This is a genomic window from Prevotella sp. P5-126, from assembly GCF_002251185.1.
Classification (GTDB): domain Bacteria; phylum Bacteroidota; class Bacteroidia; order Bacteroidales; family Bacteroidaceae; genus Prevotella.
The window spans coordinates 1-57,671 of sequence record NZ_NPIZ01000015.1 but is presented as its reverse complement, the minus strand read 5'-3'; the positions used below and the strand labels follow the sequence as shown (position 1 = coordinate 57,671).

Genomic DNA, 57,671 nt, shown 5'->3' with positions numbered 1-57,671 from the left:
ATGTCGGCACGGAAATATCCCTGCGCGACTTCCTCTTCTGCGACAAGTACAAGGAACAGATAGAGTATATCCGTTCCATACTGGATGAAGATATGCAAAAGAGCCTGAAGTTGCAACTGCCTGTGGCAACCATCTCAGGCACATTTGCTCCTACATGTAAAGCGGTAAACCTCGTGGCCCACTCGAACCTTCTCTGTATCGACATCGACAAGAAAGATAACTTGGATGTTGACTGGTTCGATGACATGAAGCATGAGTGGCATAACATCCCCCAGATACTATATGCGGGCCGTAGCATCCGTGGCAAAGGCTGGTTTGCCATCTTCCGCATTGCCTATCCTGATAAGCATGAGGCTCAGTTCGAAGCGCTGAAACGTGACTTCGCCAACAGCGGACTAATCATTGACAAAGCATGCAAGAATGTGAACAGGATGCGCTTCATCTCCTACGACCCAGAGCCGTATGTGAATGAGGAGGCTACATTATATACTAAGGTGTGGTTGGAACCCAAACCGGCATACCACAGTTCCTGTACATATAGTGGTGGCGACATGGAGCAGGTAGAGCGATACTGCCGTATCATTGCCGACAGAGGCATCGACATCACGGCCACCTACGATGGCTGGTTCCATGTTGGTGCAGCCTTGGCATCACTTGGTGAACGTGGGCGTAGCCTGTTCCATGTGGTCAGCTCGCAAAATGCGAAGTACAAAGCAACTGAGACAGACAAGAAGTTTGACAACCTTCTGCGCAATGTCAGCAGTATCAACATCGGTACGTTCTTCCATATCTGTTCGCTGCATGGAATCAACTGGAAGGAGGGTAGTCTATGAAATCGGAGATAACAAGCTTCAACAGTTCATTCTTTGAATACCTCTGTGGCTTCGTCTGGTTTGACCAAGAACGACTGGAGGCCCTAATGAAGCGATATCCTATCGGGGCAACCGAGCAAGGCGAACCGATATTCTGGCATATCAATTCGGAGCATAAGATTACCAATGGTCGCATCATCACAATGGACAGCGAAACAGGCAAGGTCTATGATGACAGTTGGTATTATCAAGACGGGCGACCGACTTGCTTGTTTGGTGAGCACTTGCTCGATAGCTTCCCCACCCAGACGGTTGCATTGGTGATGGATGAAATGACTGCCGCCATTATGAGTAGTTTCCCAACTCCCTACGTTTGGCTGGCTACAGGAAAAGAGAAAGCGACTCCCACCGATTTGCTTCCACTCGTAGGAAAATCTGTGGTCGTGTTTCCAGATAAGGGTGACTACAGCAAATGGCAAGAAACGCTGCAAGCGGTTCCCAATCTCCAGTTTTATATCTCTGATGTGATGGAGAAAGTGCAAGGCGATTGCCACACCATTGCCCAGATGGTTCTTAGTCAGCAACCCTTACGACCAACCGAGGCAGAAGCTGCTCTGATGCGGATGGAGGATGCCAATCCTAACATCGCATTACTTGTCAAAGCACTCGGATTGGAGGTGGTGGGCATTTCACCCACCAGCGACATTCCCAAGGATGAAACACCAAAAACGAAGCCTACTTCGAAAGAACCGAAACAGGATGCTGTCATGCAATCAATCCTATTGGCTCAGGAAGAACGATGGCATGGCAGGAACCCAGAATGCCACAAGTGCAAGTTCTCACATGAGGGCATCAACGGCACCTATTGTGGCAAACTCCATCGATATGTGGAGTATGGGAAAGGCGACTGCGGCGTAGAAGCCGACATTCCTCCTGCTCTGGGTTAAAGGCTACGCCGAGAGGGATTACCGAATAATCCCATAACATAATATGGACTTTTAGATTCGCCGCGCTCCCTTAAAAAGTCCCATTATGCTCTCCGAGGGTTAGACCGCCGCTATACAGCAGTGTTGCCGCATGTGGCACAAGCCAGAAGCAAAATGCATCTGTGAGGGAGTGACTCTCTCCCTCAACCCTCCACTCAGATTTCACCCGAGACCCGATAAACAATTATACATTAACTTCAAAACAATAAAACAAAATGAGTAAATCCAGAAACAACATTCCCCGTGCCGCCATCCATGTCGGCGCACCGGCAAAGTCCTTTTCAGCCGCGGAAGGCTACGAGCCTGAGCGTCGCGGATGGGACGAGAACACCTATCGCCTGAAGAACCAGGACACCAACAATCACTATGATTTCTCGCGCAAGCATCTCAACTTTGAGATTAACAGCCAAGGCGAAATCGTTCCTCTCGGTTCCAATCCCGTGCCACTTCATGAGCGTTTGCAGAAACGCTTAGATGAACTTGAATTCAAGCCCTACATGGATAAGAACAACCCCTTGGGAATCTCTGACAATAGCCCCAACTGCACCGTCGGCATCATTGTCAGTGGTGACCATGATGTGCTGACCCGTCTCGCCTTCGGTGACCAAGATGTGGACTTTACCCTTCAAAAGAGTAATGCCAATGTCGTACTGAAACAGGGCATCAAGGACTGGGCAATGGACACCTACCGTTGGGCATGTGATCGCTGGGGAGCAGAGAACATTATCGGATTTGACGTTCATCTTGATGAGACCACACCTCACATCCAGATTCAGACCATCCCTGTTGCCAAGACAAAAGCCAGAGGACGTGCATCTGCCAAGTATGTGCATAAGGATGACAAGTCGAAAGTAATCTCCCATAAGGAGTGGAAGAAACTACCTGACGAAATCCGCTCGTACTTCATTAGAACTGAAGACGAACGGAGGGAAAAGGAAAGTGTATCGTATGCCAGTGTATGGGGCAAGGACAAATATGCCGTGGGAGAAACCTACAAACAGATGCACACAGACTACTATAACGAGGTTGGGCACAAGTACGGTCTTGAGCGTGGCGATGACATTGCCATGCTGCCAGGTGAGGAACGTCGTGAGCGTGTCCACAAGAGTAAGGCTGTACTGGAGGCTGAACGTCAGGCCAAGGATGCTATTGCCAGGAACCAGATGGAAAATGAACGTCTGGAAGGCCAGAAGGAAAAGATGGAGGGCGAGGTTCAGGACATGAAGAAGCAAAAGATACGTCTGGAAGAGCAGAATGACAAGTTAGAGGGTGAGATACAAAACAAAGAGCAGCATAAGGAAAGGCTAGAAGGCAACATCTCTCAGCTGGAAGATTATGCTGCGGCATTGGACATCAAGGAGGAAGACCTGATAGTACCAACCTTGAAGACTGACCCACTCGTAAAGAATGCTTGGGATGCCATAAAGACCGAACTTGAAAAGCCAATCCCAGCCTTCGGGCAGAAAGAATGGAGAGAGGAACGGAGGAAGGCGATAAAGGTTATCCTTACCGAAATGCAAACTGCACTCATGCAAGCCAAGGAAGCTCAGAAAGGGGATATACTGAAACTGGGGAAGGCACTCTACAATAAAGCCATGCAGAATGTAAGAGCCATCATTGAGAAGAACCAGCAACTGCAAAAGGAAAATGCCCGATTGGTCGAGGAAAACAGTGTCCTCAGAAAGCGAATTGCTTCGATGGACGAGAATGCCATCACCCGGCTTCGGGAGAAGAAGGATGCAGAAATCAAGGAACTACAGAAGCGACTTGACAAAGCCGAGTCCGAGGCTGTCTGTTCAGGCAACAAGGCGTATCTTGAGCATCAGCGTGCCGAAAGTGCAGAGAACCAAGTCCGGGAAATGCTTGCCATACCAGAAATCAAAGAAATATGGGAGAACATTCAGCAGAACAAGAAAGCGTTCTTGAAGCAGATTAACAGATGGATTGAAGATGGCGTTGCTGCCATCAGGGATTATGCAGATGGCAAAGACGACGACTTTCAGCCAAAGCAAGGTAACTCTGTTGCATGGGGTATCGTTGCTGAAGCATTCAAGTATGGCCTTGACCCGACTGACGAAAAGCAGCGCAGGATGGCTACTGCCTATCTATTAGAGAGGGTGTCATGGACAGGTATGTCCGATTTCAAAGCTGGTCTTACGGCATCTCGCACTCGGCAACTCTGTGATGCCATGACGGTCACCAAAGACTTGATGGCGAATTTACTCCTTGCCGCTGGCGGCAGAGGCAGTGTCGGTGTTGGTGGAGGGGGTTCCAATGGAGAACTTACCAACTGGGATGGTACAAAGAAGAGAACGGGTTGGGGAATTGGCAATTAAAAACATATTGAAACATTAAATATAATTATGGATTTTGCATCGGTTTTTGAGAGCTTTTTAAATCAATAATATAAAAATTTCAAGTTTTTTGTTGTTTTTAAGAATGTACGAACATAGAATTCGCAGATTTTTCTTAACTTTGCACCCGAAAAAGAATAATAACGCGATCTTTGAAAGTCTGTAACGGAACTTGACGAAATAAATTTGACTACCGCCTGGCGTTTAGTTCAGGTGTCCTGAGCGAAAGCTTTTGGATATACAATGTTAGAGTTGTAATTGTTTCACTGTTTTAGTCATATTATGTTATATGATGTGATTATAGTATTATGTAGTGTACATATATAAAGAAATAAGTAGTTGGGAAAACGTTCAGACTTTCATCTTTCGCCTTAAATAAAGTGTAAGATGGAAAAGAGTGTAATCAGAAAAAGAGCGGCAGAACTGCAGAGCAAAGAAGATTTGCTGCTTCTTCTCAACGAAATCGTTAAGGATGAGTTGGGAAAGGATGATGCATTCTCTTTTTCAATGCAGCAGCTAACCTACTATTCTAATCCCAATAATGTACGTGGCCGTTACCGACATTTCTCGATTCCAAAGAAATCTGGAGGGAAGAGGAATATAGCAGCCCCATCAAAGGGGTTAGGCCACATATTATATTATGTGAATATCTTGTTGAAGGCCATTTATCAGCCCTCAGACTATGCAATGGGATTTGTAGAAGGTCGTAGTGTTGTTGACAATGCCATCCGGCACATAGGTCAGAATTATGTTTTCAATACCGATATTGAGAACTTCTTCCCGAGCATTGAACAGCCGCGAGTATGGAAGCGCTTTCAGTTGAAGCCTTTCAATTTTAAGAAACCAATTGCAAACATATTGGCAGGCTTATGCTGCATCAAGGAGAAAAACGATGATGGTACCGTCAAATATATTCTTCCTCAGGGGGCACCGACATCTCCCCTCATAACTAACGCAATCTGCGATACACTTGATCGCAGACTGAGCGGACTTGCCCGTCGCTTCAACCTTCATTATTCGCGATATGCTGATGACATCACCTTCAGTTCCATGCACAACGTGTACAAAGAAGATGGAGATTTCCGCACTGAGCTGAAACGCATAATTGAAGGTCAAAACTTCACGATGAACGAAGCCAAGACACGTCTCCAAAAGATTGGAGAACGTCAAGAGGTAACTGGCCTGACCATCAGCAATAAGGTCAACGCCAGTACCGCCTACGTTGCTGAAATTCGCAATCTCCTCCATATTTGGGAAAAGTATGGCTATAATGAGGCATATAAAAGATTTTATCCGATATACAAAGAAAGCAAAGGGCACGTTAAAAAAGGCGAGCCATTGCTAGAGAATGTACTATACGGAAAGCTCCAGTACCTGAAAATGGTAAAGGGGTATAAAGACCCCGTATATGCTGCGCTGCAGGCTAGGTACGACAAGTTAACTAGTCCTGTGAATGCTGAGGTCGAGCAGAAATTTGACTATCTTCGTTCTTTCACACTTGCCGAGTTTGAGGAAATCGTGGATGGCCAGATTAACTATGCCCTTTCAAAAGAAGGCAATCTATATGGAAAAGTTGTTCTTAACGGAAAGGATATTATCATAAGTATTTCCAATGATGCCAAGTCTCAGCTTGTAAAGAACAAGATTGTCACAGACGAAACTCTGGTAGCAAGTGTAAAACCGACAAAAAGTGCCATTCCTGTAAATTCTAAGCCTGGGCTATATGTCGTCTTGACAGCTAAAAATGGCAGGGTTCCATTCTGGATGATGACTTATTATGATCCAACCGTAACTGATATTGACTTAAGCGAAGTTCCTGTAACCGAACTTGTCAACATTTGGGAGAAGAACGGCATCGATGCTGCCATTGAAGCATATGAAAACGGTATTCTGCTCAAAGGAGAAGGTGCGAATAAAGCAGCAAAAGATGCCAAAGGCAAAAAGAAAACAAAAAAGCCACAGAAGGGAGTATTCCTCCCCTCTATGAGCGAATCGGTCTCTTTAGACGTTGATTACATTGATGTGGCAGACATAGCAGCTGTCGAAGAGGAAATAAGGTCTGGCAAGCCTACAAAACTTAGCTCTTCATTCACGGACGAATATAATGATTTAGACTCTGATGAATTGGATACTATAGTAGATGAAGGTTCATTTGACGATTTGTAAAGTATGGAAAAATATGATTTCATAAAGTTAATGTTGAAAAGCCGCAATTTGTCTATGAATGACAAGAAGCGGTTGGTTCTTCTTGCGACCCGGGAAATAGAGAAGAAGGATAACATTACCCCAGAAGATGGAATTAGTGCTCCAGAAGGAAGGAAAAATACCGAGAAGGAACGCCCCCATGCTCCCAAAGATACGGCAGCATTTCTTTGGCTGTTTAATCATGAAAACGGTTTTAAATTTCTGACTCATGAATTTGGTAGTCCAGATAAAGAAATGGAGTACAACAAACTGGTAAAGTTGGCTCGTGACACCTTCATGAGCGCAAAAGACAAATACATTATACCAAAAAGCTTATACGCTTTAATGTTCACCATGCTTTATGGTGGAAAAGAAAAAACTTGGATGGATTGCAATGGTAAACTTCAAGAGGAAAACTTTGCATGTAATAAATGGACCCAGTGGGCAAAAGACAACCCTAAGATACATGTACTTTCCAATGAATCAATAAAGAAAGTGCTCTATGCTTTTCGTAGTACGATTCGCTTGGTGTTGAGTGAAGATACGGATAGTCAACTTAAGACCATCGTAAAACGTCAAGAAAAAAAGCACGCTAATCTATTAATCACTTCAGAGAACCTTAATAATGCCGACGAGTTCTATACGTATGTAAATTATCTAGAGAAAGGGATTAAACAAATCTTGGATGATATGTCTAAACGTTTCAAAGAATCCCCAAAAGTCAAGATCTCATATGAGAGTTCACTCAATAATGATTATAGGTTGTGCGTGATAAGAATAACTCAGTATGGTTCATTTTCCTCTAAGTCACTTGAGGATGTCCAAAGCAAATTTAGTGGTGGCGGTGGAGATTTCTACAGCATAAGAAACACCCTCTACGGATATTGCAACTGGTCTGTTGAGTCGAAATGGGGAGATAAGGTTATGCGGTGGAATATTCTCAATGATACGGGTAAAGAAGAGACTGAAGAACTTGATTATACCGATATTCCTGGTTTCACTCATATTCTAACTTATTATAGCAAACTTAAGTAATGAAAAAGATAATTCTTATTGACGACAACAAGTCAAATCAAAGAGAAATCTACGGAGCGACCTTCGTAGATAATGAGGAATATGAAGATTGTCTCGTTCATAAAGAACATCTGAATGAGAATAGTGATTTTTCTTTCCTCGATGATGCTGCATGCGTTCTACTTCATGATTCATTTGAGGATTATGTTGATGGAAAGTATGTATCTGGAAGCCAAATGGCCAGAGCACGCATTAATGATAAGATAAAGGACAAAATTCCTTATGTTGTTTTCAGTGATGGACATTCAATAATTGGAGATTGGAATCCATCTGAGCGTAATGTAGTAAGAAGTATCAAAAAGTCGGAATTCTATCGTAACTTGAAAGGATTTCTCGATGCATATCGTGAATCAAGTCACATCGACCTTCGATTAATTGCTTATGGTAGCGACTACGAGAAGAGAGAGTTGGTCATTTTGCTACAAAAAGTATTTGATGAACTTAAAAATGTCAATGACAAAGAAATACTGACCTTTTCTTTTATAGATGCGGATTTACTTGAACGATTTTTCAAGAAAGTGAAGCACGTGTCGAGTCTAACATATGTAAAGCTATGTGATAGCATCAATGCTGGCAAACTTACTGTCGGCAAGTTCAAGGCGTACATTAATTCTCTGGCTAGTCACGCTATTAAATATACCACCTTGGTTCCTAAACAGAACATCCTTCTTCTTGGAAATGAACTTTCTCAGGAGAGGATGTCTGGTATGAACAATGTGTCTTTCAAGTCCCTCAACACTTTCGAACTTGGCGAAAAAGGAGAAAAAGAGATGTTTGATAATATCTCTTCTTATATTCCTTCGAATGTAGATGCCATTATAATAGACGTTGATAGTACGAAGACACCTGACGCATGTCTGTCCTATGCTTTGGCAATTAGATTGTCATTACATGAGAAGAAGACTGCTGCATTGGCTCCAATTATATTTATGTCAAGTCTGACACCTGAAATTTTCAAGAATAGTCCATACTCAACCTTGCTTCAAACTAAAGGCATTTCTTTTGAATCGCCTTTATATACGCCCACAGCAGTTGAGTTGATTGAACCGTTAACTATAAAGGATTATCGTCCATTCTTTTTGGATTTAATCAAGGTAAAGCCGAACTCCACAGAGGGTCGGCATTCTATTGCAAATCAATGGGGAGCAGATGTCCTCAGCCGCATTGTTCTAGGTGCAGATACAGACAATGCACTAATAAAACAAGCCAGACAATCTTTGTATTTCAAGTATGTACTAGCCCTTACTTTGTCGGAGGATGTTATTTCGTCTTTGTTGTCAAAAGAAGGTACATCTGAAGAAATCGGAAGGTTAATGACCATTAACGCAGCCGGGAAAAAGATTTTGTTAATTGATGACGAGGCCGATAAAGGATGGAGTGACGTCCTAAAACAGATGCTTAATGGTTCTACATTTAAGACCATTAAAGAACAAGCCGCAGATTATTCGAGTCTTTCAGAGGAAGCCCAAGATGAAATTGAATCGGGAAATTATGACCTTATATTCTTAGACTTGAGAATGAATGGAGTTCAAGAAGAAGGTAAAGTCAGACCTGAGGATTTTTCTGGAATGAAGATTCTCAAGTCAATAAAAGAACTAAATAAAGGCACGCAAGTAATCATGTTTACTGCATCAAACAAAGCATGGAACATGAAAGCTCTGATGGATGCTGGTGCTGATGGCTACTATATCAAAGAGTCTCCTGAGTTCGTTTTTTCCAACAGTTATTCTGTTAACAATGCCAATGAGCTTTCTCAATGCATAATACGATGCTTGAATAATGGCTATCTACGTGATGTTTATCTCAAAGTAAAAAAAATAAAAGAACTGATTAGTGATTCATCCCTATATGGAGAAAGGACTGAAGAAATTCTTTCTAGTATAGACATAGCGTACGATTTATTAGCAAAAAGCGGCAACAGAAATGAATACAAGGCATATTCATACCTGCAATTGTTTTTGGCTATTGAAGAATATGTAAAACTTCCATCTGTCATTGATTCGTCAGACACAGGACTATATCTATACAATGGAGAGAAGCGATATCGTATTTTAAAAGATAGAGTTACGACCAAATCAGGTGTATCGTATGATTCAAAGATATCCATGGTCAACGGCCACTACTGTATAAAAAACGATAAATATACAAATCGCTTTTTTGATACAAACTTCTTGGTCTCTGCAGTGTTGATCTACAAATTCAGTCAGGACAACTCCGCTGCAATGGGATGGACTAAAATATATAAAGCCCGAAACGAGAAGGCTGCTCATCCTAAGAGTTCAAATGTTTCTGTAAATGATTTTGATAGAATACTTAACTTCATGATGTATTTCTTTGATAAGAAAAATAATAAATGGAGAAATCCAAATCAAGCGTTCCCCGATATAAAACTCGAGGATCAACTGAAGATGTTACAAGACAAATATAAGTAAGGGTATTAACCATGGCCATCTTTTATCCTACCATAGAAAAAATCAATCAGTTCAAGGTTCAACCTACTGACGGGGAAAGAACCTTGCTTAGTTTTCTTGAACGCACACTTGATGATTCGTTCGAAGTGTACTTCAATCCTTTCCTTAATGGTGACCGCCCAGACGTGCTCATCATGAGGAAGGGCTATGGTGTGATGGTAATTGAAGTTAAAGACTGGAATCTCGACAACTTTCAGCTGAATGAAAAGAGAAAATGGGTGTATATTCCCAATAACTCTGTTGTCAAATCTCCCATCGATCAAGTCTTAAAATACAAGAACAATCTGTTTGACCTCCATGTTGCTGATTTGCTTCAAGTAAAAATCAAGGATTTCCGCAACTTCAACATTGTCTCATGTGCAGTGTATTTTCATTGTGCCAATAAGTCATATCTTGAGAAAATGCTTGTTTCTCCATATAAGGAAGACAAAAAATATCAAACTTTTCTCAAATACAATATTGACTTCCTTGGGTATGATTCCCTTAACCGAGAAGATTTCAACTCACTGCTAAAGAAAAGGTATCTTATTGCAGAACGTCCATCTTGGTTCTTCACCGACAGGCTATATGAAAACTTTAGGCGTTTACTTTCTCCACCTCTTCATCTACGCTCTCAGGGTGTGCCTTACAGTTATTCTGATAAGCAAAAAGAGATTATTTATGGTAAATTAGAGAATGGCCAACTTAAGGTTCAATTAGAACAGAGAGTCAGAGGCGTCTTTGGTTCTGGCAAAACTACTGTTTTAGCCGCTCGTGCCGTACAAGCATACAAAAGAGCCTTAGAGAGGAACAATAATCCACGAATACTTATTTTAACCTTCAATATAACGTTGAAGAACTTTATTCATGACAAAATGAATAGAGTCGATGAAACATTTCCCATCGAAAATTTCATCATCATTAACTATCATCAGTTCATTAATGCAGAGCTGAATAATTTGAATATAGAATTTGAAGTTCCTGATGGGTTAGATCCAGAACACGTTTCTGAATATCTTGAGTCGCATTATTATGGAAATATCAAGCTCTTTGAAGAGCACAGGGGAGATATTTCTAAATATGACGCTGTGCTGATTGATGAGATTCAGGACTATCACCGTGCATGGATGGAAATTATTAAAAACTATTTTCGAGACCCAGAAGGAGATTATGTGCTTTTTGGGGATGTTAAGCAAAACATTTATGGACAAACTACACAAAACAAAGATGTTGTCACAAATGTCCGAGGTGTCAATGAACTGAAATATTGCTACCGCTCTGACTTTAAGGTTCGAGATCTTGCTCAGTCCTTTCAAAAGAATGTTTTTGGAGATAAATATGATATAGACGATTTTTCGGAGAATGGAACCTATTCATTTTTCGGGCAAGAACAGGAGAAGGAGGGTTACATAAACTACATGTATCTTCAGGAAGAACAACCTATTATTGCTCTATATAACATAATCAGGGGAAATATTCTCAATAAGAATGCGAACATTTCCCCCAATGACATAACTATTCTTGGCTATACAACAAATTTGTTACGTACATTCGATTTGTATTATCGTTATGCAAGCAGGGAAAGAACAAATTCTATGCTTGAAACTGTTGAGGTTATGTACATGACGCATCTGAATTACATTGGTAAGAACAACGATAATAACCCACACGCCGGATGGTTCAATAACATATGTGAACACTTCAAGAAGAAACTTTTCCCGAATAGGCAGAAATTGTTTGACAACGATATAATAAAAGTCCGTCAACATATAGCCGTGCTTTTTTCAATCTACGATTTGTGTGTAAATTTCACAGATACCTTTGAATCTCGATTGGATGAAGAATGTCAGAAGTGCGGAATAAGTCTTGATGCATTTAAAGCCTTTAGAAAGCACTACTCAGAAATTCTCTCTCAATTCAAGCAAGAGGTCTATTCTGATAACTACAAAAATATCCGGGATAACAAGAAACTACACTTCTGGATGAATAGTGGAACACTGAAAGTATCAACTATTAATTCATTTAAAGGGTGGGAAAGTGAAGTGGTGTTCCTCATATTGGAGCCAAGATATGAAGCAACAACATCCTTTAACTTGTCATTTGATGAATTACTATATACGGGATTAACTAGATGTCGTCGTAATCTTGTTGTAATAAATTTTGGCAATCAAGAATACGACTTAAAGATGAAACCTCTAATAGATAAGATAAAATAAAACTGCTAAGATATGCCTGCAAATAAAAATGCGATGACACGATACAAAATACTCGACGAACTGTTGAGTAGTCGCTATCACAATTATTCTTTGGATGACTTGACAGAAGAGGTGAGCAATCGCTTAGCTGAGATGTATCCTAATACCAATGGTGTCGTAAGGCGAACTATTGAAAAAGATATCTATTATTTGGAATATGAGGGCCCTTTTATGGTTGAAATTGAGCGTTATACTGTTCAAAGTTATAACAAGGAGAAACAGAAGCATTATACCAAGCAATGTTTAAGATATGCAAAGCCTTCTTTCTCTATTTTTAAAAAGGAAATGACTGACGATGAAGAATGTCTGCTTAGAGAAGCATTAACTTTGTTGGGACAATTTGATGGACTGCCCAATTTTGATGCATTAGAGGGATTGCGACTAGGATTAGAAAATACTAAAAGAAGGACGCCAATAATATCTTTTACCAAAAATCCCTTAGAAAACTCAAATTTACTTGGAGAGTTGTTTACGATGATATCTCGAAAACTTGTGATAGAGCTTCATTATCATACTTTCAATGCTCCCCAAAAAGTTCTCTCAATAAATCTACATCCATATTTTCTCAAAGAATACAATAGGAGATGGTATATATTTGGGGCAGCAGAGGAAGACGGGAAATTATTGTCGTTTAGCTTAGATCGAATAGATGGCTTAAAGCCATTGGCATCGCATAAGTATTTTGAATATAAAGGAGATGTTAATGATATTTTTGAGGATATTATTGGAGTAACTCTCTATGAGGATTCGCCGATTTATCAAATATATTTTTGGGTTAGTGATTCGTCAAAGGACTATGTAGCAACCAAACCATTGCATGAATCACAAAGAAAGATCTCGGGGAGCAAAAACTTGGAATTCCGTAATACATATGCTTGGCTAAACGGGGGCCAGATTTTCAGAATAGATTGTAAGTATAATTATGAACTGATTAGAGAATTGTGCTCATTTGGTAAGGATCTTTTAGTCTTGAGTCCTACAGAAATACAAAATAAGGTAAAATGTAGAATTGATGATATGATTCATAACTACCGGAAATTACAAATAGATATTCAATGATCTAAATGTGAAGATTCTAAAAATGGTACGTGGTTGTATGGCCGATTCACTTACGGTTGATGGTAAAGAGGGGATGGTCTTGACCGATGGTGAGCGTAAGAAAGTCTTGAAAAGAATCTTTGGCCGTCTGGAGCCAAAAGACCTCACTGAAGTGATGAAAGTTCTTATAGAGAGATTTGGAAATTGCAAAACAGACGACCAACCTTGTGCGACTTATGGAGATTATGTCGATACATATACGTGGAAGGTCTAACGGATTTGTTTGTCCAATTTGCTTTATAATCGCCTTACATCGCTTCAGATGGTGCGGTTTGTTTGGCTAAAAATAGTTAAAGATGATACAAGCATTTGATAATCAGTACAAAATCGTCGAAAACCAAGTTTTCAACGAGGACGAGTATTAAACACTACTGGCACCCCCTGTCAGTTTAAACTGTTACATAGCGGTATGTGAATCTTGAGAAGGTTCCCATACCGCTGTTTTTTTCGCGCGCACGCACACGCGACGTCGCAAAGATTCGGCCACTCGACCACCATTGCTTATAAGCAGTTATATCACAATGCTTTATATGGGTGGTCGAATATTTCTTGCTTACGTTTTCGACCACTCTTCGACCACATTGCCACCACTGTTGCACACATGAAACAGTCCAAGTACAATCATTGCTGTCTCTTCAAGTGCAGTCATTGGCGTTTGCCAGCACATTGTCCCATGTAGGAACAATAGTTTATATCTTGCATTTTCTTGTCGTGAGGTCAATACGCCAATACGTTCCAGAGGTCGCGTATGCGTGCTTCTGGATCCCATTTCTCTTTGAAAGTCCATAGTGCAGTGACTGCATGGAAAAGTGGTTTCTCTTCCGATTCCTCCAGATTATCGTTAAGCCATCCGCTGTTTCCTCCTTCGCGCGAGCAGTTATAATAGTATGTGCGTAGTCCCCAAGGACACGGATCGAGCACCTTGTCGCTGTAAGCATAGCAGATGTTGGTGTCGAGAATCTGTTTCGACAGTCTGCAGTTGAGCAGGAAAAACTGTGAATCGTGGTGGTATCTACCGAGTATGGTAGGCGATTTAGCATCGAAATACGAGTCTTTGATAACCAGTTTCTGGTTTTTCGAACCTCGTCCGTCGTGCCAGATGATGGCGCGGCTATCGCCCAAAAAGCGGCAACGGGTGGCGTAGCACCATCCTCTGGGGCATAGGAAATCCACACCGGGACATCTCAGATACAGGTCAGCGTGGTAGTACATGCCGTCAGTCTTTGCCCACAAAGCCAGTGCATCATTACCGTCCGCCCATACATTAGAGTTGATAACGATGGTTCTGGTGGCTCTTCCGAAGATAGCCATTTGGTGTGTAGTGGTGTTTTCTATTGTTGTTCCGTAGTTGTTATATACCGTCAGTCCGCTTATCACGCAGTCGTCAGCTCCCTCTTGAAGTACTATCACACCGTTGCCAGTAGGCTTTCCGTGATATTCCGGCATTTTATTGGTTTTAGCAGTTTCAGCCAAAACGATGATTGTGCTGTCGCGGTCTTCACCTACCAGTACGATGTTGGGTCGGTCGATCACCACCTTTTGGTGGTAAGTACCCTTGCGAATCAGAATCTTATAGGGTTTGGTAGGTTGCTGTGGCGCCTTCTCAATAGCCAGTTGAATGCTGTCTCCGGGATTGACAATGGCATCAAAATCTGCCATGTTCGCCTTTGGCTTTCTAAACCACTGTAGTAGTCCCGTCTCGTTTCCACCTTTGGTTTGCAGACTGATAGCCACCTTATGTTTGGGATCGTAGCGTTCTGCCCATTTGTTGTAATCTTCATAGAGTGACGAAGGACCTTCGGTGTACCAGGCATAACCATTGCGTCGTTCGCTACCAATCTGGTAGAGATGTCTTCTGGGCACACCATCTCTGTCGCAAACAAACGGTTCACCATATTCCAAATCATAGAAGCGGGCCCATATAGGATGTGCATTCTTGTCAGCCACCAGTTGTGTGTCGCGGTAGGGCGATCCCCATTTTCCGATGTGCGCAACCCTCATTCCCGTCAGTTTGTGGTCGTCAAACCATTTCATAGCGCCGTGGATAGCCGTCTTGACCTCGTCACTTGGATGATCCAGGCTCATCAGCAGACGCACCAGTCCGGCACTCTCCGAACTGCAGAACGAAGCCAACTCGAAGGCTCTTGCTTTTGCAGGCTCCAGCGTTTCCCTATCGTGTTGCTGACACCACACCGTAGGTTTACCGTCGCGTCTTATTTGTGTAGCGAGAATACAATCGATACCTTTGTCGAAAGCCACTTTCATTTTCTTGCGCATCTCCTTTGTGATGAGTTTTCCTTGATAGGGCTCCTGCTGTTCCACCATGTCTTTCAGCATCAACATGGTGTGTTCCATGGCATGGTCGTTATAGGTGATATGAATCTGATAGTCGCGCATTACAGGCCAAAACTGCGGCCATCCGCCGTTGGGATACTGCCCGCTGAGCAGATAATTCACCCCTTTGCAGAACGCATCTTTATATCGTTCATCCTTCGTTTGTTGGTAGAGTCGTGCCAAGAAAATCATTTGTGTGGTCGTGGCATCATTGTCGGTAGTAGAGTCGTTGCGTCTTGATTTCTCCGCCATCACCTGTTCGCGTTCCTTGTCTGTCATGCGTTTCACCATGTCAATGTTCTTAGGCCATCCGCCTGTCACACGTTGGTAGAGTAGGAGTTGGTCGCCTATACGTCGTGCCTCCTCAGTGCGGAAGAACTGCGGATCAGTTTCCCTCAATACCTGTTTGTAGCCTTTTTGTGCTGTTGCTGCCATGACAAAAGCAAAACATAGTAGGATCATCATCTCGATGCGCTTATTGCGCAGATTGATTTTAGTAGTAGTTGTTATTCCCATACAATTTAGTAGTTTGTTTTTCTAATATAGTAATTGTGCCTACAAAGGTAGTGCAAACCTCTGAAATACAAAAGAAAAACACTTTTTTCTTTTGTATTTCAGAGGTGCCGCCTACCTGTGTCCTCATGTTCTCTTACGATTTTCTGTATCGTTACACAATATATCGTTAGAAAAGTCGTTATATTCTATGTGAAACGTTTACCGCTGATATGGATATTCTTGTTGGCATCACTGCGAGTGTTGGCACAGCAGGATGTGTCTTTTGCACATTATTGGGCAATGGAACCATCATTCAATCCTGCCGCCGTTGGCAAGGAGTCCAAGATCAATATAACGGGAGCCTATCAGTTGAGCATGGCAGGCTATGAACAGCATCCGCGTACGATGAATCTGGCAGCCGACATGCCTTTCCGACTGCTCAATATGACCCATGGCGTGGGCATACAGTTGTTGAACGATGAGATAGGACTCTTCACCCATAAGCGCATGGCGTTGCAGTATGCGTTGCAGTGCCGCTTGTTTGGAGGTCATCTGCGCTTCGGTTTGCAGGCAGGAGTATTGAGCGAGGGTTTCAAAGGCTCCGAACTTGATGCAGAAAACAGTAGCGATCCCGCGCTACCCACCGCCGATGTCAATGGTACAGCCTTCGATTTCAGTGGCGGACTCTATTATCTTCACCGCAACTGGTATGCCGGTGTCTCTGTTTTACACGCCACAGCCCCAGCGGTAGAGATGGGTAATCGCAGCTTGTTACAGGTCGATCGCATCTATTATCTTACTGCAGGCTACACTTTCCGATTGCGCAATCCCCATCTGGCGATATTGCCCAGCGTGCTTGCCTATACCGATGGCACCTCGCAGCGAGCTGATTTCACCGCCCGTTTGCGTTATACCAACGATGAAAAGATGCTCTATGGGGGAGTGGGCTATAGTCCCACCAACTCGGTAACAGCCATGATTGGCGGAAATTTCCACGGCGTACACATTGGTTACAGCTATGAGATGTACACCACAGGAACAGGTGTTGGCAATGGCAGCCACGAACTCTTCGTGGGCTATCAAACCAATATTGACATCGGACCGCGCCGCCGCAACCGCCATCAGAGTGTGCGCATCCTGTAACAGACAATAGACATATAACAACAGACCATAATAGATAAAAAACGATATGAATACACTACGACACATACCACACGTCAGACACACCATCCGCCGGTATCATCCCGCGTTGCTTCTACTCTTCGCAATGCTCGCTGCCAGTTGTCTTGGATCCAAAATCAGTTCGTCTCAAGGTGGCGAAGTGACTGGCCATAGTGGTCGCACCTTTGCCGAACCGACCCCTTACGGCATGACCCTTGTGAAGCGAGGCCATGTCAAAATGGGTATTGAGCAACAAGATTCGCTATGGGGCAGACGCACACCAGTGCGCGACATCTCGGTGGAGAGTTTCTGGATGGACGAGCGCGAGGTGACCAATTCTATGTATCGCCAGTTTGTCAGCTACGTCCGCGACTCCATTATCCGCGAGCGTTTAGCCGATCCAAACTATGGTGGCGATGAGACCTATAAGATAGAAGAAGACCGTTACGGCAATCCCGTCACTCCCCATCTCAATTGGAAAAAAACGTTGCCACGTCGTCCTAACGAGGACGAACAGCGTGCTTTCGAAAGCCTATATACCACCAATCCAGTGACGGGTGAGAAACTTATCGATTGGCGCCAACTCAATTATCGGTATGAAATATACGACTATGCCGAGGCAGCCAAGCGCAAATACCGCACCAATCCGCAAGAACGCGTGTTGAATACCGATTATCGTCCCAATCCCAATGAGCGCATCTGGATATCCAAAGATACGGCATATATCGACGATGAAGGTCGCATCGTGCGAGAAACCATCAACCGCGAATACACCGGTCCGTGGGATTTCCTCAATACCTATATTGTCAATGTCTATCCCGACACCACCTGTTGGGTCAACGATTTCCCCAATGCCGCCAATGAGAACTATATGCGGTTCTACTATTCGAGTGCTGCCTATAATGACTATCCTGTAGTTGGTGTCACTTGGGAACAGGCCAATGCCTTCTGTGCATGGCGCACTGCCCATCTGTTGCGTGGTCTTGGCGAGGCAGCACGCTATGTGCAGCGCTATCGTCTGCCTACCGAAGCCGAGTGGGAATATGCAGCACGTGGTAAAAACCAGAATGAATTTCCATGGGACAATAAGGAAATGGCATCCGGTAACGGGTGCTATTATGCCAACTTCAAGCCCGACAACGGTAATTACACCAAAGACGGTAACCTCATTACCAGTCGCACAGGCATCTATAATGCCAATTCCAACGGACTTTACGATATGGCAGGCAACGTAGCCGAATGGACCAGCACCATCTATACCGAGGCAGGTGTTGAACAAATGAACGATATCAACCCCGACCTTCGCTACAATGCAGCACCCGAAGATCCCTACCGCATGAAGAAAAAGACCGTGAAAGGTGGCTCTTGGAAAGACCCCGAATCGATGGTCCGTTCCGCCTGGCGCACCTTTGAGTATCAGAATCAGCCACGCAGTTACATCGGTTTCCGCTGTGTGCGCAGTATGGCTAATACCAATAGCGGTAAAGTGAAAAACAAAAAATAAGCATATTCACCCTCAAAAACGAAAAACCATGACAGAATATAGCAAGTTGAATATCATCTATAAACTACAGAAATGGATGGACAGCGTAGCCGGTCAAACCTTTCTGAACTATGCCTACAGTTGGGGTGCAGCCATAGTCATTTTAGGCACACTCTTTAAGTTGACCCACCTTCCCTATGCCAATATCTTTCTCTATTTAGGTATGGGAACCGAGGTCTTCGTATTTTTCCTGTCGGCTTTCGACCGTCCGTTCGACAAGACAGCCGATGGCATGGAACTGAAAACTCATAGCGATATGGCGGTTAACGAACCATCTTCTGTTTCCGCAACCACTGTGCCTTCATTGTCTGGCACCGCTTCGTCTTCTCCGTCTGGCGTCGCTTCGTCTTCCCCGTCGGGTAGCGTTTCTTCGTCTGGATTTATCTCTGTTTCGGGTGATATCAACATTCCACAATGGCATGCGCCACAGATTCCAGAAGGTCTCGACGAGCAGATAGCCGGTTATACCGCCGAGTTGGAGAATCTCAACCGCACGTTGACCAGCATCAGCCGCGTCTATGAAATGCAGCTCAAGAGTGCCAGTACGCAGATCGGAACAATAGACAGTATCAACGAACAGACGCGCCACATGGCCACTCAGATAGCCGAACTCAACCGCATCTATGCCCGCATGATCGAGGCCATGTCCGTTCAAAACAAGATGCAATAGTCCATTCAAATCCCAATAATTCCGTATTATGGCAATCAAGAAACGTCCATTATCGCCCCGTCAGAAGATGATCAATCTGATGTATGTCATCCTCATGGCGATGCTGGCGCTTAATGTATCGACCGAAGTGCTTGAAGGTTTTTCGGTAGTAGAAGATAGTTTGCGCCGCACAGCGCAGACCGCTACCGATGAAAACCGCACCCTTTATGCCGATTTTGAAGCACAGATGAAGCGCAATCCGCAGAAGGTTCGCCAGTGGTTTGAGTGTGCACAGCAGGTACGCCAAATGAGTGATTCGCTCTATCTGTTGGCTGATGAGTTGAAACAAGCCATTGTCTGCGAGGCCGATGGCCCCGACGGCGATGTGCTAAACATCCGCAAGAAGGAAGACCTCGACGCAGCTTCAACGGTGATGCTCACTGTGGGTAGTGGTCGTGGCGAAGCCCTTCGCCAGGCGATAGTGCGCTATCGCGAGTATATACTGACGCTTCTTCCCGACAGTGCCCAGCAGCGCATGGTGGCTCAAAGCCTATCCACCGAACCCTCTGCCGAGGCTCGTGCCGTAGGCAAAAACTGGCAGGAATATATGTTCGACCACATGCCTGTGTCTGCTGCCGTCACTATGCTGACCAAATTGCAAAACGATGTGCGCCATGCCGAAGGTGAGGTTTTACACCGTCTGATGGCCAATGTCGATATGAAAGACCTGCGTGTGAATAGCGTCAGTGCATTGGTCATTCCCGAATCACAAACTGTAGTGCGAGGCGAACGCTTTTCTGCCCGCATCGTGATGGCAGCAGTAGATACCACTCAGAATCCTCAGATTTTCATCGGCGGTCGTCCCGTTCAGTTGCCCGGCGGCCGTTATGAGGCACTCACCACCCGTGCTGGCGACTTCACCCTATCGGGTTTTATCCAGATGCCCAACGGTCGTGGCGATATGGTGCGCCGTGAGTTTAGTCAAAAATACACGGTGGTAGAACCCTCCGCCACCGTTTCCGCCTCGTTGATGAATGTGCTTTATGCCGGTTACAATAATCCGTTGAGCATCTCCGTGCCGGGTGTTCCCGTCACCAAGATACAGGCATCGATGACAGGCGGCACCTTGCAGCCCGTCGGTCCGGGTCGCTATATTGCCCGACCCACTACTCCTGGCAGTGAAGTGGCTATCACCGTCACCTCCACCAACAGTGGTCGTGCGCAACAGATGGGGCGCTTCGCCTTCCGTGTGCGTCGTTTGCCCGACCCCACACCTTATATTAATATAGCTGCCGAAGGTGGTGGCAGAAGTCGTTACCATGGTGGTGCGCTGTCGAAAGCCCAACTCGTAGGCACCGACGGTATAGGCGCAGCCATCGACGATGGTATTCTCGATGTGCCCTTCCGCGTACAGAGTTTCGAAACCGTCTTCTTCGACAATATGGGTAATGCCGTTCCTGTGGCAAGCCAAGGCGCACATTTCTCTGCTCGCCAGAAGGATGTGATACGCCGTTTGCAGCGCAACCGTCGCTTCTATGTATCGCGTGTGACCGCCGTAGGTCCCGATGGAATCGCCCGAAAATTGAACACTTCGATGGAAATCATCGTGAAATAATACATCAATAAACTACCTCCACGACTATGAAGAGAATCCTCCTGATAACCGCTCTCGCCACGGTGTTGACGATTACCGCCACCACTTCAGTGGCACAACCCAAGGCGCGTCGCCAGCAAACCACAGCCACTCCGCAGCAACAAGGCATCAGTCAACGCGCCCGTCTGATGTATCCCACATCGCTCGATATGCCTGAAGATGTGGTGTGGCGTCGTGACCTTTATCGCGAAATCCACCTCGACACCGATGCCAACTCCGGTCTGTATTACCCCGTGGAACCCATCGACCGCCAGTTGAACCTCTTTACCTATATCTTCAAATTGGCACTCAACGGTTATATTCCCATTTACGAATACCGATTAGATGGGCAGGAATCGTTCAGCGACTCCTCGCGCGTGGCTATCAAAACCGTGCTCGACGACCAACAGATCTATTATGAAAAGAAAAACAATCGCTTGCATGTGGATAATAGCGACATTCCTTCTGCTGATGTCAAACTCTACTATCTGAAGGAAAGTGCCTACTACGACCAGACCAATGCACAGTTTCGTCGCAAGGTCATCGCCCTCTGTCCTGTCATTGTGCTCGACGATGAGTTTGGCGGAATGCCATCCAAGCGTCCTTTGTTCTGGGTGCGTTATGCCGATTTGGAACCCTTCCTCAACCGCCAGACGGTAACAGCATCGTCGGTGAACGATGCTGCCACCATGACGCTCGAAGACTATTTCACCCTCCATTGCTATCAGGGACCCATCTATAAGACCGGTCAGCGACAAGGTAAACGCATGCCGCAGTTTGGCGACACAGCCGATGCCGACCAGCAACAGCAGGCAGCTTTGCGTCAGGCGAAACAGATAGACGAGGAATTGGCAGCCTTCGAACGCCGCGTGTTTGGTCATACGCCACAGCGCGACTCTATAGAAGCAGCCAACAAGAAAGCATTGGAACAGGGTGAAACAGTAAAAAGCAAGAAGTCAAAAACCGTAAGAAGTCGCCGCGTGCGCACGGTGAAAAGCAAGGCAGCACCCCGCAGTTCCTCCTCGTCGACAGGTTCGCGCCAACCCCGTGTGACGGTACGTCGCCAGCGTCATTGACCCACATGATGCAGCAAAAATGATGAAAAACCGACAAAAATGTTGTCTTTCTCAGATATAATGCGTATCTTTGTTGCGCAATTCATAAATTAAAGTAGATATGAAAAAGTTGTTTATCTTGATTGCTCTCGCCTGCATGGCATGGGCAATGCCTGCACAGGCACAGGTTGATTTCGGTGTGAAAGCAGGTCTCAACCTTACCAATTTTTCGATTAACGACAGTAAAGTTCTTGCCGCAGAAAACAAGACTGGCTTCTTTGCCGGTGTTACTGCCAAGGTAACCCTGCCGGTTGTAGGTCTCGGTGTTGATGGATCTGTGCTCTACGACCAGCGTGAAGCTAAGTTGAAAGCAACGGGTACAACCCTGAAACAGCAGTCAATCCAGATTCCTATCAACCTGCGTTATGGCGTTGGACTTGGTGATATTGCCAATATCTTCGCTTATGCCGGACCTCAGTTTGGTTTCAACATCGGTGGAAAGAACGATTCATTCGATGAAAGACTTGATAACGTCAACAACTGGCGCTTTAAGGACAGCAACCTCAGTGGTAATGTCGGCGTAGGTGTTACCCTGTTGAAACACTTGCAAGCCTCAGTCAACTATAACTTTGCCATCGGTAAAACCGGTGATTTTGATTCTGTAGGTGATGCCATCGACAGTATGGACAAGAAAACTGTCAAAGCCAAAGCCAATGCTTGGCAGGTATCGGTGGCATACTTCTTCTAAGCAAACTGCAACAACCAAAATAGTTCGGGCGGTCCTTCGAGACCGCCTTTTTCTGTTTCTGATCCCATCCATGAACCACCCTACGAGACTGCTCCTTGTGGCCAGCCGACATCGTGGAAGAACTGTCCGAAACAACCACTCGCTTGCTCTGCCTCCAACATTTTTCTCTTTTCTATCTATCATTTCCGGTCGGGGAGTATATGCGTTTGCGTTTTTTTCATTATCTTTGCCCCAAGGTCTTAGGTAGGCTGCACCTCGGGAATGAAAAGAAAAACTCGTTTTCCTTTTGCATTTCGCTCGGTTTGCACTACCTTTGCAGAGATGATGACCTATGCCGATATCATTCTGCCCGTGCCTTTGCACGCCACATTCACCTACTCCGTGCCCGAAGGCATGAGTGTAGGCGAGGGAATGCGTGTGCTCGTTTCGTTCGGTCGCAATAAGAAATATGTGGGCATAGTCGATCGTTTACATCACGACAAGCCCGAACACTACGAGGTGAAACCGTTGCTTCAGGTGATGGATCCTATCCCCATCGTCAATCCGTCGCAGTTGAAGCTGTGGCACTGGATAGCCGATTACTATCTGTCGCCCATCGGCGATGTGTATAAGGTAGCCATGCCTGCCGGCTTGAAAGCCGAGGAAGGCTATAAACCCAAGACAGAAACCTATATTCGACTTACGCCAGCCTACCGCAACGAGGCTTCTATCCATGTGGCCATCAATATGCTGACGCGTGCACAGAAGCAGTTGGAGGCCTTCAATACCTATCTATTTCTCTCCCATTGGGATGAGGTAGCCCAGTCAACGCCTATTGCAGAGGTGACGCGCGAAGAACTTATGAACAGCAGTCATGCCACTTCAGCCATCATCAGCCAGTTGGAAAAACGAGGCATGCTTGAGACCTACGAGGTGGAAGTGGGGCGCTTAAACCATGGCGGTGACTATCATCCCGAACTCATCCCGCCGCTATCCGAAGCGCAGACCACTGCCTACAACAGTCTTTTGATGCAGATGATGGGCCATCCCGTCACGTTGCTACATGGTGTGACAGGTAGTGGCAAGACCGAAATCTATATTCACCTCATCCGCCGAGCCCTCGAACACAAGCAACAGGTGTTATATCTCTTGCCCGAAATAGCATTGACGGTGCAGATGATGCAACGCCTGCAACGCGTGTTTGGTGACCGCCTGGGCATCTACCACTCCAAATATTCGGATGCTGAGCGCGTGGAAATCTGGCAGAAGCAACTCTCATCACATCCCTACGACATCATTCTCGGTGCTCGCTCGGCAGTGCTCTTACCTTTTCAGAAACTGGGTTTGGTCATTGTCGATGAGGAACATGAAAACTCTTACAAGCAGCAAGACCCTGCTCCCCGATACCATGCGCGATCGGCAGCCATCGTCTTGGCACACATGACCGGTGCCAAAACCGTGTTGGGCACCGCCACTCCATCCATGGAAACCTACTACAATACGCAGACCGGCAAGTATGGGCTTGTTTCGCTGACTCAACGTTTTCAGGGCATGCAACTGCCGCGTATCGAAGTGGTCGATGTGGCACGGCTGCAACATCGCAAGGAGATGAAAGGGCCGTTCTCGCCACTTTTGCTCACCAGCATGCGTGAAGCGCTGCAACAAGGAGAGCAGGTCATACTCTTTCAAAATCGCCGTGGCTTCGCGCCGATGGTGGAGTGTCATCAGTGCGGATGGGTGCCGAGGTGTCAGCATTGTGATGTTTCGCTCACGTTGCACCGCCAAACCAACCAGCTGACCTGTCACTATTGTGGCTATACGTATCAGATACCTGATAGATGTCCGTGTTGCGAGTCGAAAGATCTGCGTTCGCGTGGTTTCGGAACCGAGAAGATAGAAGAGCAGATACGCGACCTTTTCCCCGAAGCACGCATTGCACGCATGGATCTTGATACCACCCGAACGCGCAATGCCTACGAGCGTATCATCAGCGATTTCGGTGCCGGGCGCACCAACATCCTTATCGGTACGCAGATGGTGACCAAGGGACTCGACTTCGACAAGGTGAGCGTGGTGGGCATATTAAATGCCGATTCCATGCTCAACTATCCCGATTTCCGTGCTTACGAACAAGCCTTTATGATGATGTCGCAAGTGGCTGGACGTGCAGGCAGAAAAGGTCATCAGGGGCTGGTCATACTACAAACGAAGAATACCGAAGTGCCTGTCATCGGACAAGTGGTGGCACATAACTACACAGCGCTCTACCATGACCTTGTGGAAGAGCGCCAGCTCTTCCGCTATCCGCCGTTCACTCATCTGGTCTATGTATTTCTGAAGCATCGCTACGATGCCACGGTAGAGACTGCCGCTATAGAGATGGGGTCGCGGTTGCGTCAGTTGTTTGGCGTCAGAGTGCTTGGTCCCGATAAACCCGCAGTGGCAAAAGTGAAGTCGCAGAATATCCGCAAACTCGTTTTGAAACTCGAACTGGGTATTGATCTGCCTCGTGTGCGCCAATGTTTGTTGCAGGTGCAACAGCAAATGATGGGCGACAAGCGCTATTCATCGCTTGTCATCTACTACGATGTCGATCCGCAATAGGATGTAAAGATCGTTGTTGCACTTTCCAAACCATGATTTCAACCGTCAGAAACCTATGGCAATGCCGTCCTCAAATTTGGTTTATGCCACGCAAAAACCATTCATTTTGCAATGCTTTCGATGTTACAGTAATTCCCTGATAATAAGCTGTTTGAAGTCTGTGTAACTTACATAGCTCTGCAAATTCATTGAGTTTGCAGACCAAATTCATTGAGTTTGCTCAGCAATTTCATTGAATTTGCTGACCAATTTCAATTGAATTGCTGAGGAAAACAAATTGATTTGCTGAGGAAAACAAATTGAATTGCTGAGGAAAACAAATTGAATTGCTGAGGGAAGTATGTTGGGTAGGGATGTGATGTAACGAAAAAAACAAAGCCGTGGAGAAGATTCTCCGCGGCTTTGTTGCGTAAGTATGACAGTCGCGAACGACTTGCTTGTTATGAATGGTATTAGAAATCGATGTCGAGACCCAGCGCAAACACATTGTTGTTGCGGGTGAAATCGCTGCTGTAGCTGAGGCTCTTGTCAGCGGTGAGCTGCACTTTCTCCTCCACCTTCTTATGCTGATAGAAGGTGTGGAAGTAAGCCACGTTGAGATGCATCTTGTCGGTGAGGTGGACCACAGCACCGCCAGCTACTGAGTTGGAACTAACTACGAATGAACGGTCCTCCATATACTCGTCGGAAATGCCGTAGTTGGTGTTCTGCCATCCAGCACTTACGGTGAGTTTCTTGCATACATCATATTCTGCACCGGCATTCCATTCGAGTGTTCCGCGCTTCAACAGTTTCTGACGGTCGTTGTATGAAGTGGCGTGTTTATCGTCAAACCAGTGGAAACCTACGTTGATGCGGAGTGCATCGATGGGTTTGTAGCCAGCACCTATAGTCAGATAGGCAGGAATATCACCGGCAATTTTCTTGCCATCCTCATATTCTCCGATGGCTGCATCCAGTTTCTGGTCGAACTGTGATTTAAGCTGACCCATGGCAGCGGTAACGTGTTCGTTGCCAAGGATAGCGTCAGCAGCAGCTTCGGGAACACCAGCCTGGATATAAGCAGTTCTCAGATTGTCTGCCAAGTTACCGATACTTGGGGCATAGTTGACTGCCTTGTTCTTCAAGCGCATACGAGTCTTGAACTCATACTTTGCAGCGAAGTTCCACTTGCCGGTTTTGTAATCCACAGCAAGGATAGGGGTGAAGCCCAGTCCGCTCTGGTCACAGCTCAGTTCGATATTGGCTGCGTTGGGCTTTGAAGGGTCGAGCACCTGGTAGAGTGGCATTGCGCCAACCTTGATGTCGCGCACATAGCCATAATAGTTACAGGTGGCATATACGCCGCGCACACCGGCAAAAGCGCTGAAGTTGTCGCTTACACGGTATGCAGCACCTACAGAGAGACCGAAATAATACTGGCGACCGTGCATATAGCTGTCGTAGCTGTATTTGCCATCGGTTCCGAAAGCAGCGTCAGAACTGAAAAAACGGCTGGGAATGGGCAGACCTATGGCTTGTCCTACAGCAGCACCCACCTGGTCGATACCGCCTGCCAACTGGCAAGCACCCATGGCTGTCTCGGCTACAATCTTCTCAAACGAACCCAGTCCGTTGTCGAAAGTACATTTACCGCCGCCACCAGTCAGTGCAAAGTTGGCTTGCAACGACCAACGGTTCTTGTTGTAAGCATACTGAAATGATGGGATGACTGGAGCTAAAGCCTTACCTTTGAAAGTGCGTGGGGTAATGGCATTGTTCACATTATTAGTGAAAAGCATATAATCGTTCTCAATGTCACGGGTCTGATAAGCCAACTGCCAGTTGATGGCGAGGTGGTGTCCGTCGGCCATGAATGCCACGCCGGCAGGATTGTAATATACTCCGTCGATACCGATGGATGCCTCACGGCTCATCATTCGGTTAAAGGCAGCGTGCTGGTTGGTATTGGTCAGCAGACCTCCAGCATACGCACAAATAGTTGTCATCATGAAAACAACACAGGTAATAAAACTCTTTTTCATTCCTTTGAATTAAACAAAATTATCTTAAAATTGGTTGCAAAGGTAGTTGTATTGTTCTGATTTTCCGTAAATGTCACAAGGATATTAAGGTTTGTTAACTAAAATTTGTACTAAACATGCACAAAAAGGCGCGTTTGTGCAGTATTTTCTTGCACAAACACGCCCTTTGGTGTGCAATATTTCGGGTGCGTTTATTCCTTTTTCGCCTCTTTCTTTTCCGTAGGATAGTTGATACGGGTATGATATACCGTCTTTAGCTTTTCGATGAGTATGGTTTTAGCATACTGTATATCTCTGAAGGTGATAGGACATTCGCGGAAGTATCCTTCGCTCATTTGCGAGTCGATAATGCGGTTCACCAAGTCGCGAATGTTTTGTTCGGTATAGTCGGAGAGCGACCGTGAAGCCGCCTCTACCGAGTCAGCCATCATCAATATGGCTTGTTCGCGAGTGAAGGGATTGGGACCGGGATAGGTGAAGAGCAGGTCGTCAACATCCTCGTTGGGGTGTTCGTTCTTGTATCTGATGTAGAAGAACTTGGCTTTTCCCTGTCCGTGGTGGGTCGATATGAAGTCGCGAATGGGTTTAGGCAGGTTGTAGCGGTCTGCCATTTTCTGTCCTTCGGTTACGTGGCTGATGATAATCTGTGCGCTCTTGATGTCGTCGATCATGTCGTGGGGATCCACACCCGTCTGGTTTTCGGTAAAATAGATAGGGTTCGACAACTTACCTATGTCATGATATAGCGCGCCCGTGCGCACGAGTGTGGCGTTGGCGCCTATCTTGTTGGCAATCTCTCCAGCAAGGTTTGCCACTTGGATAGAGTGGTTGAAGGTGCCGGGAGCTATCTCACTCATGCGGCGCAAGAGGTCGTTGTTGCTATTGGAGAGTTCGATCAGGGTGATGTCGCTGGTGAATCCGAAGAGTTTCTCTACCAGATAGAGTAGCGGATAAGCGAAGAGCAGGGTCACACCGTTTACCATCAGATAGTTGTACGAACTATAGTCTATCTGTGTCAGCGAACTGTTGCGCATCCAGTCGAATGCCAGATTGGTAATCATGGCGGCAACGGTGGCAATGATGGCTGTCTTGAAAAGCTGGGAACGCTGTGTCATTTCGCGAAGCGAACAGATGGCTGTAAGACCGGCAACCGACTCTACCACGATAAATTCGAAGGGGTGGGCGAGCATGATGGCACAGATGAGTACCATGGTTATGTGTGCCATAAATGCCGTTCGCGAGTCGAGGAACACACGGATAAAGATGGGCACCATGGCATACGGCAACAGATAGACGTGGATGAACGTGTTGCGTACAAAGATTGCTGTGAGCAGACAGAACACCACCGTCAATACGTAGAGCATGGCTATGCTACGCGGTTTCTCCAGATAGTCGCGCCGGAAAAGAAAGATATAGACCGTAAAGGTGATCATGAAGATAGCCACATACATGATCTGTCCGAGCAGTACCAACTGGTTTTGCGTGCTGTCTTGCTGCAACCGCTCGTTTTCTTTCATATACGATTCAATGATGCGGTAGGTCTTGTCGGTCACGATTTCGCCTCGGCCAATCACCTTCTGTCCCTTCTGCACCACACCGCTTGCCAGTGCAATGCTGGAGAGAATGTCGCTCTTGCTTGCTTCGCTGCGCTCGCGGTCAAAGTAAAGATTGTTGGTGATATAGTCGTTGAGGTCGCATTTCTGTAGGATGGGGCGCTGCAGGGCAAGGGGTTCTTCGCGGAAAAGCTGCTCATAGGCGGTCTTGGTGGAATAGACGCTTGCCACAGGAATACTTCCTGCCACCTTGCCGCTTACCACGCGAATCATGGCGGCAGTATCTGCGCGCAGTTCTGAATAATCGGCTGAAGGCATGATGCCCTGCTGGTATAGCTCGTGAAGGCACTTGACTATCATGTTGACATACTCAGGACCAAGGCCTGGAATACCGTCGGCAAAATCGGTGCGGAACTTGCGTATCATGCGACTCTCCGTCTCCTTGTCGTATTTGTAGTAGGGCTCATAGTCCTTCATCAAGCTGTCTTTCTCGGCATTGATGGCGGCTTCCGACTTATAAACGGGGAAATCGAAGGGGGCGGTGAAGTCGGCATATTTCCATGGTTTGCCCTGTTCGGCAAAGAAATAGTTGCGGCTGTCGCGGGGAATGGCCCACACGATCAACAGCACGGAAACGGTGATGAGTGCTGCGCAAATCATTAAGCTGCGCCAATAGTTATTTTCTTTCACAGGCAGAATAATTTTCGTTATTGATAATGAAGCTGTCTTCCGACTTTTTGGCAAAGTTACGATAAAAAACGGAAAGTATGTGGTTTTCAAGCAAAAAAACATGAATATATGAAAAAAAATGTGTACTTTTGCAAAGTATTAATCCGTTTCTAAGATTATTTGTAAGATGACAGAAAGAAAAGTAAGGGTGCGTTTTGCTCCGAGTCCTACTGGCGCGCTTCATATCGGAGGTGTGCGAACTGCATTGTATAATTATCTTTTTGCCCGTCAGCATGGCGGACAATTGGTGTTTCGTATAGAGGATACCGATTCCAACCGCTTCGTGCCTGGTGCCGAAGAGTATATCATAGAATCGTTTAAGTGGCTGGGTATCCAGTTTGACGAGGGTGTTTCCTTCGGTGGCGATAAGGGACCTTACCGTCAGAGCGAGCGTCGCGATATCTACAAGAAATATGTGAAGCAACTGCTCGATGGAGGCTGTGCCTATATTGCCTTCGATACTCCACAGGAGTTGGAAGCCAAGCGCGCAGAGATACAAAACTTCCAGTACGATTGCCACACCCGTCAGCAGATGCGCAACTCGCTGACCATGTCTGCCGAAGAAGTGCAGGCACTGATTGCTGAAGGCAAGCAGTATGTTGTGCGTTTCAAGGTGGAACCCGGTCAGGAGATATTGGTCAACGATATGATTCGTGGCGAAGTACACGTCAAGAGCGATATCGTAGATGATAAAGTGCTCTATAAGAGTGCCGACGAACTGCCCACTTATCACCTCGCCAACATAGTGGATGACCATCTGATGGAAATCTCTCACGTGATTCGTGGTGAGGAATGGTTGCCCAGTGCACCGCTCCACGTCATGCTCTATCGCGCCTTTGGATGGGAAGATACTATGCCACGTTTTGCCCATCTGCCGTTGTTGCTCAAACCAGACGGTAAGGGTAAGCTCTCTAAGCGCGATGGCGACCGCCTCGGTTTCCCTGTGTTCCCCCTCGAATGGCACGATCCTAAGACTGGCGAAGTATCATCGGGATACCGCGAGAGTGGCTATTTTCCAGAGGCTGTTATCAATTTCTTGGCACTGTTGGGATGGAATCCCGGTACCGAACAGGAGATGTTCACACTCGACGAACTCGTCAAGCTGTTTGATATCACTAAGTGTTCGAAGGCTGGCGCACGCTTCGCTTACGAGAAAGGAATATGGTTCAACCACGAATATATCCTTAAGAAGAGCAACGAGGAAATTGCCTCACTCTTCGAACCCATCTGTCGTGAACATGGGGTCAGCGATTCATCGGAGCGCATCCTGCAGGTGGTGACGATGATGAAAGACCGCGTCTCGTTTGTTAAGGAACTGTGGCCCCTCTGCTCGTTCTTCTTCGAAGCACCCACAGCCTATGATGAGAAAACAGCTAAGAAACGTTGGAAAGCCGATTCGGCACAGCAGCTTACCGAACTGATTGATGTGCTGGAGGGTATCGACGACTTCTCACTGGAGAATCAGGAAAAGATTGTACACGAGTGGATAGAGCAAAAAGAATATAAACTCGGCAATATCATGAATGCCTGGCGACTCACTCTCGTCGGCGAAGGCAAGGGTCCTGGTATGTTCGACATATCGGCATTCCTCGGTAAGGAAGAGACCATTGCCCGTATGAAAAAGGCAATTGAAGTGTTGGGCTAATCACTTGGCGCGCTATTTATGTATAATATCGTCATTTATATCTATCTCATTGGTGTGGTCATTGCCTCGCTTTTCAGTAAAAAGGTGAGGAATATGTGGCGTGGAGAACGTCGGGCCATTGGCATCATCAAGGAGAAAATGGATCCTAACGCGCAGTATGTATGGTTTCATGCTGCATCGCTGGGTGAGTTTGAACAGGGGCGTCCGCTCATGGAACAGCTGAAGCGTGAACATCCGGAATATAAGATTCTGCTGACGTTCTTCTCGCCTTCGGGCTATGAGGTGCGCAAAAACTATGAAGGCGCAGATATCATTACCTATCTGCCCCTTGACACGATCATGAATGCACGCCGTTTCCTGCGTACCATACGTCCGGTCATGGCATTCTTCATCAAGTATGAGTTTTGGTACAACTACCTGCACATCCTCAAATACAGAAAGGTGCCGGTATATAGTGTGTCGAGCATCTTCAGACCGGAACAGGTGTTCTTCAAGTGGTATGGACGTAGCTACGGACGCGTACTGCACTGCTTTACCCACTTCTTCGTGCAGAACGAGATCAGCCGACAACTGTTGGCAAAGATTGGCATCAACGAGGTGACCGTAGTTGGCGATACCCGCTTTGACCGCGTGTTGCAAATCAAAGAGGCTGCCAAGCAGTTGCCTGTGGTGGAAGCATTTACTGACGGACACCGCACATTTGTGGCTGGTTCGAGCTGGCAACCCGATGAAGATATCTTCATCCCATGGTTTAATGCACATAAAGACTGGAAACTCATCATCGCTCCACACGTCATCGGGGAGGATCATCTGCAACAGATTCTATCGAAAATAGAAGGTAAGGCGGTGCGCTACACACAGGCTTCGGCTGAAGAGGTGCGCGATGCACAGGTGCTTATCATCGACTGTTTCGGTCTGCTCAGCAGCATCTATCACTACGGTGAAGTGGCGTATGTGGGTGGAGGATTCGGTGTGGGTATCCATAACCTGCCTGAGGCTGCGGTATGGGGAGTGCCCGTGATCTTCGGACCCAACAACCAGCGATTCCAGGAAGCGCAGCAGCTCAAGGCGTGCGGCGGTGGACTGGAAATCAACGGTGCTGCCGATTTCCAGCGTATCATGGATCGCTTTGATGCCAACCCACAGCAGGTGGAGGCTGACGGAAAGAAGGCTGGCGACTATGTGAAAGGTAAGGCTGGCGCCACAGACAAGGTGCTGCACAGTGTAGGACTCTAATCATTGACTATCTTATGGCTTTAATCAAGACGATAAAAGGACACGCACCCAAATGGGGACGCGACTGCTATTTTAGTGAAAATGCCACCATCGTGGGCGAAGTGACCATGGGCGACGAGTGTTCTATATGGTTTAATGCGGTGGTAAGGGGCGATGTGGCTCCTATTACCATCGGCGACCGCACCAATGTGCAAGATGGATCCTGTATTCATGTGACCCACGATACGGGTCCGACAGTGATCGGCAGCGATGTAACCATCGGTCATAACGTCACCGTTCATGCCTGCACCATCCACGACGGAGCACTCATTGGCATGGGATCAACACTGCTCGACGGATGTGAAGTGGGCGAGGGAGCTATCGTGGCTGCCGGTGCATTGGTGCTCCAAAACACGAAGATAGGACCTCACGAGATATGGGGTGGAGTGCCTGCCAAATATATTAAACCTACGCGTCCGGGACAGACAGATAATGCCAAGCACTATGTGGAATACTCCAAATGGTATAAGGAGGAAAATCCAGATTGCCATTTCGGCAAACAAACAGAATGATCATGAACATCGGAAAGACGCTGCTGACGGTATTTGCCATGATGGTTGTCATGGCGAAAGTACAAGCCCAGCCCGCTCCCTACGAATGGACTTCGCCAAGCAGCAATGCCTCGCAGTCGATGCCGTGTGGCGGAGGTGATGTGGGCATGAACGTCTGGGTGGAACAGGGTGATGTGCTCTTCTACCTCTCGCGCAGCGGCTGTTTCGATGAAAACAATAGTTTGCTGAAGCTCGGACGCTTCCGCATTCATCTCTCGCGACCATTCAATACTACTGCCTTCCGTCAACGGTTGGTGTTGCAGGAAGGCTATTGTGAAGTGACCGACGGTAGTCAGACCGTATTGATATGGGCGGATGTGGAGAAACCCGTGGTACATGTGGAGATGACCGACAAGCAGGGCAACTGTCAGGCAGAGGTATCGTATGAGTCGTGGAGAACCCATGACAGGCTGCTTGGCAAGCGTGGTCGTTTCCAAACTTCCTATAAATTTGCTGCTCCTAAAACGCTTGTCACAAGGCGCGACAGTATTCTGAAGGCTGCGGACAAGCTGATATTCTTCCATCATAACAGTGATGTGACCATCTTCGATGCTACGGTGAAGCAGCAGAAAATGGAGACGGTGAAACAACAGATGTATAATCCTTTGGCGAAACTGACCTTCGGTGGACAACTGACAGGCGACGGCTTTGTGTTTGACAGTCATTCTACAGGGCAATATGCCAGTACCGACTATGAGCGATGGACCTATCGCTCGACCAGAAAAGCATCGCGCCAAGCGGTTATGATTGCTATGGCTACGTGTCAGGGAACCATGGCGCAATGGATGCAACAACTGGCACAAACCACGAAAACCGTCAATCAGAAACGTGACAAGAAAGTCGCTCGGCAGTGGTGGCGGCAGTTCTGGCAACGCAGTTTCGTAGAGGGCAACGTTCCCGCCGTGCGCAACTATACCTTGTTCCGTTATATGTTAGGGTGCAACAGTCGTGGCGAATGGCCTACAAAATTCAACGGCGGACTCTTTACTTTCGATCCGGAATATGTGGAAAAGGCTCCTGAATATCGCATCACACCCGACTACCGCAACTGGGGTGGTGGTGTGCATACGGCACAAAACCAACGGTTGGTGTATTGGCCGATGCTGAAAAACGGCGATTATGATGTGCTTAAACCACAACTCGACTTCTATCTTCGCATCTATCGCAATGCAGAATTGCGGTCGAAGGTGTATTGGAACCATGGCGGTGCGTGTCTCACAGAACAGGTGGAAAACTATGGTTTGCCTTGTTTGCCGGAGTATGGCACGAAGCGTCCCGATGACTTTGACCCTGGCATGGAGCACAATGCGTGGTTGGAATACGAATGGGACACCTGCTTGGAGTTTTGCATGATGGCGTTGGAGGCGCATCGCTATTCGGGTATGGATATCTCGGACTATGTGCCGATGATACGATCATGTCTCCGCTTCTTCGATGAACACTATCAGTATCTGGCACGCAAACGCAGTGCAAAGACGCTCGATGGAAACGGAAAACTGGTGCTCTATCCCGGAAGTGGATGTGAGACTATCAAGGGTGCCTATAATTCTACTTCTACTATTGCGGCTTTGCGCACCGTGACCACAGCACTCATTGGCTATCTGGGTGGCGACTCGCTGCTCGCTGACTTCTATCAGCGATTGCCGGAGATTACGGTTCGCGATGGAAAAATTGCTCCTGCCGTACATTATGAAAGGGTGCAGAATGTGGAAACGCCACAACTCTATCCGGTATTTCCATGGCGCATCTATGGCGTAGGACGCCCTGATATCGACGTGGCGAAACGCACCTATCAGGAAGATTCATTGGCGCTGAAGTTCCGAACGCACATCGGTTGGAAACAGGATGTAATATGGGCAGCATGTCTCGGCATGAGAGATGAGGCAAAAGGACTATTGGAAAAGAAACTTGCCGACGGTCCGCATCGCTTTCCGGCATTTTGGGGACCTGGCTATGATTGGACTCCTGACCACAACTGGGGCGGTTCGGGCATGATTGGCATGCAGGAAATGCTGTTGCAGGAAGTTGGTGATAAACTCTATATCTTCCCGGCATGGCCTAAAGAGTGGGATGTTCACTTCCGACTACATGCTGCTCACGGCACCATTGTTGAGGCTGAAATGAAAGGTGGAAAGGTGGTTTCGGTCAAAGTGACACCTGTTGAAAGACAGAAAGATGTGGTGAATGTATTGCAGTAGCCGTTGCAAGGATTCATGCAGACGCCAGTTTGTTGTCGTGTGGTCGAATGGTGGTCGTAAATCTGTACTGTATTTTTTGTGATTGATTGTAGGTCAATAAGATAGAAAAACAGGGTGCCCGATGGTCGAATATTTTGTGTGTCGCGTGCGCGTGCGCGATACATATATATAATGTGAACAAATACTTTTCTTGATTTAACCACTATGCTTCATGGTTTATGGAGCTTAGAAACTATGGTGTGTTCCGTTGATAAGCAACATTTCCTATATAACAAAGAAAAGGTCCTGACGGCATGGTCAGGACCTTTGAACAATAGTTCGTGTAAGTTATGAATTAGAGGTTGGGGTTCATTTCCTTCCATTCAGCAACGGGAGGAACGATGCCCAGTTCTACAATCTCGTCGCGCATCTTGCAAAGGTGCTCGTAAGACTTGGCGAGTGAAGCCATCTCCTCTTCTGTACCAGCAGGCTCAACAAAGTGAACACCAGTCTTGTCGATGGTAGAAGGCATAGCCATCATCACGTTCTTGAAACCACACTTGTCGCAGTTTACATAGCAACCAGCAGGCAGAGTGAACTTCTCACCACCCATAGCAGCCTCAATCATCTTCACAGCATTGTAGGCAGGGCTCTGGAATGAGCTACGACCACGGAGCTTGATGATGTTTGAACCACCCTGTACGGTGTGGTGCTTGATCTCTTCCCAACGCTCAGCTGAGAGGCCCATCTCTGAGAGAGGTTTGCCGTCAACCTTAACCTGAGAAGCGAATACTGCCATCTGCTCACCGTGACCACCATAGGTGTGAGCACCGGTAACCTTATCCTGCTGAACACCGAACTCCAGTGCGAGAGCCTGCTGCAGACGGGTTGAGTCAAGAGCAGCAAGTGAAGTCAGCTGGTTGGGTTTCAGACCTGAGTGGATAAGAGCAGTAAGAGCTGTTACGTCAGCGGGGTTGAAGATAACAACAACGTGCTCCACTTCGGGGCAGTACTTCTTGATGTTGTCACCAAACTCTGCAGCGATCTGGCAGTTACCTTTCAGCAGATCCTCGCGAGTCATACCGTCTTTACGGGGAGCACCACCAGAAGAGATGATGTATTTAGCACCTGTGAAAGCCTCTTCGGGATTAACAGTGTAAGTAACGTTAGCACCTGCGAAAGCGCACTGCTGAATTTCGTCGAATACACCATGAACACCTGGCTCATAGATATCGTACAGGCAGATGTTAGGAGTCAGACCGAGCATCAAAGCGCTCTGTACCATGTTTGAACCAATCATACCGCCGGCACCGACGATCAAAAGCTTGTCATTTGATAAATATTCCATAGTTGTTTTTTATTAATGATGTTTGTTCTTCTTTCGATGCAAAGTTAGCAAAAAAACTTATTATATGAAACACTTTAATTGCAATTTAATGTTATAAAAATTAAAATATCATACGTTTGTAAACTCCATGTGGCATAATGAGCCTGTTATTTTGTATCTTTGCCTATGAATAACTGAAATACTAATGATGAACCCTAAAACGCTCATACATATAATAGGTGTATTGCCTATTGATGGATGGAATACTACGGGCATGTCTTACTACACCACCTATTATTTGCGCCATCAAGGACCAAATGGTATAGTGGTTCCAGTGACTCGTAATATATCGTTTGCCATCAAGTATAAAGATGTGATGCAAGGATATTTTGCTTCTGTCCATGTGCAATGGAATCATAAGAACCATCAGCGCCTCTATCGTCATAGCATCGACGAAGCAGGTTACCATAGTATGGCAACCTCTATGGAAACGGATATGGACGGATGGAACATCCTTTCGCGACTGTCAAAGACCTTGCGGTGGTCGCGCATGTTCATGTCTTTATCATGTCATTGGAACTGTAATACGGGGCGCATACTATTAAATGAAGAATGTGTAGGCAATAGGAATGCCATGTTGACAACCAACTTTCATCTGGCGCTTCAACCCAGTGATTGGTTATCGTTGACTGCTGATTCCTATTGGTTGCAGTCTGTGCAACATCAGGATGTGAATGGCGGTGTGAGTTCAACGCATAATTCTTTTGCTCATCTGTTGAAGATTTATGTAATGCCTGGACGTTGGCGTTTGGAATGGAACAACGAATTCTATCATAGTAACGATGGATCGGTATCGGCTAATTATTTTGCTGATGTGCGCTGCTTCTACAAAAGTATGATGTGGGAAGCAGGTGTGGAATTGAATAATGTGTTTGACCGTTCTAACTACCAATGGTTCAGATTGTCAGCAAACCGACGTGTTACCGTCATAAACCCTTTGCGTTCGAGAGAACTCATGTTTAGACTGAAATTCAGTTTCTAATATTTCAGATGGTGACGAAACACCATTATTCCCTTATATGAAAATGCAATTCGCAGAACCTGCGTATCTTTGCAGCAATAAATCGAAGAAAGAAATGAAAAGAATTGCATTTACTGTATGGTTGACAGTAGTAAGTATGATGGCCATGGCAACCCATTTGCCTGATGTGGAAGGAACCGTGGTCGATGAACAAGGACAACCCCTTGAGTTCGTGAATGTGGTATTGCTTTCAGAAGGTGATTCCGCCTTTGTGCAAGGTGCAACAACTGATGCAACAGGACATTTCCTTATCAAAACACCAGAAAACCATGGTGTGCTAAAAGTGACCAGCGTGGGCTATAAGACGACATTTGCCAATACCCATACCTTTGGAGGACGTGTCGTGCTAAAGGATGATGCGAAGATGTTGCAGGAAGTGACCGTGAAAGGAAGTCTGCCCAAAACCAAACTCACGGGAAACTCGATGGTGACTGCCATACAGGGAACGGTATTGGAGAAATCGGGTTCGGCAAAAGAAATGTTGTCGAAAGTACCGGGTATGACATTGAAGGGCGATGCTTTGGAAGTGTTGGGGAAAGGCACACCTATTTATTATATTAACGGTAGAAAGATGCAAAATGCCGATGAACTGACCAGATTGCGTAGCGAGGAAATCAAGGAAGTGGAGGTGATTACCAATCCGGGTGCACAGTATGATGCTACTGTGACGGCTGTGGTGCGCATCAAGACAATACGCAGACAGGGCAATGGATTCGGCTTTGATCTGACTGCCAATTCGCAGAACGACCTGCGATATGGGTATTGGGATGGATCGAGTACGCTGAATATGCGGTATCGCTATAAAGCCTTTGAGCTCTTTGGCATGATGAACGGATGGAAACATGATCAGATGAATGATAGTGCGCCCCACCAGTGGAGCTATTATCGTAGTGGCGACCAACTGACTGGCATCGATCAAAACACCCGACTGCTCAACCACTGGACGGGAAAAGGTTTGGACTGGAACGTGGGATTCAACTTGCAACTGGCAGAAAACCATACCGTGGGTATGCGCATCGAACAACATAAGAACTATGATTCGGGCTATGATGCATGGCAGAAAACCTATATGACGAAGATGATTGTGGGCAAGCCCGATAGCAAGGAAGAGACGAACAACGTGACAGAAGAACAACTCCATGAACACTATCCATACAACTGGGAAGGGAATGCCTTCTATAACGGTAAGGTGGGGAAACTCAATATCGACCTCAATATCGACTTCCTGACCAATAAGAAAGAGGAAAATGGTGATATTCAAGAAAGCGTCAATCTGGAGAATAACACGATGACGTCGGATAGTAAAACCACCAATCAGATGTTTGCCGACAAACTGGTGTTGGGCTATCCTGTATGGAAAGGTATGTTGCAGGTAGGGTCGGAGATGAGTCGGGTGACGCGACGGTCGTTCTATCAGATTACCATGGATGGCGTGCCTACCACAGATTCGAAGGTAAAGGAGAATAGTATTGCCGCATTTGTGGAGTATGCCTGTCAGATTCCTAAAGTGGGAAGTGTGAGTGCAGGACTGCGCTATGAGCATGTGGGATTTGACTATAAGGATAGGATAAACAATGACAACTCGTTGGAACGATACACCAACGATCTGTTTCCTTCCTTCTCTTGGGCAAACCAGTGGGGAGCGGTACAGACTTCGCTCAGCTATAGTATGAAGACACAACGTCCTAATTACTGGATGCTCAATGAGGCTGTTATCTATATCAATCCCTATTCGCTGCAAACGGGCGACCCTAAACTGAAGAATGCCAAGACTCACAGTATTGGTGCAAATGCGCGATGGAAATGGCTCAATCTGATGGCTAACTATGAACGGACTGACGATGCGCTGACTCAATGGTCGTATATCTATAATGATAAAGGTGTGATGCTCATCAAAAACCGTAACCTCGATGTGCCGGTGAGAAGTGTATCGGTATTCCTGACAGCATCGTCGACGTGGGGGTGCTACTCGCCGAGTTGGACTGTGGGTATGCGGAAATTCGACATGAAACAGACCTTGGCGGATCCTCGCGAAGCCAGTGGCGTGAGAACAGTACACTACAACCGGCCATTGTTTGTGGCAAATCTGAATAATGTGTTTCGACTGCCACATAAATGGCAACTGGAGTCTTATCTTTATTTCCAGCGTAAGGGCGACTGCATGAACTTCCGATTGACGAACAATATATGTAATCTTGGATTTGTGGTGCAGAAGTGTTGGCTGAAAAACGATGCCCTGTGCTTGCGAGTAACCGTTGATGATGTGTTGCAGCGTACCCGACAGAAAGTCAATATGGATTGCGGCTATTATACCCTCAACCAAAATTCTGCACAGAGCAACCATCGGTTGAACATCTCGTTGCGCTATTCATTCAATGCCAGCGGAAGCAAATATAAAGGAACTGGTGCTGGAAAGGAGGCTGCAGGACGAATGGCGCAATAACTATCGTTTCCCTTTCTTGACTGTAGTGTCTCCCATCTGTTTCCTATATCGTTCGTAAATTGATTCGGACTTACTTGGGATTTACTTGGGACTTGTTCGGGACTTGTTCGGGACTTGTTCGGGAAATGATGCGCACAGGCATAGAAGGTGAATATGGGGCGAAAATTATGTCGAATGGTTTTGACGTGTAAATAAATAATGTCAAAATACGGAGTTTTGTGCCGTTACAGTATTACAGTATTACAGTTTTTGAAAACGGTTTTTAGTGCTCGAAATATGGATTTTTAGGGTTCTGGCAGGAAAATATGCTGCAAATCCATCGTTTTAGCTTTTTGAAAACTGTAATACTGTAATACTGTAACGCGTATGATATATTATACGAGTAAATAAATTTTCTACGATTGACGGTTTTGGCGCGTGGGCTAATCAAAAGAAAAATGAGTTTTTCTTTGTATTTCTCTCGGTTTGCACTACCTTTGTTGGAAAAATGAGAGATGATGAACAAAGAACTTATAGCTAAAAGACTGGAAATACTACGCGAGGAAATGCGCCGAGAACATCTGAGCGCATTCGTGTTTACTACGGGAGACCCTCATCATAGCGAATATACTGCGGAACATTGGAAAGGACGCGAATGGATTAGTGGATTCAATGGTTCTGCGGGTACTGCGGTGGTCACACTGAAAAGTGCGGCACTATGGACCGACTCACGCTATTTCATTGCTGCCGAAGAACAACTGAAAGGAACAGAATACCAGTTGATGAAACTGAAAATGCCCGAAACACCAACAGTCGCACAATGGATAGGTAGCGAACTTGCCGACATGGACGATAAAGCCGTGGGAATAGATGGAATGACCAACGGAGTGGCTGAGGTGGAAAACTTGAAATCTCAACTCAAACAACTTGGGGGCATTACGCTGCAGACAGCATGGGATCCCTTGCAGCGTATCTGGAAAGATAGACCGACCGTGCCTCTCTGTCCCGTAGAAATACAACCGATGGAATATGCGGGCGAAGAGGCTGCCTCAAAACTGAAACGAATAAGAAAAGCACTTCGGGAAAAACATGCAGACGGTATGTTGGTGGCTTCGCTGGATGATATTGCCTGGACGCTAAACCTCAGAGGCAACGACATCCATTGCTGTCCGCTATTCGTTTCGTTCCTGTTGATTGACACTCAAAGCGCCACCTTATTTATATATAAGGAGAAAGTAGGGGACGAGGTGAAGGCTTATCTCGCAAAACTCGGTGTGCGCATGGCAGACTATAATCAGGTGAAACAAGGACTGAAAGACTATCCGGAATATAACATTCTGATGGATCCTGATGAGGTTTGTTACACGCTCCGACAAGCGGTGACGCGTCCTGTCGTTGAGGCTGCATCGCCCATTCCCGCTATGAAAGCTGTGAAAAACGAGGCTGAACAGAACGGATTCCGATTGGCAATGCAACGAGACGGAGCTGCTTTGGTCAAGTTTCTGAAATGGATGGAAGAACAGACCATAGATGGAACAATGACAGAACTGACCGTTTCTGATCGACTGGAACAGCTACGGTCCGAACAGCCACTCTATCGCGGACTCTCTTTTGATACAATATCAGCATACGGACCACATGGAGCTATTGTGCACTATGAACCGACTCAAGAAACTGATGTGCCCTTGCAAAGGAAAAGTCTTCTGCTCATAGATAGTGGCGCACAATATCGGAACGGCACAACAGATATCACCAGAACATTGGCACTCGGAGAACTCACAGAAGAAGAACGGAAAGTTTATACGCTGGTGCTCAAAGGACACATACAGTTGCAGATGCTCATATTCCCCAAAGGAGCAAGCGGAACACAACTCGACGCTGTGGCACGTCGCGACCTCTGGCAACACGGATACAACTTCCTGCATGGCACAGGACACGGAGTGGGAAGCTTCCTCAATGTCCATGAAGGACCGCATCAGATTCGGATGGAATATGTGGCGCAACCGCTCTGCGAAGGAATGACCGTGACCGACGAACCGGGCATTTATCTCAAAGACCGTTTCGGCGTCAGAATCGAAAACACACTCCTTGTGGTTCCTGCTTTCCAAACCGAATGTGGCACCTTCCTGAAGTTTGAAACCCTCACACTCTGTCCCATCGACAGACGCCCCATTATTCGCGAAATGATGTCGGAAAAAGAAATAGATTGGCTCAACCAATATCACCAAATGGTATATGACCGATTAGCACCAATACTTTCAGAAGATGAAAAAACATGGCTGAAAACAGCCACGAAACCGTTGTAAATGAGTGAAAATCACAAAAAAGCGAAAAAAAACTTGCGCAATTCGTAAATATGTTGTAATTTTGCACCCGCTTAATGGCAGAATAAAAAGTTTAACTAAAATAATAAAAACAAAAAGAACATGATTATTGTACCGGTAAAGGAAGGCGAGAACATCGAAAAGGCCCTCAAAAAGTTTAAGAGAAAGTTCGAAAAGACTGGCGTTGTGAAAGAACTCCGTCGTCGTCAACAGTTCGATAAGCCGTCTGTACTGAAGCGCCTCAAGATGGAACACGCTATTTACGTACAGAAGCTCCGCGCTACTGAAGAATAAAAAAGTAGAGCGAAAATTTGGTGGTTTGATATTTTTTGCGTAAATTCGTTGCCGAAATAGAAACTGTAATGCAACGAGTCTATGATCAAGAAATTCTTAAGCTACCTGCGCTATGAGAGGAATCGCTCCGAACTCACAGTGCGAAACTACGACAAGAGCCTTAGGGAATTCGAGTCGTATTTTAAACTTAGGGATAGTCAGCTCTCATGGGAGACAATAGACTCCGATGTCATCCGAGACTGGATGGAGAGCTTGATGGATAAAGGCGCCATGGCATCAACAGTGAATAACTGTTTGAGTGCCGTGCGTTCTTTTTATAGGTATGCACTTGCATACGGAATCGTTGCAGTAGATCCTTCGCACTACGTCAAAGGACCGAAGCTCAAAAAACCACTACCCAAATTCATACGCGAAAAAGATATGGACCGCCTCATGGATCAAGACAACATGTGGGGCGATTCGGTTAAAGACATGCGCGCGCGTACTATTATATTAACGCTATACTCTACAGGAATACGATTGGCAGAACTTATCGGACTTGATGTGAATGACGTTGATTTCGTTAATATGCAACTCAAAGTGACCGGTAAACGAGACAAACAGCGGGTCGTACCTTTCGGAAAAGAACTCTGCGAGACCTTGCAGCAGTATCTTCAAGTACGCGAAACGCTACCGCTGCGTGATACAGAAGCACTCTTTGTGAACGACAAAGGGCTGCGAGTTAGTAGGGGACAGGTGGAAAATATAGTGAGAAACAATCTCTCGAAAGTCACAACACAGCAGAAAAGATCACCACACGTGCTGCGACACTCCTTTGCTACCGCCATGCTGAATAATGGCGCAGAACTGGAAAGCGTGCGCAAACTGCTCGGACACGAGAGCATCGCAACAACGGAAATCTATACACACGCAACATTCGAACAATTGAAAAGCGTGTATGAAAAAGCCCATCCAAGGGCCTGATAAGTGAAATATAAATAGTATTAACCCTAAAAAATGGAGGTAACTATGGAAATTAAGATTCAAGCAATCCACTTTGATGCAACTGACAAACTGCAGGCATTCATCGAAAAGAAAACAGCAAAACTGGAAAAAACCTACGAAGATATCCAAGCCGTAGAAGTGGTATGCAAAGTTGTGAAGCCAGCAACAGCACAAAATAAAGAGGTGAGCATTACTGTTAATGTTCCGGGGAATAGAGTTTTCGTAGAGAAAGTAAGCGATACTTTTGAGGAAGCAACAGACCTTTGCGTCGATTCTTTGAAGGTTCAATTGCAGAAAATCAAAGAAAAAATGCGTAATCGATAAAAAAAATCGCGAAAAGTTTTGGTAATTAAAAAATAATGCCTACCTTTGCATCCGCTTTCCGACAGTTAGCAACTCCTTCGGGAGGTGGATGCTTAGAGAAGCCTCTTTAGCTCAGTTGGCCAGAGCACGTGATTTGTAATCTCGGGGTCGTTGGTTCGAATCCGACAAGAGGCTCAGAAAAAGAACAAGGTCACAAGCAATTTGATGGCAAGTTAAGGAGTAACGGAATTTTTTTTTTTTTTTAATGGGTGGTTTCCAGAGCGGCCAAATGGGGCAGACTGTAAATCTGTTGTCTTTCGACTTCGGTGGTTCGAATCCATCACCACCCACTTCCGAATAGGAAGTCTATTGCGGAAATAGCTCAGTTGATAGAGCACTAGCCTTCCAAGCTGGGGGTCGCGGGTTTGAGCCCCGTTTTCCGCTCTAAGCCTGCTGTTATAGCTCAGTGGTAGAGCACTTCCTTGGTAAGGAAGAGGTCCCGAGTTCAAGTCTCGGTAACAGCTCTTGAGAAAACAAGATTTAAATCGAACATTCATTAATTATAATAACAAAGAAAAGCTATGGCTAAAGAGAATTTTGTGCGCACCAAACCGCACGTAAACATCGGTACTATCGGTCACGTTGACCATGGTAAGACCACTCTGACTGCTGCCATCTCTAAGGTTCTCCACGAGAAGGGTTTCGGTACAGAGGATGTTAAGTCTTTCGATCAGATTGACAATGCTCCTGAGGAAAAAGAGCGTGGTATCACCATTAACTCTGCCCACATCGAGTATGAGACCGCTAACCGTCACTACGCACACGTTGACTGCCCAGGACACGCTGACTATGTAAAGAACATGGTTACTGGTGCTGCTCAGATGGACGGTGCTATCCTTGTTGTTGCTGCAACTGATGGTCCTATGCCTCAGACACGTGAGCACGTTCTGCTCGCTCGTCAGGTGAACGTTCCACGTCTGGTTGTATTCCTGAACAAATGCGATATGGTTGAGGATGAGGAAATGCTCGAACTCGTTGAAATGGAAGTTCAAGAGATCCTCGCTCAGTACGATTTCGAAGAAGATACTCCTATCATCCGCGGTTCTGCACTTGGTGCATTGAACGGTGTTGAAAAATGGGTTGACAAAGTTATGGAGCTGATGGATACCTGTGATACTTGGATTCAGGAGCCTCCACGTGATACTGACAAACCTTTCTTGATGCCTATCGAGGACGTATTCTCAATCACAGGTCGTGGTACTGTTGCTACCGGTCGTATCGAAACTGGTGTTATCCACGTTGGTGACGAAGTTGAACTGCTCGGTCTTGGTGAAGACAAGAAGTCTGTTGTAACTGGTGTAGAAATGTTCCGTAAGATCCTTGATGAGGGTCGTGCTGGTGATAACGTAGGTCTGCTTCTCCGTGGTATCGATAAGAACGAGATCAAACGTGGTATGGTACTCTGCCATCCTGGACAGATCAAGCCTTTCAAGAAGTTCAAGGCTTCTATCTACGTTCTGAAGAAAGAAGAGGGTGGTCGTCACACTCCATTCGGAAACAAATACCGTCCTCAGTTCTATCTGCGTACCATGGACTGCACAGGTGAAATCACTCTTCCCGAGGGAGTTGAAATGGTAATGCCTGGTGACAACGTTGAGATCACTGTTGAGCTCATCTACGCTGTTGCTCTGAACCAGGGTCTGCGCTTCGCTATCCGCGAAGGTGGTCGTACCGTTGGTTCTGGTCAGATTACTGAAGTTTTCGAAGACTAATTCTAAGCAGTTTTTCTCTTACGAGACAAACTTTAGGAATTGACTATAAAGCCCCTGCTCTTCAGGGCAGGGGCTACTTACGGGAATAGCTCAGTTGGTAGAGCATCGGTCTCCAAAACCGAGGGTCGTGGGTTCGAGTCCTCCTTCCCGTGCTAAAACAAGAAGATATGTTTAAATCAATAGCAAATTACTGCAAGTCATGTTATGACGAACTCGTACATAAGGTGACATGGCCGACGCGTAAGGAATTGACACAAAGTGCTGTGTTGGTACTTACAGCTTCTTTGATTATTGCAATTATAGTATGGCTGATGGATATCGCATTCAAAGCCGTCATGAGTTTAGTTTATCCCAACTAATTGTTAGATAATACATAAAGATGTCTGAGTCAGGAATGAATTGGTACGTCCTGCGTGCTGTAAGTGGAAAAGAAGGCAAAGTAAAAGAGTTCATCGAAGCTGCTAAGAAGCATAACGATGTGCTCAATGCTTCCGTTGGGGAAATCCTTCTGCCTACAGAGAAATATGCAATGATGCGCAATGGTAAGCGTGTTATTAAAGAAAAACTTTTCCTTCCGGGGTATGTCCTTATTCAGGCCCGCCTGCAAGGTGAAGTGGCACACATGCTTCGCTTCATTCCCAATGTACTTGGTTTTCTTGGTGGTTTGGATCACCCTGAAGTGGTGAGACAGGCCGATATCAACAGAATACTTGGTACAGCAGAGGAATCTTCCATTGAAAATACTGATGTTGCCATCCCATACAATGTGGATGATACTGTAAAGGTCATCGATGGTCCTTTCAGCGGATTCAGTGGTGTCATTGAAGAAGTTAACGCAGACAAACGCAAGTTGAAGGTAATGGTGAAGATCTTTGGAAGAAAAACACCACTCGAACTTGCATTCACACAAGTAGAGAAAGAATAGGACATAAGTTACGGTATGTCCACTTCGTATATACGGTTGTTAGAGGCTTCCACTCTGATGGCTTATATAACAAAATTAAAATAATTACAAACAGAAATGGCTAAAGAAGTTGCTGGATTAATCAAATTACAGATTAAAGGTGGCGCTGCGAATCCTTCTCCCCCCGTAGGTCCTGCTTTGGGTTCTAAGGGTATTAATATCATGGGATTCTGCAAAGAGTTCAACGCCAGAACCCAGGATAAGGCTGGTAAGGTTTTGCCAGTTGTTATCACTTACTATGCAGACAAGTCATTTAGCTTCGTGATCAAGACTCCTCCCGCTGCTATCCAGCTCTTGGAGGCTGCCAAGATCAAGGGAGGTTCTGCTCAGCCTAACCGTAAGAAGGTTGCTGCTGTTACTTGGGAACAGGTACGCGCAATCGCTGAGGACAAGATGAGCGACTTGAACTGTTTTACCATTGAGTCAGCTATGAAGCTGATCGCTGGTACAGCAAGAAGTATGGGTATCACTGTAAAAGGGGACTTCCCTGGTAAATAACAAATAACTTCAATTTGAACAATGAGTAAACTGACAAAAAATCAAAAGTTGGTAGCTGGTAAGGTTGAAGCAGGGAAGGCATACTCTTTGAAAGAGGCCGCAGAGCTGGTGAAGGAAATTACCACCACTAAGTTCGAGGCATCTCTCGATATCGACGTACGCTTGGGCGTAGATCCTCGTAAAGCCAATCAGATGGTTCGTGGCGTTGTTTCGCTGCCGAACGGTACTGGTAAGGTGACACGAGTTCTGGCTCTCTGTACTCCCGATCAGGAAGCTGCCGCTAAGGAAGCTGGAGCTGACTACGTTGGTCTTGATGAGTATATCAACAAGATCAAAGCTGGTTGGACTGATGTTGATGTTATCATCACAATGCCTTCTTGCATGGGTAAACTTGGTCCTCTCGGCCGTATCCTCGGCCCACGTGGATTGATGCCTAACCCAAAGAGTGGTACTGTGACTATGGACGTTGCTAAGGCAGTTAAGGAAGTTAAGCAGGGTAAGATCGACTTTAAGGTTGACAAGGCAGGTATCGTGCACACGTCAATCGGTAAGGTTACATTCACTGCTGATCAAATTTTCGAGAACGCAAAAGAGTTCATTCAGACTATCATTAAGTTGAAGCCTGCTGCTGCCAAGGGTACATACATTAAGAGTATCTTTATCTCAAGCACTATGAGTGCAGGTATTAAGGTAGATCCTAAATCAGTTGAATAACTCGTAAAAGTTTAGTAAAATGAAAAAGGAAGTAAAAGATACTATTATTGTAGAACTCGGAGAAAACCTCAAAAAGTATCCTCATTTCTATCTCGTTGACGTAACTGGACTGAACGCTGAAAAAACAAGCGATCTTCGTCGCAAGTGCTTCAAGAGCGAGATTAAAATGGTGGTTGTGAAGAATAAGTTGCTTCACAAGGCTTTCGAGGCTTCTGAGATTGATTTCGAGCCATTGTATGGTTGCTTGAAAGGAAATACTGCGCTCCTCTTCTGTGAGACTGCTAATGTTCCTGCAAAGTTGCTGAAAGAGTACAAGAAGGAAGGTATTCCTGCTTTCAAGGCTGCATACGCTGAAGAAGGTTTCTTCGTAGGTGCAGACAAACTCGAAGAACTGGTTTCTATCAAGAGCAAGAACGAACTTATCGCCGATGTTATGGCTTTGCTGCAGTCACCTATCAAGACTGTCGTATCTGGTCTCAACGCTGGTGGTAAAATCCATGGCCTGCTAGACGCTATCGCTGAGCGTAATAAATAAGCGAAACGTATAACAAATAACATTTAAAAACATTAAAAAATTAGAATAAAATGGCAGATATTAAAGCTATTGCTGAAGAGTTGGTAAATCTCTCAGTTAAAGAAGTACAAGAGTTGGCAACTGTCCTGAAGGACGAGTATGGAATTGAGCCCGCCGCTGCAGCTGTTGCAGTTGCTGCTGGTCCCGCCGCTGCAGGTGGTGCTGAGGCTGCTGAAGAGAAGACTTCTTTCGACGTAGTTCTGAAGGAAGTAGGCGCTAACAAGCTCCAGGTTGTTAAGGCTGTTAAGGAAGCTTGTGGTCTCGGTCTGAAGGAAGCTAAGGATCTCGTTGACGGTGCTCCTGCTACTCTGAAAGAGGGCATGGCAAAGGACGAGGCTGAGAACCTGAAGAAGACTATCGAAGGTGCAGGTGCCGTAGTTGAGCTGAAATAATTTAGCACAACAATAAAGAATTGGTTAAGGACTTCCCAGTCGGAGGTTCTTAACCTTTTTGTGTCTTACAAGTAAAGTTCTAGAAATTTCTAGAACACTCTATATTTCTAGAACATCACACATTATAATATATGGCTTCAAAAGTAGTAAACAACAGAGTAAACTTTGGCAGCGTCAAGAATCCGTTACCATATCCGGATTTCCTCGATGTGCAATTAAAGTCATTCAAAGATTTCCTGCAGCTGGATACTCCACCTGAGGAACGCAAGAATGACGGTTTGTATAAGGTGTTTTCAGAGAACTTCCCTATCACCGACACACGTAATAATTTCGTTCTTGAGTTCCTGGATTACTATATTGATCCCCCGCGTTATACCATCGACGAATGTCTGGAACGTGGATTGACATATAGCGTACCCTTGAAAGCTAAACTGAAACTTTATTGTACAGACCCCGATCATGAGGATTTCAGTACTGTGATTCAGGACGTATTCCTTGGTCCTATTCCCTATATGACCGATAATGGTACGTTTGTTATCAATGGCGCTGAGCGCGTAGTAGTTTCGCAGTTGCACCGTTCTCCTGGTGTGTTCTTCGGACAGAGCGTACATGCCAATGGTACTTTGCTTTATAGTGCCCGTATCATTCCGTTCAAGGGTTCTTGGATTGAGTTTGCTACTGATATTAATAGTGTGATGTATGCTTACATCGACCGTAAGAAGAAATTGCCTGTTACTACCTTGCTGCGTGCAATCGGTTTCGAGAATGATAAGGACATCCTTGAGATTTTCGACCTGGCTGAAGAGGTGAAGGTTAACAAAACTTCTCTGAAGAAGGTTATCGGTCGTAAGCTTGCAGCTCGTGTGTTGAAGAGCTGGAACGAGGACTTTGTTGATGAAGATACAGGTGAAGTAGTATCTATCGAGCGTAACGAAGTGATGATGGAGCGTGAGACCGAAATCACAGAAGATAACGTTGCTGAGATTCTTGAGTGTGGTGCACAGACCATTCTCGTTCATAAAAATGAGAATCAGGCTCAGGATTTCTCTATCATCTTCAATACTTTGCAGAAGGACCCCAGTAACTCAGAAAAAGAAGCTATTCTGTATATTTATCGCCAGTTGCGTAATGCAGATCCTCAGGATGATGCATCTGCACGTGAGGTGATTCAGAACTTGTTCTTCTCAGACAAACGTTATGACTTGGGTGATGTGGGTCGTTACCGTATCAACAAGAAACTTGGTCTTGATACTGACATGTCTGTACGTGTACTGACTAAGGAGGATATTATCGAGATTATAAAGTATCTGATTCAGTTGATCAACTCAAAGGCTACTGTCGATGATATTGACCACCTCTCAAACCGTCGTGTTCGCACTGTTGGTGAGCAGTTGGGCAATCAGTTCTCTGTAGGTCTTGCTCGTATGAGTCGTACTATTCGTGAGCGTATGAATGTTCGTGACAATGAGGTGTTCACTCCTATAGATTTGATCAATGCCAAGACTATTTCGAGTGTCATCAACTCGTTCTTTGGTACTAACCCATTGTCGCAGTTCATGGACCAGACTAACCCATTGGCAGAGGTAACCCACAAACGTCGTCTTTCTGCCCTTGGTCCTGGTGGTCTGTCTCGTGAGCGTGCTGGATTCGAGGTACGTGACGTACACTATACTCACTATGGTCGTCTATGTCCTATCGAAAGTCCTGAAGGACCTAACATCGGACTTATTTCTTCATTGTGTGTATATGCTAAGATTAATGAGCTTGGCTTCATCGAAACTCCATATCGTAAGGTAGAAAATGGTGTGGCCAACCTCAAAAATGATGAAATACTATATCTGACTGCTGAGGAAGAAGAAAACCACGTAATCGGTCAAGGTAATGCACCGCTGAACGACGACGGAACATTCATTCGTGAAGTAGTGAAATGTCGTCAAGATGCGGACTTCCCTGTTGTTCCACCAACAGAAGTTGACTTGATTGACGTTTCTCCACAGCAGATTGCATCTATTGCGGCTTCGCTTATTCCTTTCTTGGAGCATGACGATGCTCACCGTGCACTGATGGGATCGAACATGATGCGTCAGGCCGTACCTTTGCTTCATAACGAGGCTCCTATCGTTGGTACTGGTATTGAGAAGCAGGTATGTGAGGACAGCCGCACCATGGTTACTGCAGAAGGCGAGGGTGTAATCGATTATGTTGATGCAACTACTATTCGTGTGCTCTATGATCGCACAGAGGATGAGGAGTTCGTTAGTTTCGAACCAGCCCTTAAGGAATACCGTATTCCGAAGTTCCGTCGTACCAACCAGAACATGACTATTGACCTTCGTCCTATTTGTGACAAGGGACAGCGTGTGAAGAAGGGCGACATCCTTACGGAAGGATATGCTACCGAGAACGGTGAACTGGCTCTTGGCCGCAACCTGCTCGTTGCCTATATGCCTTGGAAGGGTTACAACTATGAGGATGCTATCGTATTGAACGAGCGTATTGTTCGTGAGGACGTACTGACCTCTGTACACGTTGATGAATACTCTCTTGATGTACGCGAAACTAAGCGTGGTGCTGAAGAGTTCACTTCTGATATTCCCAATGTTAGTGAAGAAGCTACTAAGGATCTCGATGAGAATGGTATCATCCGTGTTGGTGCCCGTGTAGAACCAGGTGACATCTTGATTGGTAAGATTTCACCAAAGGGTGAGAGCGATCCTTCACCTGAAGAAAAATTGCTGCGTGCCATCTTCGGTGACAAGGCTGGTGATGTGAAAGACTCTTCACTGAAGGCTAATCCTTCATTGACAGGTGTTGTTATCGACAAGAAACTCTTTACCCGTGCTACTAAGACTCGTCAGGACAAACAGCAGGACAAGGTTAAGCTTGCAAAAATTGATGAAGAGCACAATGCCAAGATAGAAGATCTGAAGGATATTCTTGTAGAGAAACTTCTGGTATTGACAGATGGTAAAGTTTCACAAGGTGTGAAAGACTATACTGGTGCCGAAATCATTTCTAAGGGTAGTAAGTTTACTATGACCAACCTGAAGAACCTGGAGTATGGTGATGTACAGGTGAGCAACTGGACCGAGGATGATCACAACAACAAGATGATCGCTCAGTTGATTACCAACTTTATGAAGAAGTACAAACTCCTTGATGCAGAGATGAAGCGTAAGAAGTTTGCCATTACCATCGGTGATGAACTGCCTTCAGGAATCCTGCAGATGGGTAAGGTATATGTTGCCAAGAAACGTAAGATTGGTGTCGGTGATAAACTCGCCGGACGTCACGGTAACAAGGGTATTGTGTCTAAGGTAGTTCGCCAGGAAGATATGCCGTTCTTGGAGGATGGTCGTCCAGTTGACTTGGTACTTAATCCACTGGGTGTGCCTTCTCGTATGAACCTTGGACAGATTTTTGAGGCTATCCTTGGTGCAGCAGGTAAACGTCTCGGTGTGAAGTTTGCTACTCCAATCTTCGATGGTGCAAAACTTGACGACCTCGCAGAATGGACCGACAAAGCAGGTCTGCCACGCCTCTGCTCAACACATCTGTATGATGGTGAGACCGGTGAGCGATTTGACCAGCCTGCTACTATCGGTATCACATACTTCCTCAAACTCGGCCACATGGTAGAAGACAAGATGCACGCCCGTTCTATCGGTCCGTACAGTCTCATCACTCAGCAACCTCTTGGAGGTAAGGCACAGTTCGGTGGTCAGCGTTTTGGAGAAATGGAGGTCTGGGCATTGGAAGCCTTCGGAGCCAGTCATGTGCTTCAGGAGATCCTTACCATCAAGTCAGACGACGTGGTTGGACGCAGCAAGGCCTACGAGGCTATTGTCAAGGGCGATCCCATGCCAACTCCCGACATCCCCGAATCACTCAATGTATTGTTGCATGAGTTGAAGGGTCTTGGTCTAAGTATCAAGATGGATTAATCTGTGAGTTAACGAACAAAGAACAAAGTATATTAAGTATTGAAATATGGCTTTCAAGAAAGAATCAAAGATAAAGAGTAATTTTACCAAGATTACCATCGGTCTGGCTTCACCAGAGGAGATCCTTGAGAATTCCTGCGGTGAGGTGACCAAGCCTGAGACCATCAACTATCGCACCTATAAGCCTGAGCGCGACGGTCTGTTCTGCGAGCGCATCTTCGGTCCTACAAAGGACTATGAGTGTGCCTGCGGTAAGTATAAGCGCATTCGCTATAAGGGTATTGTTTGTGACCGATGCGGAGTAGAGGTGACTGAGAAGAAGGTTCGCCGTGAACGTGCTGGTCATATCGAGTTGGTAGTTCCGGTTGCCCATATTTGGTATTTCCGCAGCTTGCCTAATAAGATTGGTTATCTGTTGGGGCTGCCTACAAAGAAACTCGACTCTATCATCTACTACGAGCGATATGTTGTCATCCAGCCTGGTGTTATGGCTGGCCGTCAGGATGCAGAAGGAAATGCAGCAGTAGGTTCGAATATGTACGACCTGCTCACAGAAGATGAGTATAACGATATCATCGAGAACCAGATTTCTATCGAGAACGACTATCTCGATGATAGCGATCCCAATAAGTTTATTGCCAAGATGGGTGCAGAGGCTATCTATGACCTTCTCGTCCGTCTTGACCTCGACTCTCTGTCGTATGAACTGCGTGACCGTGCCAACAGCGACTCGTCTATGCAGCGCAAGAATGAGGCTTTGAAGCGTCTGCAGGTTGTTGAAGCTTTCCGCAATAGTGTAGAGAAGGGCATCAACCGTCCTGAGTGGATGATAATGAAAATTATCCCTGTAACTCCTCCTGAGTTGCGTCCACTCGTTCCACTGGATGGTGGTCGTTTCGCTACTTCCGACCTCAACGACCTCTATCGTCGTGTCATCATTCGTAACAATCGTTTGAAGCGACTGATGGAAATTAAGGCTCCTGAGGTTATTCTGCGCAATGAGAAGCGTATGTTGCAGGAGGCTGTTGACTCTCTCTTCGACAACAGTCGTAAGTCTTCAGCTGTGAAGAGTGAGAGCAATCGTCCGCTCAAGTCTCTTAGCGATTCGCTGAAAGGTAAGCAAGGACGTTTCCGTCAGAACTTGCTCGGTAAACGTGTTGACTATTCTGCGCGTTCTGTAATCGTAGTAGGTCCTGAATTGAAGATGGGTGAGTGTGGTCTTCCTAAGTTGATGGCTGCCGAGCTCTATAAGCCATTCATCATCCGCAAGCTCATTGAGCGTGGAATTGTAAAGACTGTGAAGTCTGCCAAGAAGATTGTTGACCGTCGTGAACCGGTAATTTGGGATATCCTTGAGAATGTAATGAAAGGACATCCTGTGTTGCTCAACCGTGCGCCAACACTTCACCGTCTCGGTATTCAGGCCTTCCAACCCAAACTGATTGAGGGTAAGGCTATTCAGCTTCACCCATTGGCATGTACTGCATTTAACGCCGACTTTGATGGTGACCAGATGGCTGTCCATCTCCCATTGAGCAATGAGGCCGTGCTTGAAGCACAGATTCTGATGCTTCAGAGCCACAATATCCTGAACCCTGCCAATGGAGCTCCTATCACCGTACCTTCACAGGATATGGTGCTCGGTCTTTATTATATTTCTAAGATCCGTCCAGGTGCCAAGGGTGAAGGCTTGACTTTCTATGGTCCAGAAGAGGCTATCATTGCATACAACGAAGGTCGTTGTGACCTCCACGCTCAAGTGAAGGTTATGGTTGATGACCGTATTGATGGCAAACCTGTCCGCCATTTGGTGGAGACTTCTGTTGGTCGTGTTATCGTAAACGGTATCATTCCTGAAGAGGTTGGCTTTGTCAACAAGATCGTGTCTAAGAAGTCACTTCGCGATATCATTGCTGATGTGATTAAGAATGTAGGTTTTGCTGAAGCCTGTGAGTTCCTTGATGGTATCAAGAACCTTGGTTATCGTATGGCTTATGAGGCAGGACTTTCGTTCAACCTTGACGATATCATTATTCCGGAATCTAAGAAGGACCTTGTAGCTAAGGGTAATGAGGAAATCCGTCAAATTACCGAGAACTATAACATGGGTTTCATTACCGACAACGAACGTTATAATCAGGTAATTGATACCTGGACACATATCAATAACGACCTTGGTAATGTGCTGATGAAGGAAATGACAGAGGCCGACCAGGGTTTCAATGCCGTATTCATGATGCTCGACTCTGGAGCCCGTGGTAGTAAAGACCAGATTCGTCAGCTTTCAGGTATGCGTGGTCTGATGGCCAAACCGCAGAAAGCTGGTGCTGAGGGTGCACAGATTATTGAGAACCCAATTCTGTCGAACTTTAAGGAAGGTATGTCAGTGCTGGAGTACTTCATCTCTACCCATGGTGCACGTAAGGGTCTTGCCGATACCGCTATGAAAACAGCCGACGCCGGTTATCTGACACGTCGTCTGGTTGACGTTTCCCATGATGTGATCATCAACGAGGAAGACTGTGGTACACTGCGCGGACTCGTTTGCACTGCATTGAAGAATGGTGATGAAGTCATTTCAACTCTCTATGAGCGCATTATCGGTCGTGTATCTGTTCATGATATTATTCATCCTTCAACCGGAGAACTTATCGTTGCTGCCGGTGAGGAAATAACTGAGCCAATTGCACAGGCTATTGAAGATTCGCCCATCGAGAGTGTTGAAATCCGTTCTGTGCTTACTTGTGAGTCGAAGCATGGTGTCTGCATGAAGTGTTACGGACGCAACCTTGCCACTCGTCGTATGGTACAGAAGGGTGAGGCTGTCGGTGTGATTGCTGCTCAGGCTATTGGTGAACCAGGTACACAGCTTACTCTTCGTACGTTCCACGCCGGCGGTGTGGCTGCCAATGCTGCTGCCAATGCCAGCATCGTGGTGAAAAATGACTCTCGTATCGAATTTGAGGAAGTACGTACCGTACCATTTGATGAAGATGGTCGCGAATGTGAGATGGTTGTCAGCCGTCTGGGTGAAGTACGTTTCGTAGATCCCAATACCAATATCGTTCTTTCTTCGATGAACGTACCTTACGGTTCTTCTCTCTATTTCAAGCATGGAGCTTTGGTTAAGAAGGGCGACAAACTTGCACAGTGGGATCCGTTTAACGCCGTCATCGTTTCTGAATACGCAGGAACCTTGAAGTTCCACGATGTAATTGAAGGTATTACTTACCGTGCCGAGACCGACGAAACCACAGGTCTTACTGAAAAGATTGTCACCGAGTCGAAAGACAAGTCTAAGGTACCTACCTGTGATATTATTGACGCTAACGGTGAGGTTGCTGGAACATACAACTTCCCTGTGGGTGGTCACGTAGTAGTTGAAGATGGTCAGACTATTAAAACTGGTGAGACCCTCGTTAAGATTCCTCGTGCAGCTGCCAAGGGTGGTGACATTACCGGTGGTCTGCCTCGAGTAACAGAGTTGTTCGAGGCACGTAACCCAAGTAACCCTGCCATTGTATCTGAAATTGATGGTGAGGTAACCATGGGTAAGGTGAAGCGCGGTAACCGTGAAATCATCGTTACATCAAAGACTGGTGAGCAGCGCAAGTATCTCGTATCGTTGTCTAAGCAGATTCTGGTACAGGAACACGATGCCGTACGTGCAGGAACTCCGCTGTCAGATGGTGTTATTACTCCAGCAGACATCCTTGCTATCAAGGGTCCCACGGCTGTACAGGAATATATCGTGAATGAAGTACAGGATGTGTATCGTCTGCAGGGTGTGAAGATTAACGATAAGCACTTCGAGATTATCGTACGCCAGATGATGCGTAAGGTACAGATCAACGATCCAGGCGATACCTCATTCCTTGAGCAGGAGATTGTTGATAAACTCGACTTTGCAGAAGAGAACGATCGTATCTGGGGCAAGAAAGTTGTTGTAGATGCTGGTGACTCAGAGAACCTTCAGAAAGGTCAAATTGTTACCGCACGCAAACTGCGCGACGAGAACTCAATGCTGAAGCGTCGTGACCTTAAATTGGTTCAGGTACGTGATGCTGTTGCTGCTACCTCTACCCAGATTCTGCAGGGTATCACCCGTGCCGCTCTTCAGACCAAGTCGTTCATGTCGGCTGCATCGTTCCAGGAAACCACAAAGGTGCTCAACGAAGCCGCTATCCGTGGTAAGGTTGATTACCTTGAGGGCATGAAGGAGAATGTGATTACTGGTCACTTGATTCCAGCCGGAACTGGTCTTCGCGAATTTGAAAAGATTATCGTAGGCTCGAAAGAAGAGTATGAGCGCATGCAAGCTAATAAGAAAAATGTGCTTGACTTTGCCAACGAACCTGCAATGGACGAGAAATAATTCTCGCTCCTGACTAATATATCAAAGTGCTGCTATTGTCTGAAAGGACGGTAGCAGCGTTTTTTTGTATGTTATTTCTATATAGGCATGTTATTTCTATATAGGCATCATGCTTAGTTGGATTTGGCTTCTCTGCAAAGTTCCTTTCAATTTGGTCCTGTCGATAGTATTGTTATCCCTTCGGATCATTCCTGGGTATTGAGTAAACTACCCCAATTCGGGATAAAATAGCGATTAGTTGCATGTGAAGACAGATACGTGAATTCTCTTCCCATACCATCAGACATGGGCTATATATAAAGAATCGAAAGAGATTATTCTGTCCTTAGAACAAT

39 protein-coding genes and 5 tRNA genes (1 of these 44 running past the window's edge) are annotated in these 57,671 nt (G+C 45.9%); 40 read left to right on the top strand and 4 right to left on the bottom strand.

Annotation, left to right across the window (positions count from 1 at the left end; translation table 11 throughout):
* The 9 genes from CIK90_RS01590 to CIK90_RS01550 form a co-directional block, all read left to right on the top strand.
* On the top strand, window positions 1-833 hold the 3' portion of the coding sequence (locus tag CIK90_RS01590; RefSeq protein ID WP_094464159.1) for a PriCT-2 domain-containing protein. It extends 52 nt beyond the left edge of the window; 833 of the gene's 885 nt are visible here — the last part of the coding sequence; its start codon lies beyond the left edge, outside the window; it ends in the stop codon at window positions 831-833.
* Window positions 830-1,759 carry a DUF6371 domain-containing protein gene (locus CIK90_RS01585; protein WP_094464158.1) on the top strand — a complete coding sequence of 310 codons (930 nt, stop codon included), beginning with the start codon at window positions 830-832 and terminating at the stop codon, window positions 1,757-1,759. The genes CIK90_RS01590 and CIK90_RS01585 overlap by 4 nt, the downstream gene beginning before the upstream one ends.
* Window positions 1,760-2,013: 254 nt before the next feature.
* A complete protein-coding gene (gene mobV, locus CIK90_RS01580; RefSeq protein WP_094464157.1) occupies window positions 2,014-4,134 on the top strand; it encodes a MobV family relaxase in 2,121 nt (706 codons plus the stop codon).
* Window positions 4,135-4,539: 405 nt separating this feature from the next.
* The gene (locus CIK90_RS01575) at window positions 4,540-6,318 is read left to right on the top strand and encodes a reverse transcriptase family protein (protein ID WP_094464156.1); all 1,779 of its coding nucleotides are present in this window, start codon (window positions 4,540-4,542) and stop codon (window positions 6,316-6,318) included.
* Between the two features lie 54 nt (window positions 6,319-6,372).
* Window positions 6,373-7,371 carry a hypothetical protein gene (locus CIK90_RS01570; protein WP_144007186.1) on the top strand — a complete coding sequence of 333 codons (999 nt, stop codon included), beginning with the start codon at window positions 6,373-6,375 and terminating at the stop codon, window positions 7,369-7,371.
* On the top strand, window positions 7,371-9,842 hold the full coding sequence (locus CIK90_RS01565) for a response regulator (RefSeq protein WP_094464154.1): 2,472 nt from the start codon (window positions 7,371-7,373) through the stop codon (window positions 9,840-9,842). Before CIK90_RS01570 ends, CIK90_RS01565 begins: the two co-directional genes overlap by 1 nt.
* An 11-nt stretch (window positions 9,843-9,853) precedes the next feature.
* Window positions 9,854-12,076: an NERD domain-containing protein/DEAD/DEAH box helicase gene (locus tag CIK90_RS01560; protein ID WP_094464153.1), complete on the top strand. Its 2,223-nt coding sequence runs from the start codon at window positions 9,854-9,856 to the stop codon at window positions 12,074-12,076.
* Window positions 12,077-12,088: 12 nt separating this feature from the next.
* Window positions 12,089-13,174 carry a YafY family protein gene (locus CIK90_RS01555; protein ID WP_094464152.1) on the top strand — a complete coding sequence of 362 codons (1,086 nt, stop codon included), beginning with the start codon at window positions 12,089-12,091 and terminating at the stop codon, window positions 13,172-13,174.
* 37 nt (window positions 13,175-13,211) lie between these two features.
* Window positions 13,212-13,427 carry a hypothetical protein gene (locus CIK90_RS01550; RefSeq protein WP_144007185.1) on the top strand — a complete coding sequence of 72 codons (216 nt, stop codon included), beginning with the start codon at window positions 13,212-13,214 and terminating at the stop codon, window positions 13,425-13,427.
* A 503-nt stretch (window positions 13,428-13,930) separates the two neighbouring features.
* On the opposite strand, the gene pelA is transcribed toward CIK90_RS01550, so the two are convergent.
* Window positions 13,931-16,033: a pectate lyase gene (gene pelA / locus CIK90_RS01545; RefSeq protein WP_094464172.1), complete on the bottom strand. Its 2,103-nt coding sequence runs from the start codon at window positions 16,031-16,033 to the stop codon at window positions 13,931-13,933.
* A gap of 219 nt (window positions 16,034-16,252) precedes the next feature.
* Here pelA and CIK90_RS01540 point away from each other — a divergent pair, with 219 nt between their 5' ends.
* From CIK90_RS01540 to priA, 7 genes are all read left to right on the top strand, one after another.
* Window positions 16,253-17,185, top strand: coding sequence for a type IX secretion system membrane protein PorP/SprF (locus CIK90_RS01540; protein WP_254046245.1), 933 nt, complete (start codon window positions 16,253-16,255; stop codon window positions 17,183-17,185).
* A 124-nt stretch (window positions 17,186-17,309) separates the two neighbouring features.
* Window positions 17,310-18,707, top strand: coding sequence for an SUMF1/EgtB/PvdO family nonheme iron enzyme (locus CIK90_RS01535; RefSeq protein WP_173849287.1), 1,398 nt, complete (start codon window positions 17,310-17,312; stop codon window positions 18,705-18,707).
* A 28-nt stretch (window positions 18,708-18,735) separates the two neighbouring features.
* A complete protein-coding gene (gene gldL, locus CIK90_RS01530) occupies window positions 18,736-19,416 on the top strand; it encodes a gliding motility protein GldL (protein ID WP_094446776.1) in 681 nt (226 codons plus the stop codon).
* A gap of 28 nt (window positions 19,417-19,444) precedes the next feature.
* Window positions 19,445-21,010, top strand: coding sequence for a gliding motility protein GldM (gene gldM, locus CIK90_RS01525; RefSeq protein WP_094434360.1), 1,566 nt, complete (start codon window positions 19,445-19,447; stop codon window positions 21,008-21,010).
* A gap of 26 nt (window positions 21,011-21,036) precedes the next feature.
* On the top strand, window positions 21,037-22,104 hold the full coding sequence (gldN, locus tag CIK90_RS01520) for a gliding motility protein GldN (RefSeq protein WP_094464149.1): 1,068 nt from the start codon (window positions 21,037-21,039) through the stop codon (window positions 22,102-22,104).
* Between the two features lie 100 nt (window positions 22,105-22,204).
* On the top strand, window positions 22,205-22,831 hold the full coding sequence (locus CIK90_RS01515) for a porin family protein (RefSeq protein ID WP_094464148.1): 627 nt from the start codon (window positions 22,205-22,207) through the stop codon (window positions 22,829-22,831).
* Window positions 22,832-23,155: 324 nt separating this feature from the next.
* Entirely contained in the window at window positions 23,156-25,414 is a 2,259-nt protein-coding gene (gene priA / locus CIK90_RS01510; protein WP_094464170.1) for a primosomal protein N', read from the top strand.
* 452 nt (window positions 25,415-25,866) lie between these two features.
* Here the strand turns inward: priA and CIK90_RS01505 are convergent, their stop codons facing one another.
* Both CIK90_RS01505 and CIK90_RS01500 read right to left on the bottom strand, forming a co-directional pair.
* Window positions 25,867-27,405 (bottom strand): OmpP1/FadL family transporter, encoded by a 1,539-nt coding sequence (locus CIK90_RS01505; protein ID WP_254046244.1) that lies wholly within the window; start codon window positions 27,403-27,405, stop codon window positions 25,867-25,869.
* A gap of 224 nt (window positions 27,406-27,629) precedes the next feature.
* Entirely contained in the window at window positions 27,630-29,681 is a 2,052-nt protein-coding gene (locus CIK90_RS01500) for an HD family phosphohydrolase (protein WP_371595891.1), read from the bottom strand.
* A gap of 166 nt (window positions 29,682-29,847) precedes the next feature.
* Between CIK90_RS01500 and gltX the strand changes: the two genes are divergently transcribed.
* From gltX to CIK90_RS01480, 4 genes are read left to right on the top strand one after another with little or no spacing between them, the layout of a single operon-like run.
* Window positions 29,848-31,365, top strand: coding sequence for a glutamate--tRNA ligase (gene gltX / locus CIK90_RS01495; RefSeq protein ID WP_094446780.1), 1,518 nt, complete (start codon window positions 29,848-29,850; stop codon window positions 31,363-31,365).
* 18 nt (window positions 31,366-31,383) lie between these two features.
* Window positions 31,384-32,601 (top strand): 3-deoxy-D-manno-octulosonic acid transferase, encoded by a 1,218-nt coding sequence (locus tag CIK90_RS01490; RefSeq protein WP_094434368.1) that lies wholly within the window; start codon window positions 31,384-31,386, stop codon window positions 32,599-32,601.
* Between the two features lie 14 nt (window positions 32,602-32,615).
* Window positions 32,616-33,152, top strand: a complete 537-nt coding sequence (locus CIK90_RS01485; RefSeq protein WP_094464145.1) for a gamma carbonic anhydrase family protein — start codon at window positions 32,616-32,618, stop codon at window positions 33,150-33,152.
* Window positions 33,149-35,389 (top strand): DUF5703 domain-containing protein, encoded by a 2,241-nt coding sequence (locus tag CIK90_RS01480; protein WP_371595890.1) that lies wholly within the window; start codon window positions 33,149-33,151, stop codon window positions 35,387-35,389. The genes CIK90_RS01485 and CIK90_RS01480 overlap by 4 nt, the downstream gene beginning before the upstream one ends.
* Before the next feature lie 334 nt (window positions 35,390-35,723).
* On the opposite strand, the gene CIK90_RS01475 is transcribed toward CIK90_RS01480, so the two are convergent.
* Window positions 35,724-36,716, bottom strand: a complete 993-nt coding sequence (locus CIK90_RS01475; protein WP_094391120.1) for a malate dehydrogenase — start codon at window positions 36,714-36,716, stop codon at window positions 35,724-35,726.
* Window positions 36,717-36,900: 184 nt separating this feature from the next.
* On the opposite strand from CIK90_RS01475, the gene CIK90_RS01470 reads away from it, so the two are divergent.
* The 20 genes from CIK90_RS01470 to rpoC all read left to right on the top strand — a co-directional run bounded on the left by CIK90_RS01470 (window position 36,901) and on the right by rpoC (window position 57,336).
* Window positions 36,901-37,737, top strand: coding sequence for a hypothetical protein (locus CIK90_RS01470; protein WP_094464144.1), 837 nt, complete (start codon window positions 36,901-36,903; stop codon window positions 37,735-37,737).
* Between the two features lie 94 nt (window positions 37,738-37,831).
* Window positions 37,832-40,219, top strand: a complete 2,388-nt coding sequence (locus CIK90_RS01465; RefSeq protein ID WP_158216011.1) for an outer membrane beta-barrel family protein — start codon at window positions 37,832-37,834, stop codon at window positions 40,217-40,219.
* A 494-nt stretch (window positions 40,220-40,713) separates the two neighbouring features.
* Window positions 40,714-42,504, top strand: a complete 1,791-nt coding sequence (locus CIK90_RS01460) for an aminopeptidase P family protein (protein WP_371595889.1) — start codon at window positions 40,714-40,716, stop codon at window positions 42,502-42,504.
* A 120-nt stretch (window positions 42,505-42,624) separates the two neighbouring features.
* Window positions 42,625-42,816 (top strand): 30S ribosomal protein S21, encoded by a 192-nt coding sequence (gene rpsU, locus CIK90_RS01455; RefSeq protein WP_094391127.1) that lies wholly within the window; start codon window positions 42,625-42,627, stop codon window positions 42,814-42,816.
* Between the two features lie 81 nt (window positions 42,817-42,897).
* Window positions 42,898-43,779, top strand: coding sequence for a site-specific tyrosine recombinase/integron integrase (xerA, locus tag CIK90_RS01450; RefSeq protein ID WP_094391128.1), 882 nt, complete (start codon window positions 42,898-42,900; stop codon window positions 43,777-43,779).
* 45 nt (window positions 43,780-43,824) lie between these two features.
* A complete protein-coding gene (gene hpf, locus CIK90_RS01445) occupies window positions 43,825-44,124 on the top strand; it encodes a ribosome hibernation-promoting factor, HPF/YfiA family (protein WP_094391299.1) in 300 nt (99 codons plus the stop codon).
* A 100-nt stretch (window positions 44,125-44,224) separates the two neighbouring features.
* Window positions 44,225-44,298 (top strand) — tRNA-Thr (locus tag CIK90_RS01440).
* A gap of 72 nt (window positions 44,299-44,370) precedes the next feature.
* Window positions 44,371-44,453: transfer RNA gene (locus CIK90_RS01435), tRNA-Tyr, on the top strand.
* Between the two features lie 21 nt (window positions 44,454-44,474).
* Window positions 44,475-44,547, top strand: a tRNA-Gly gene (locus CIK90_RS01430).
* Between the two features lie 8 nt (window positions 44,548-44,555).
* Window positions 44,556-44,627, top strand: a tRNA-Thr gene (locus CIK90_RS01425).
* Between the two features lie 57 nt (window positions 44,628-44,684).
* A complete protein-coding gene (gene tuf / locus CIK90_RS01420; protein WP_094391129.1) occupies window positions 44,685-45,875 on the top strand; it encodes an elongation factor Tu in 1,191 nt (396 codons plus the stop codon).
* 79 nt (window positions 45,876-45,954) lie between these two features.
* Window positions 45,955-46,027 (top strand) — tRNA-Trp (locus CIK90_RS01415).
* Between the two features lie 15 nt (window positions 46,028-46,042).
* Window positions 46,043-46,234, top strand: coding sequence for a preprotein translocase subunit SecE (gene secE, locus CIK90_RS01410; RefSeq protein ID WP_094464142.1), 192 nt, complete (start codon window positions 46,043-46,045; stop codon window positions 46,232-46,234).
* 20 nt (window positions 46,235-46,254) lie between these two features.
* Entirely contained in the window at window positions 46,255-46,800 is a 546-nt protein-coding gene (gene nusG, locus CIK90_RS01405) for a transcription termination/antitermination protein NusG (protein WP_094434376.1), read from the top strand.
* Between the two features lie 96 nt (window positions 46,801-46,896).
* Window positions 46,897-47,337, top strand: coding sequence for a 50S ribosomal protein L11 (gene rplK, locus CIK90_RS01400; protein WP_094391132.1), 441 nt, complete (start codon window positions 46,897-46,899; stop codon window positions 47,335-47,337).
* A gap of 21 nt (window positions 47,338-47,358) precedes the next feature.
* Window positions 47,359-48,051, top strand: a complete 693-nt coding sequence (gene rplA / locus CIK90_RS01395; protein WP_094391133.1) for a 50S ribosomal protein L1 — start codon at window positions 47,359-47,361, stop codon at window positions 48,049-48,051.
* Window positions 48,052-48,070: 19 nt separating this feature from the next.
* Entirely contained in the window at window positions 48,071-48,586 is a 516-nt protein-coding gene (rplJ, locus tag CIK90_RS01390; RefSeq protein ID WP_094464141.1) for a 50S ribosomal protein L10, read from the top strand.
* Window positions 48,587-48,636: 50 nt separating this feature from the next.
* Window positions 48,637-49,017, top strand: a complete 381-nt coding sequence (rplL, locus tag CIK90_RS01385) for a 50S ribosomal protein L7/L12 (protein WP_094391135.1) — start codon at window positions 48,637-48,639, stop codon at window positions 49,015-49,017.
* 131 nt (window positions 49,018-49,148) lie between these two features.
* Window positions 49,149-52,961, top strand: coding sequence for a DNA-directed RNA polymerase subunit beta (rpoB, locus tag CIK90_RS01380; RefSeq protein WP_094434380.1), 3,813 nt, complete (start codon window positions 49,149-49,151; stop codon window positions 52,959-52,961).
* 46 nt (window positions 52,962-53,007) lie between these two features.
* A complete protein-coding gene (gene rpoC, locus CIK90_RS01375) occupies window positions 53,008-57,336 on the top strand; it encodes a DNA-directed RNA polymerase subunit beta' (RefSeq protein ID WP_094391137.1) in 4,329 nt (1,442 codons plus the stop codon).
* The last annotated feature ends 335 nt before the right edge of the window (window positions 57,337-57,671 follow it).

What these genes read in the sequence shown, in the direction of transcription:
- CIK90_RS01585 (WP_094464158.1), top strand. Translation starts at nt 830, where the DNA reads ATGAAATCGGAGATAACAAGCTTCAACAGTTCATTCTTTGAATACCTC.
- mobV (WP_094464157.1), top strand. Translation starts at nt 2,014, where the DNA reads ATGAGTAAATCCAGAAACAACATTCCCCGTGCCGCCATCCATGTCGGC.
- CIK90_RS01575 (WP_094464156.1), top strand. Translation starts at nt 4,540, where the DNA reads ATGGAAAAGAGTGTAATCAGAAAAAGAGCGGCAGAACTGCAGAGCAAA.
- CIK90_RS01570 (WP_144007186.1), top strand. Translation starts at nt 6,373, where the DNA reads ATGAATGACAAGAAGCGGTTGGTTCTTCTTGCGACCCGGGAAATAGAG.
- CIK90_RS01565 (WP_094464154.1), top strand. Translation starts at nt 7,371, where the DNA reads ATGAAAAAGATAATTCTTATTGACGACAACAAGTCAAATCAAAGAGAA.
- CIK90_RS01560 (WP_094464153.1), top strand. Translation starts at nt 9,854, where the DNA reads ATGGCCATCTTTTATCCTACCATAGAAAAAATCAATCAGTTCAAGGTT.
- CIK90_RS01555 (WP_094464152.1), top strand. Translation starts at nt 12,089, where the DNA reads ATGCCTGCAAATAAAAATGCGATGACACGATACAAAATACTCGACGAA.
- CIK90_RS01550 (WP_144007185.1), top strand. Translation starts at nt 13,212, where the DNA reads ATGGCCGATTCACTTACGGTTGATGGTAAAGAGGGGATGGTCTTGACC.
- CIK90_RS01535 (WP_173849287.1), top strand. Translation starts at nt 17,310, where the DNA reads ATGCTCGCTGCCAGTTGTCTTGGATCCAAAATCAGTTCGTCTCAAGGT.
- gldL (WP_094446776.1), top strand. Translation starts at nt 18,736, where the DNA reads ATGACAGAATATAGCAAGTTGAATATCATCTATAAACTACAGAAATGG.
- gldM (WP_094434360.1), top strand. Translation starts at nt 19,445, where the DNA reads ATGGCAATCAAGAAACGTCCATTATCGCCCCGTCAGAAGATGATCAAT.
- gldN (WP_094464149.1), top strand. Translation starts at nt 21,037, where the DNA reads ATGAAGAGAATCCTCCTGATAACCGCTCTCGCCACGGTGTTGACGATT.
- CIK90_RS01515 (WP_094464148.1), top strand. Translation starts at nt 22,205, where the DNA reads ATGAAAAAGTTGTTTATCTTGATTGCTCTCGCCTGCATGGCATGGGCA.
- priA (WP_094464170.1), top strand. Translation starts at nt 23,156, where the DNA reads ATGACCTATGCCGATATCATTCTGCCCGTGCCTTTGCACGCCACATTC.
- CIK90_RS01505 (WP_254046244.1), bottom strand. Translation starts at nt 27,405, where the DNA reads ATGATGACAACTATTTGTGCGTATGCTGGAGGTCTGCTGACCAATACC.
- gltX (WP_094446780.1), top strand. Translation starts at nt 29,848, where the DNA reads ATGACAGAAAGAAAAGTAAGGGTGCGTTTTGCTCCGAGTCCTACTGGC.
- CIK90_RS01490 (WP_094434368.1), top strand. Translation starts at nt 31,384, where the DNA reads ATGTATAATATCGTCATTTATATCTATCTCATTGGTGTGGTCATTGCC.
- CIK90_RS01485 (WP_094464145.1), top strand. Translation starts at nt 32,616, where the DNA reads ATGGCTTTAATCAAGACGATAAAAGGACACGCACCCAAATGGGGACGC.
- CIK90_RS01480 (WP_371595890.1), top strand. Translation starts at nt 33,149, where the DNA reads ATGATCATGAACATCGGAAAGACGCTGCTGACGGTATTTGCCATGATG.
- CIK90_RS01475 (WP_094391120.1), bottom strand. Translation starts at nt 36,716, where the DNA reads ATGGAATATTTATCAAATGACAAGCTTTTGATCGTCGGTGCCGGCGGT.
- CIK90_RS01470 (WP_094464144.1), top strand. Translation starts at nt 36,901, where the DNA reads ATGATGAACCCTAAAACGCTCATACATATAATAGGTGTATTGCCTATT.
- CIK90_RS01465 (WP_158216011.1), top strand. Translation starts at nt 37,832, where the DNA reads ATGAAAAGAATTGCATTTACTGTATGGTTGACAGTAGTAAGTATGATG.
- CIK90_RS01460 (WP_371595889.1), top strand. Translation starts at nt 40,714, where the DNA reads ATGATGAACAAAGAACTTATAGCTAAAAGACTGGAAATACTACGCGAG.
- rpsU (WP_094391127.1), top strand. Translation starts at nt 42,625, where the DNA reads ATGATTATTGTACCGGTAAAGGAAGGCGAGAACATCGAAAAGGCCCTC.
- xerA (WP_094391128.1), top strand. Translation starts at nt 42,898, where the DNA reads ATGATCAAGAAATTCTTAAGCTACCTGCGCTATGAGAGGAATCGCTCC.
- hpf (WP_094391299.1), top strand. Translation starts at nt 43,825, where the DNA reads ATGGAAATTAAGATTCAAGCAATCCACTTTGATGCAACTGACAAACTG.
- tuf (WP_094391129.1), top strand. Translation starts at nt 44,685, where the DNA reads ATGGCTAAAGAGAATTTTGTGCGCACCAAACCGCACGTAAACATCGGT.
- secE (WP_094464142.1), top strand. Translation starts at nt 46,043, where the DNA reads ATGTTTAAATCAATAGCAAATTACTGCAAGTCATGTTATGACGAACTC.
- nusG (WP_094434376.1), top strand. Translation starts at nt 46,255, where the DNA reads ATGTCTGAGTCAGGAATGAATTGGTACGTCCTGCGTGCTGTAAGTGGA.
- rplK (WP_094391132.1), top strand. Translation starts at nt 46,897, where the DNA reads ATGGCTAAAGAAGTTGCTGGATTAATCAAATTACAGATTAAAGGTGGC.
- rplA (WP_094391133.1), top strand. Translation starts at nt 47,359, where the DNA reads ATGAGTAAACTGACAAAAAATCAAAAGTTGGTAGCTGGTAAGGTTGAA.
- rplJ (WP_094464141.1), top strand. Translation starts at nt 48,071, where the DNA reads ATGAAAAAGGAAGTAAAAGATACTATTATTGTAGAACTCGGAGAAAAC.
- rplL (WP_094391135.1), top strand. Translation starts at nt 48,637, where the DNA reads ATGGCAGATATTAAAGCTATTGCTGAAGAGTTGGTAAATCTCTCAGTT.
- rpoB (WP_094434380.1), top strand. Translation starts at nt 49,149, where the DNA reads ATGGCTTCAAAAGTAGTAAACAACAGAGTAAACTTTGGCAGCGTCAAG.
- rpoC (WP_094391137.1), top strand. Translation starts at nt 53,008, where the DNA reads ATGGCTTTCAAGAAAGAATCAAAGATAAAGAGTAATTTTACCAAGATT.